The 46,614-nt window shown below is 74.2% G+C and carries 47 protein-coding genes and 1 pseudogene; 24 read left to right on the top strand and 24 right to left on the bottom strand.

All coding sequences use genetic code 11. From position 1 onward, the window contains the following. Nucleotides 1–1,714: helix-turn-helix transcriptional regulator (locus KME80_RS34270; protein WP_219510773.1), on the top strand; the 1,714-nt coding region annotated here is incomplete at its 5' end. 13 nt (nucleotides 1,715–1,727) lie between these two features. Beyond that, a complete protein-coding gene (locus tag KME80_RS34265) occupies nucleotides 1,728–2,063 on the top strand; it encodes a cupin domain-containing protein (protein WP_219510771.1) in 336 nt (111 codons plus the stop codon). A 12-nt stretch (nucleotides 2,064–2,075) separates the two neighbouring features. On the opposite strand, the gene KME80_RS34260 is transcribed toward KME80_RS34265, so the two are convergent. Beyond that, nucleotides 2,076–2,822: a class I SAM-dependent methyltransferase gene (locus KME80_RS34260; protein WP_219510769.1), complete on the bottom strand. Its 747-nt coding sequence runs from the start codon at nucleotides 2,820–2,822 to the stop codon at nucleotides 2,076–2,078. A gap of 80 nt (nucleotides 2,823–2,902) precedes the next feature. On the opposite strand from KME80_RS34260, the gene KME80_RS34255 reads away from it, so the two are divergent. Further along, nucleotides 2,903–3,781: an alpha/beta fold hydrolase gene (locus tag KME80_RS34255; RefSeq protein ID WP_308126041.1), complete on the top strand. Its 879-nt coding sequence runs from the start codon at nucleotides 2,903–2,905 to the stop codon at nucleotides 3,779–3,781. Here the strand turns inward: KME80_RS34255 and KME80_RS34250 are convergent. Next, nucleotides 3,744–4,493, bottom strand: a complete 750-nt coding sequence (locus KME80_RS34250) for a TetR/AcrR family transcriptional regulator (protein WP_219510765.1) — start codon at nucleotides 4,491–4,493, stop codon at nucleotides 3,744–3,746. The two genes, KME80_RS34255 and KME80_RS34250, sit on opposite strands and share 38 nt — an antisense overlap. 86 nt (nucleotides 4,494–4,579) lie before the next feature. Here KME80_RS34250 and KME80_RS34245 point away from each other — a divergent pair, with 86 nt between their 5' ends. Together KME80_RS34245 and KME80_RS34240 are read left to right on the top strand one after the other, a co-directional pair. After that, complete coding sequence (locus KME80_RS34245) at nucleotides 4,580–5,524, top strand: ATP-binding cassette domain-containing protein (protein WP_219510763.1); 945 nt, start codon at nucleotides 4,580–4,582, stop codon at nucleotides 5,522–5,524. After that, nucleotides 5,521–6,339 carry an ABC transporter permease gene (locus KME80_RS34240; protein WP_219510761.1) on the top strand — a complete coding sequence of 273 codons (819 nt, stop codon included), beginning with the start codon at nucleotides 5,521–5,523 and terminating at the stop codon, nucleotides 6,337–6,339. The genes KME80_RS34245 and KME80_RS34240 overlap by 4 nt, the downstream gene beginning before the upstream one ends. Before the next feature lie 154 nt (nucleotides 6,340–6,493). Here KME80_RS34240 and KME80_RS34235 read toward each other — a convergent pair whose 3' ends face one another. Further along, nucleotides 6,494–7,369, bottom strand: a complete 876-nt coding sequence (locus KME80_RS34235; RefSeq protein ID WP_219510759.1) for an NAD(P)-dependent oxidoreductase — start codon at nucleotides 7,367–7,369, stop codon at nucleotides 6,494–6,496. A 49-nt stretch (nucleotides 7,370–7,418) separates the two neighbouring features. On the opposite strand from KME80_RS34235, the gene KME80_RS34230 reads away from it, so the two are divergent. Further along, complete coding sequence (locus KME80_RS34230) at nucleotides 7,419–7,829, top strand: MerR family transcriptional regulator (protein WP_219510757.1); 411 nt, start codon at nucleotides 7,419–7,421, stop codon at nucleotides 7,827–7,829. Here the strand turns inward: KME80_RS34230 and KME80_RS34225 are convergent. Then, a complete protein-coding gene (locus tag KME80_RS34225; protein WP_219510755.1) occupies nucleotides 7,813–8,436 on the bottom strand; it encodes a response regulator in 624 nt (207 codons plus the stop codon). The two genes, KME80_RS34230 and KME80_RS34225, sit on opposite strands and share 17 nt — an antisense overlap. Beyond that, complete coding sequence (locus tag KME80_RS34220) at nucleotides 8,433–9,581, bottom strand: sensor histidine kinase (protein ID WP_219510753.1); 1,149 nt, start codon at nucleotides 9,579–9,581, stop codon at nucleotides 8,433–8,435. The genes KME80_RS34225 and KME80_RS34220 overlap by 4 nt, the downstream gene beginning before the upstream one ends. 183 nt (nucleotides 9,582–9,764) lie before the next feature. On the opposite strand from KME80_RS34220, the gene KME80_RS34215 reads away from it, so the two are divergent. Both KME80_RS34215 and KME80_RS34210 read left to right on the top strand, forming a co-directional pair. Further along, nucleotides 9,765–10,286 carry a GlcG/HbpS family heme-binding protein gene (locus KME80_RS34215; protein ID WP_219510752.1) on the top strand — a complete coding sequence of 174 codons (522 nt, stop codon included), beginning with the start codon at nucleotides 9,765–9,767 and terminating at the stop codon, nucleotides 10,284–10,286. Between the two features lie 118 nt (nucleotides 10,287–10,404). Continuing rightward, nucleotides 10,405–10,998: an ankyrin repeat domain-containing protein gene (locus KME80_RS34210; RefSeq protein ID WP_308126040.1), complete on the top strand. Its 594-nt coding sequence runs from the start codon at nucleotides 10,405–10,407 to the stop codon at nucleotides 10,996–10,998. A 22-nt stretch (nucleotides 10,999–11,020) separates the two neighbouring features. On the opposite strand, the gene KME80_RS34205 is transcribed toward KME80_RS34210, so the two are convergent. The 8 genes from KME80_RS34205 to KME80_RS34170 all read right to left on the bottom strand — a co-directional run bounded on the left by KME80_RS34205 (nucleotide 11,021) and on the right by KME80_RS34170 (nucleotide 23,893). Then, a complete protein-coding gene (locus tag KME80_RS34205; protein ID WP_219510746.1) occupies nucleotides 11,021–11,458 on the bottom strand; it encodes a hypothetical protein in 438 nt (145 codons plus the stop codon). Further along, on the bottom strand, nucleotides 11,455–14,085 hold the full coding sequence (locus KME80_RS52950) for a multicopper oxidase domain-containing protein (protein WP_219510744.1): 2,631 nt from the start codon (nucleotides 14,083–14,085) through the stop codon (nucleotides 11,455–11,457). Before KME80_RS52950 ends, KME80_RS34205 begins: the two co-directional genes overlap by 4 nt. Then, the gene (locus KME80_RS34195; protein WP_308126039.1) at nucleotides 14,082–15,551 is read right to left on the bottom strand and encodes a nitronate monooxygenase; all 1,470 of its coding nucleotides are present in this window, start codon (nucleotides 15,549–15,551) and stop codon (nucleotides 14,082–14,084) included. Before KME80_RS34195 ends, KME80_RS52950 begins: the two co-directional genes overlap by 4 nt. Beyond that, on the bottom strand, nucleotides 15,548–16,240 hold the full coding sequence (gene narI, locus KME80_RS34190; RefSeq protein ID WP_219510742.1) for a respiratory nitrate reductase subunit gamma: 693 nt from the start codon (nucleotides 16,238–16,240) through the stop codon (nucleotides 15,548–15,550). The genes KME80_RS34195 and narI overlap by 4 nt, the downstream gene beginning before the upstream one ends. Further along, the gene (gene narJ / locus KME80_RS34185) at nucleotides 16,237–16,899 is read right to left on the bottom strand and encodes a nitrate reductase molybdenum cofactor assembly chaperone (RefSeq protein WP_219510787.1); all 663 of its coding nucleotides are present in this window, start codon (nucleotides 16,897–16,899) and stop codon (nucleotides 16,237–16,239) included. The genes narI and narJ overlap by 4 nt, the downstream gene beginning before the upstream one ends. Further along, the gene (gene narH / locus KME80_RS34180) at nucleotides 16,896–18,446 is read right to left on the bottom strand and encodes a nitrate reductase subunit beta (protein ID WP_219510740.1); all 1,551 of its coding nucleotides are present in this window, start codon (nucleotides 18,444–18,446) and stop codon (nucleotides 16,896–16,898) included. The genes narJ and narH overlap by 4 nt, the downstream gene beginning before the upstream one ends. Continuing rightward, entirely contained in the window at nucleotides 18,446–22,063 is a 3,618-nt protein-coding gene (locus KME80_RS34175) for a nitrate reductase subunit alpha (RefSeq protein ID WP_246646242.1), read from the bottom strand. Before KME80_RS34175 ends, narH begins: the two co-directional genes overlap by 1 nt. 132 nt (nucleotides 22,064–22,195) lie before the next feature. Next, nucleotides 22,196–23,893: a sensor histidine kinase gene (locus KME80_RS34170; RefSeq protein ID WP_219510737.1), complete on the bottom strand. Its 1,698-nt coding sequence runs from the start codon at nucleotides 23,891–23,893 to the stop codon at nucleotides 22,196–22,198. A gap of 90 nt (nucleotides 23,894–23,983) precedes the next feature. On the opposite strand from KME80_RS34170, the gene KME80_RS34165 reads away from it, so the two are divergent. Then, nucleotides 23,984–24,625 carry a response regulator gene (locus KME80_RS34165; protein WP_219510735.1) on the top strand — a complete coding sequence of 214 codons (642 nt, stop codon included), beginning with the start codon at nucleotides 23,984–23,986 and terminating at the stop codon, nucleotides 24,623–24,625. A 51-nt stretch (nucleotides 24,626–24,676) separates the two neighbouring features. Continuing rightward, nucleotides 24,677–25,081 (top strand): pyridoxamine 5'-phosphate oxidase family protein, encoded by a 405-nt coding sequence (locus KME80_RS34160; RefSeq protein WP_219510733.1) that lies wholly within the window; start codon nucleotides 24,677–24,679, stop codon nucleotides 25,079–25,081. On the opposite strand, the gene KME80_RS34155 is transcribed toward KME80_RS34160, so the two are convergent. Together KME80_RS34155 and KME80_RS34150 are read right to left on the bottom strand one after the other, a co-directional pair. Continuing rightward, nucleotides 25,074–25,628, bottom strand: coding sequence for a GNAT family N-acetyltransferase (locus KME80_RS34155; RefSeq protein WP_308126038.1), 555 nt, complete (start codon nucleotides 25,626–25,628; stop codon nucleotides 25,074–25,076). The two genes, KME80_RS34160 and KME80_RS34155, sit on opposite strands and share 8 nt — an antisense overlap. Nucleotides 25,629–25,668: 40 nt before the next feature. After that, nucleotides 25,669–26,838, bottom strand: coding sequence for an ROK family transcriptional regulator (locus KME80_RS34150; RefSeq protein ID WP_219510731.1), 1,170 nt, complete (start codon nucleotides 26,836–26,838; stop codon nucleotides 25,669–25,671). 198 nt (nucleotides 26,839–27,036) lie between these two features. Here KME80_RS34150 and KME80_RS34145 point away from each other — a divergent pair, with 198 nt between their 5' ends. The 3 genes from KME80_RS34145 to KME80_RS34135 all read left to right on the top strand — a co-directional run bounded on the left by KME80_RS34145 (nucleotide 27,037) and on the right by KME80_RS34135 (nucleotide 30,348). Further along, entirely contained in the window at nucleotides 27,037–28,785 is a 1,749-nt protein-coding gene (locus tag KME80_RS34145; RefSeq protein WP_219510729.1) for a bifunctional metallophosphatase/5'-nucleotidase, read from the top strand. Nucleotides 28,786–28,906: 121 nt separating this feature from the next. Continuing rightward, nucleotides 28,907–29,788: an alpha/beta fold hydrolase gene (locus tag KME80_RS34140; protein ID WP_219510726.1), complete on the top strand. Its 882-nt coding sequence runs from the start codon at nucleotides 28,907–28,909 to the stop codon at nucleotides 29,786–29,788. Between the two features lie 116 nt (nucleotides 29,789–29,904). Continuing rightward, nucleotides 29,905–30,348 carry a pyridoxamine 5'-phosphate oxidase family protein gene (locus KME80_RS34135; RefSeq protein ID WP_219510724.1) on the top strand — a complete coding sequence of 148 codons (444 nt, stop codon included), beginning with the start codon at nucleotides 29,905–29,907 and terminating at the stop codon, nucleotides 30,346–30,348. Here KME80_RS34135 and KME80_RS34130 read toward each other — a convergent pair. Continuing rightward, a complete protein-coding gene (locus KME80_RS34130) occupies nucleotides 30,317–31,546 on the bottom strand; it encodes an MFS transporter (protein ID WP_246646235.1) in 1,230 nt (409 codons plus the stop codon). The genes KME80_RS34135 and KME80_RS34130 overlap by 32 nt on opposite strands. Nucleotides 31,547–31,747: 201 nt before the next feature. Between KME80_RS34130 and KME80_RS34125 the strand changes: the two genes are divergently transcribed. Together KME80_RS34125 and KME80_RS34120 are read left to right on the top strand one after the other, a co-directional pair. Then, nucleotides 31,748–32,548 (top strand): glycerophosphodiester phosphodiesterase family protein, encoded by an 801-nt coding sequence (locus KME80_RS34125; protein WP_246646234.1) that lies wholly within the window; start codon nucleotides 31,748–31,750, stop codon nucleotides 32,546–32,548. A gap of 58 nt (nucleotides 32,549–32,606) precedes the next feature. After that, the gene (locus tag KME80_RS34120) at nucleotides 32,607–33,053 is read left to right on the top strand and encodes a DNA-binding protein (protein WP_219510722.1); all 447 of its coding nucleotides are present in this window, start codon (nucleotides 32,607–32,609) and stop codon (nucleotides 33,051–33,053) included. Here the strand turns inward: KME80_RS34120 and KME80_RS34115 are convergent. Beyond that, nucleotides 33,050–33,832: an NAD(P)H-dependent oxidoreductase gene (locus KME80_RS34115; protein WP_219510720.1), complete on the bottom strand. Its 783-nt coding sequence runs from the start codon at nucleotides 33,830–33,832 to the stop codon at nucleotides 33,050–33,052. The two genes, KME80_RS34120 and KME80_RS34115, sit on opposite strands and share 4 nt — an antisense overlap. Nucleotides 33,833–33,946: 114 nt before the next feature. Between KME80_RS34115 and KME80_RS34110 the strand changes: the two genes are divergently transcribed. The 3 genes from KME80_RS34110 to KME80_RS34100 all read left to right on the top strand — a co-directional run bounded on the left by KME80_RS34110 (nucleotide 33,947) and on the right by KME80_RS34100 (nucleotide 36,317). Next, nucleotides 33,947–34,819 (top strand): helix-turn-helix transcriptional regulator, encoded by an 873-nt coding sequence (locus tag KME80_RS34110; RefSeq protein WP_219510719.1) that lies wholly within the window; start codon nucleotides 33,947–33,949, stop codon nucleotides 34,817–34,819. Nucleotides 34,820–34,830: 11 nt separating this feature from the next. After that, nucleotides 34,831–35,568, top strand: coding sequence for a VOC family protein (locus tag KME80_RS34105; protein WP_219510717.1), 738 nt, complete (start codon nucleotides 34,831–34,833; stop codon nucleotides 35,566–35,568). A gap of 95 nt (nucleotides 35,569–35,663) precedes the next feature. Continuing rightward, on the top strand, nucleotides 35,664–36,317 hold the full coding sequence (locus tag KME80_RS34100; protein WP_219510716.1) for a hypothetical protein: 654 nt from the start codon (nucleotides 35,664–35,666) through the stop codon (nucleotides 36,315–36,317). 84 nt (nucleotides 36,318–36,401) lie between these two features. Here the strand turns inward: KME80_RS34100 and KME80_RS34095 are convergent, their stop codons facing one another. Next, nucleotides 36,402–37,238: an SDR family oxidoreductase gene (locus KME80_RS34095; protein WP_219510714.1), complete on the bottom strand. Its 837-nt coding sequence runs from the start codon at nucleotides 37,236–37,238 to the stop codon at nucleotides 36,402–36,404. A gap of 87 nt (nucleotides 37,239–37,325) precedes the next feature. Here KME80_RS34095 and KME80_RS34090 point away from each other — a divergent pair, with 87 nt between their 5' ends. Next, nucleotides 37,326–37,919 (top strand): TetR/AcrR family transcriptional regulator, encoded by a 594-nt coding sequence (locus KME80_RS34090; RefSeq protein ID WP_308126037.1) that lies wholly within the window; start codon nucleotides 37,326–37,328, stop codon nucleotides 37,917–37,919. A 34-nt stretch (nucleotides 37,920–37,953) separates the two neighbouring features. On the opposite strand, the gene KME80_RS34085 is transcribed toward KME80_RS34090, so the two are convergent. The 4 genes from KME80_RS34085 to KME80_RS34070 form a co-directional block, all read right to left on the bottom strand. Further along, the gene (locus KME80_RS34085; RefSeq protein WP_219510711.1) at nucleotides 37,954–38,715 is read right to left on the bottom strand and encodes a hypothetical protein; all 762 of its coding nucleotides are present in this window, start codon (nucleotides 38,713–38,715) and stop codon (nucleotides 37,954–37,956) included. Next, the gene (locus tag KME80_RS34080) at nucleotides 38,712–40,067 is read right to left on the bottom strand and encodes a vWA domain-containing protein (protein ID WP_219510710.1); all 1,356 of its coding nucleotides are present in this window, start codon (nucleotides 40,065–40,067) and stop codon (nucleotides 38,712–38,714) included. The genes KME80_RS34085 and KME80_RS34080 overlap by 4 nt, the downstream gene beginning before the upstream one ends. After that, nucleotides 40,064–41,152: an AAA family ATPase gene (locus KME80_RS34075; RefSeq protein ID WP_219510708.1), complete on the bottom strand. Its 1,089-nt coding sequence runs from the start codon at nucleotides 41,150–41,152 to the stop codon at nucleotides 40,064–40,066. The genes KME80_RS34080 and KME80_RS34075 overlap by 4 nt, the downstream gene beginning before the upstream one ends. A 128-nt stretch (nucleotides 41,153–41,280) precedes the next feature. Continuing rightward, a complete protein-coding gene (locus KME80_RS34070; protein ID WP_219510707.1) occupies nucleotides 41,281–41,844 on the bottom strand; it encodes a GNAT family N-acetyltransferase in 564 nt (187 codons plus the stop codon). A gap of 161 nt (nucleotides 41,845–42,005) precedes the next feature. Between KME80_RS34070 and KME80_RS34065 the strand changes: the two genes are divergently transcribed. The 4 genes from KME80_RS34065 to KME80_RS34050 all read left to right on the top strand — a co-directional run bounded on the left by KME80_RS34065 (nucleotide 42,006) and on the right by KME80_RS34050 (nucleotide 45,242). Further along, nucleotides 42,006–42,878 carry an alpha/beta fold hydrolase gene (locus KME80_RS34065; RefSeq protein ID WP_246646232.1) on the top strand — a complete coding sequence of 291 codons (873 nt, stop codon included), beginning with the start codon at nucleotides 42,006–42,008 and terminating at the stop codon, nucleotides 42,876–42,878. 32 nt (nucleotides 42,879–42,910) lie between these two features. Next, nucleotides 42,911–43,180, top strand: coding sequence for a metal-sensitive transcriptional regulator (locus KME80_RS34060; protein ID WP_219510705.1), 270 nt, complete (start codon nucleotides 42,911–42,913; stop codon nucleotides 43,178–43,180). Nucleotides 43,181–43,250: 70 nt separating this feature from the next. Continuing rightward, complete coding sequence (locus tag KME80_RS34055) at nucleotides 43,251–44,633, top strand: MBL fold metallo-hydrolase (protein WP_246646231.1); 1,383 nt, start codon at nucleotides 43,251–43,253, stop codon at nucleotides 44,631–44,633. Nucleotides 44,634–44,675: 42 nt separating this feature from the next. Beyond that, nucleotides 44,676–45,242 carry a rhodanese-like domain-containing protein gene (locus tag KME80_RS34050; protein WP_219510703.1) on the top strand — a complete coding sequence of 189 codons (567 nt, stop codon included), beginning with the start codon at nucleotides 44,676–44,678 and terminating at the stop codon, nucleotides 45,240–45,242. Nucleotides 45,243–45,252: 10 nt separating this feature from the next. On the opposite strand, the gene map is transcribed toward KME80_RS34050, so the two are convergent. Further along, nucleotides 45,253–46,035 (bottom strand): type I methionyl aminopeptidase, encoded by a 783-nt coding sequence (gene map / locus KME80_RS34045; RefSeq protein WP_219510701.1) that lies wholly within the window; start codon nucleotides 46,033–46,035, stop codon nucleotides 45,253–45,255. Nucleotides 46,036–46,123: 88 nt separating this feature from the next. Here map and KME80_RS34040 point away from each other — a divergent pair, with 88 nt between their 5' ends. Continuing rightward, on the top strand, nucleotides 46,124–46,393 hold the full coding sequence (locus KME80_RS34040; protein ID WP_219510698.1) for a helix-turn-helix domain-containing protein: 270 nt from the start codon (nucleotides 46,124–46,126) through the stop codon (nucleotides 46,391–46,393). 11 nt (nucleotides 46,394–46,404) lie between these two features. Here KME80_RS34040 and KME80_RS34035 read toward each other — a convergent pair. Next, nucleotides 46,405–46,614, bottom strand: a pseudogene (locus tag KME80_RS34035) (FMN reductase); the annotation flags it as partial.

The following is a 46,614-nucleotide window of genomic DNA, read 5'->3' as shown; positions in this document are numbered from 1 at the left end:
GCTCGGCTCGCCCGAGCCCGCCGACCGCCGCGCCTGGCACCTGGCGGCCGCCGCCACCGGCGCCGACGAGGAGGCCGCCGCCGCCCTCGAACGCACCGCCGCCCGCGCCCGCGAGCGCGGCGGCCACGAGGCGGCCGCCGCCGCGTACGAGCGGGCCGCCCGGCTGAGCGCCGACCCCTCCGCCAAGGCCCGCCGCGAGGCCCTGGCCGCGGAGGCGGCGCTGGAGGCCGGCGACATGGACCGCGCCCGCGCCTTCGGCGACCGCGCGACCGGGCCGGACAGGCCCCCGGCGGTACGGGCGCGGATGGCGCAGGTGCGCGCGCTCGCCGACTTCTGGCAGGGCGCCTACCCGGCCGCCCACCGGCTGCTGCTCGACGGCGCCGGCCTCGTCCGCGACACCGACCCCGGCCAGGCCGCCACGCTGCTCGTCCAGGCCGTGCACACCGCCTGGTACCTGGGCGAACAGCAGCTCGCCGGCACGCTGGACCGGCTGGCCGCGCTGCCGCTGGACGACGCGGACCCGCTCGCCCCCGTGGGCCCGTACCTGGTCCATCTTGACCCGCTGGGCCGGCTCGACCGGGGCCGGGCCGACGGGCCGCCGCCGCTGGCCGGCACGCTCGCCGCGATCCAGCGCCGGGGCGAGGTCCCCGGCCAGGTGCTGATGATCCTCTGCGGCGCGGCGCTCGTGCTGGGCCAGGACGCCGACGCCTACGAGCTGGCCACCGCCCTCGCCGCCGAGCAGCGGGACCGGGGCGGCGCCGGGCGGCTGCCCACGGTGCTGTTCTTCGTGGCCGAGGGCGAGGTGTTCACCGGGCGGCACCGCGACGCGCTCGCCACGGCCGCCGAGGCCCTCCGGCTCGCCCGCGACACCGGCCAGCAGCAGTGGGTCAGCCAGTTCAGCAGCGTGCTCGCCTACCTCGCCGCCGCCGAGGGCGACGAGGCGGCCTGCCGGAGCCACGCCGAGGCGGGGCTGGCCGGCGCCACAGCCGGGGCCGTCTCCCCCGGCGCGCCCTGGGCGCACTGGTCGCTCGGCCTGCTCGACCTGGGTCTGGGCCGCGCCGAGGCGGCGCTGGCCCGCTTCGAGCGCCTGACCCGCGAGCCGATGCGCCACCACATCTGCGCCACCCGCTCCACCCCCGACCTCGTGGAGTCCGCCGTACGGGTGGGCGCGCCCGAACGCGCCGCCGAGCCGCTGGCCCGCTTCGAACGGTGGGCCGAGACGGTCCGCCAGCCGTGGGCCGACGCGCTCGTCCTGCGCTGCCGCGCGCTGCTCGCCGACGACGACCGGGCCGAGTCGCTCTACACGGCGGCACTCGAACGCCACGACCAGGACGGCCGCGCGCTGGAGTACGCCAGGACCGCGCTGCTCCACGGCGAGTGGCTGCGCCGGGCCAAGAGGAAGGCCGAGGCGCGCGGCTCGCTGAGCGACGCCCTGGAGGTCTTCGACCGGCTCGGCATGCGGCCGTGGGCCGCCCGCGCCCGCGCCGAGCTGACCGCCACCGGCGCCCAGGCCGCCGAGCAGGCCGAAGGCGCCGCCTCCGCGCTCACCCCGCAGGAACTGCAGATCGCCCGGCTGGCCGCGCGGGGCCTGTCGAACCGCGACATCGCCGCCCAGCTCTTCCTCAGCCACCGGACGGTCGGCTACCACCTGTACAAGGCCTACCCGAAGCTCGGCATCGTCTCCCGCGGCGAGCTGAAAGATCTGGACCTGTGAGATCGTGGACCTCATGGAGGTACAACCCGGGCAGGTGCTCCCCGTGGACGTCGAGACGGTCCCGCCGTACGAGCTGGCTCCCGGCGTGGTCGTGCGGACGCTCCCCGGCATGCCGGGCATCCGGACGTGGGTGATCGACCTCGCCCCGGGGGCCGAATGGCCTGACGTGGACGTCCACGAGACGTACGGCGAGGCGTACTTCGTCGTCAGCGGCGAGCTGATCGAGGGCGAGCGCACCCACGGCCCCGGCACGTACGTCGCCTTCGGGCCGCGCACCAGCCACCGGCCCCGCACCGAGACCGGCGTGCGCGCCTTCGGCTTCAACTACGACGAGCGCCCCGGCGCCTAGCGGCCCGCGCGTTCAGGCGATCAGGAGGCGCAGGCCGAGCTCGGCCGCGTCGAGGCCGAGGAGCTCCCGGTTGCGTTCGGCCCAGCGGCCGGAGGCGAGGTCGTCGCGCAGGGCGCGCACCGTGCGCCGCTCGGCCTCCGGCCCGACCCTGGACCAGACCGACATCCCGCGACGGACCCGCTCGTCCAGGTACGCCTCCGGCCGCCGCCAGTAGGCCTCGAAGAAGCCGTCGGCGCAGTCCCACGGGATCGGCACCGGCTCCGTGCGGGCGCCGATCGCGGCCGCCAGCTCGGTGATCGCCGGGCGGCCGGTGAGCAGGCCGGCGACCTCCGGCAGGTAGTCGCGCGTGAGCCAGAACCGCCGCAGCCATCCGCCCTCGCTGGTGTCGTGCGTGAACACGACCACGCGCCGGGCCACCCGCCGCATCTCGCGCAGCCCGGCGATCGGGTCCCGCCAGTGGTGGACGGAGGAGACGGTCATCGCGGCGTCGAAGGACCGGTCGCCGAACGGCAGGCTCTCCGCCGACCCGGCCAGGCACGGCGCCGCGTCGGGGGCGCGCTGCGACCGCATGAGCGCCGACGGCTCCACCGAGACGACCCGGCGGTCACGGGGCTCGTACGAGCCGGTGCCCGCCCCGACGTTGAGCACGGTCCTGGCGTCGCCGAGCGCTGCCAGGATGCGCTCGGCGACGCGGGGGTCGGTGCGCCGAGTCGCGGTGTAGGCGGCTCCGATGGTGTCGTACAACTGCGTGCCGGACATCAGCCCTGCCTCTCCCCGCTGGTCCCGCCATTGCACCACAGCGGGGGCGAACCGCGGAGCCCCCGGTTGACCTTGACACGGTGACAAGGGCTTCGCTGGGCGGCATGACCGCGATCTACAAGTCCGAGGCGGGCGGGCGCGAGCTCCGGGAGCGCTACCTGCGGGAGCTGGCGGCGTGGCCGGTGCCCGCCGAGCACGTACGGGTGCCGACGCGCGAGGGTGAGACGTTCGTGCTGGTGTCCGGCCCCCGGGACGCGCCGCCGCTGGTGCTGTTGCACGGCTCGGGCGCGAACGCGTCGATGTGGCGCGGGGACGTCGCCACCTGGTCCCGGCACTTCCGCACGTACGCCGTCGACCTCGTCGGCGAGCCGGGGCTGAGCGCGCCGTCACGTCCCGCGCTGGGCTCCGGAGCCGTGGCCGCCTGGCTGGACGACGTGCTGGACGGGCTCGGGCTCACCGGCGCCGCGTTCGCGGGCACGTCACTCGGCGGGTGGACGGCCCTGGACTACGCCGTCCGCCGTCCGGAGCGGGTGACGCGCCTGGCCCTGCTGTGCCCCGGCGGCGTGGGGCGGCAGAAGGTCGGCTGGGTCGTCAGGGCCGTGCTGTCCGGCCTGTCGCGGCGCGGCGGGGTGCGCGAGTCGGCGATGGCGGTCGCCGGGCTGGACGCGGAGCGGCACCGGGAGGCGCTCGACTCCGTCGTCCTGACGTTCACGCACTTCAACCCGCGCAGGGAGCGGCTGCCGGTGTTCCCCGACGAGGCGCTGCGCGGCCTCGCCATGCCGGTCCTCGTGATCGCCGGGGACCGTGACGCGATGTTCGACTCCCGGGGGACCGCCCGGCGGATCCGCCGGTGCGTCCCTCGGGCGAGCGTAAAGCTGCTTCCCGGCGTCGGTCACGCGATCTTCGGCCAGGCCGCGTCCATCACCGGGTTCCTGGCCGGGGATCGCCGGCCGGCGTAGACGGGACGGCCGTGGCGATGCAGTCGAGGACCCGCCTGAGCCCGTAGCGGAACTGCTCGTCGCGGCTCAGGTGCGGCTGGCGCGCCTCCGTCACGATCTTCGTGAAGATCGGGTACTGTCCGCTCTTCACGAGCTGGTCGATGTACGGGTAGCTGCGCGCCATCCACTCCGACTCGGTGAGCCCGCTGAGGCGGAACTCCCTGGCCGAGCTGATCTCCTCCCGGACGGTGCCCTCGACGTAGCTGTTCAGCAGGCCCACGAGGCTGAGGTTCTCGTCGATGGGGACGAAGGGGTCGAGCACCCCCATCAGCCGTTCGATCAGGAGCAGCTGGTTGGGCCCGAAGCTGGGCAGCGACCGCTGCACGGCGGCGATCCACGGGTGGCGCAGCCACATGGCCCGCAGCTCGCCGGCGTAGCGGGTGAGGTCGGCCCGCCAGTCGCCGGAGGGCAGGCCGGTGACGTCGATCTCGCCCATCAGCCGGTCGGCCATGAGCTCGATCAGGTTGTCGCGGCTCGGGACGTAGCGGTAGAGGGACATCGCCCCGGCGCCGATCTCGGCGGCGATCCGCCGCATGGTGGCGGCCTCCAGCCCTTCGGCGTCGGCGATGCGGACGGCCGCCTCGGTGATCTGGGCGCGGCTGTAGGCCGGCTTCGGCCCCCGGGCGGGGCGCTCGGGCCGCATCCAGATGTTCACGTACTCGGCGTCCGCCACCGTCGTACCTCCTTGTTGCGTACATAGTACCCAGTGGCTTAGCCTGGCCGACATAACCGCGTACAACGTACCCAGTGGAGGTGTCCGTGTCTGATCCCATCGTGGTCGCCGAAGGGCTGCGCAAGTCCTTCGGCGACACCCACGCCCTGCGGGGCCTGGACCTGAGCGTCCCGAGAGGAACGGTCTGCGGCCTGCTGGGGCCCAACGGCGCCGGGAAGACCACGGCGGTGCGCATCCTGGCGACCCTGTCCGCCCCCGACGCCGGGCACGCCCGCATCGCCGGCCACGACGTCGTCCGCGAGGCCGCCCAGGTGCGCGAGCGGATCGGGCTCGCGGGCCAGTACGCCGCCGTGGACGAGAAGCTCACGGGCCGGGGCAACCTGCGCATGTTCGGGCGGCTCTACCACCTGCCACGGCGCCAGGCGCACCGCCGGGCCGACGAGCTGCTGGAGCGCTTCGGCCTGACGGAGGCCGCAGACCGGCCGGTCGGCGGCTACTCCGGCGGCATGCGGCGCCGGCTCGACCTGATCACCTGCCTCATCCTCCGCCCCGAGGTGCTCTTCCTGGACGAGCCGACCACCGGCCTGGACCCGCGCAGCCGCGGCGAGATCTGGGACAGCGTCCGCGAGCTGGTGGCCGACGGCACCACGGTGCTGCTCACCACCCAGTACCTGGACGAGGCCGACCGGCTGGCCGACGACGTCGCCGTCATCGACCACGGGAAAGTGATCGCCACCGGCACCCCGGACGAGCTGAAGGCCACGATCGGGGACCGCCTCGACGTCGTCCTCGAAGACCCCGCCACGCGGCCCGCGGCGGCCGCCGTCCTGAACGCCCTGGCCGGCGCCGGGCCCGCGACGGCCGGCGCCGACCGGCTCAGCGTCGCCCTGCCCGCCACCGGCCTCCGGCTCGCCGACATCGTGCGCGACCTCGACCGCGCCGGGGTCGCCGTCGCCGACGTGAGCCTGCGCCGTCCCACCCTCGACGAGGTGTTCCTGCGCCTCACCGACCGCAAGGAGCCCGTCCGATGACCGCGATCCCCGTGCCGCTGGACCGCCTGCGCTGGACGCTCACCGACGGCCTCACCCTCGCCGGCCGCGAGCTGAGCCGGTTACGGCAGGAACCCGGGCAGATCGTCGCCGCGCTGCTCTTCCCGGTCGTCATGGTGGTGCTGTTCGGCTACGTCTTCGGCAGCGCCATCCAGGTGCCGGGCGGCGGCGACTACCGCGCGTACCTCATGCCGGGCCTGTTCGCGATGGTGACCTTCACCGCCGTGCAGGGGGTCATGGGGCGGATGGCCGCCGACGCCTCCCGGGGCGTGATGGACCGCTTCCGCTCCATGCCGATGGCCCGGTCGGCGGTGCCGTTCGGCCACAGCGGAGCCGACTCCCTGATCGGCGTGCCGCTGCTGGGCGTCATGGTGGTCACGGGCCTGCTGGTGGGCTGGCGGCCGCAGCAGGGCCTGCTCCCCGCCGCCGAGGCGTTCGCGCTGATCGTGCTGCTGCGCTACGCGCTGGGCTGGGTGGGCGTCTACCTGGGCCTGGCGGTGAAGGACGAGCAGGTCGCCGAGGCGATGGTGCCGCTGGGCCTGCCGTTCACGATGCTGTCGAATGCGTTCGTCCCGACGGACGGCATGCCCGCCTGGCTGCGGTTCGTCGCCGAGTGGAACCCGGTGAGCGCGCTCACCGCCGCCATCCGACGGCTCTCCGGCAGCCCGGGAGCCCTGCCCGGGGACGCGGCCTGGCCGCTCGCGCATCCGGTGGCCGCCGTCCTGCTCTGGTCGGCCGCGCTGCTGGTGATCTTCGTCCCGCTGTCGCTGCGCGCCTACGCGCGCAAAGGACGCTGAACGCCTCATGGAGGAGATCGTGGTCACCGAGGAGGACCGGGACGCGCGGCGAGCTCCGGGCGGCGCTGGCCACGCTCCCGGAGGAGGACCCGGGCACCACGGCCGAGATCGCCGCGGCCGCCGGGTCCGCCACGCCCGCCGCTGACGCCCCCGGTCAGGCGCCGGGCTTGACGAACTCCTCGATCAGCACCGGATACTGCTCCCCGCCGCGTCCGGCGGCGATCGCGCGGTCGGCCAGCGCCTTGATGAGCTTGGGCAGCTCGGCGTTGATGCCGACCGCCTCGCTCTCCTCGACCAGGTGCGCCATCGCCCGCACGTCGGTCTCCAGGGCCGACACGTCGGCCGGGTAGGAGCCCGCGTCGACCTGCTCGGCATATCCGGGCAGCCAGCCGGCCACCTCCTCGGCGATCATCCGCGTGAACGGCGTGAACGTCGCGGCGTCCACGCCGGCCGTCCTGAGCAGCGCCACGCCCTGGAGCCAGCCGTTCAGCACGCTCCACATCATGGCCAGCCCGGCCACGTCGTACAGCGAGGCCAGCCCGTGGTCCTCGCCCAGGTAGGTGAGGGTGCCGAGCGCTTCGAGGACCGGCCGGTGCGTCTCGAAGTCCTGGTGCGGCCCGCTGTGCAGGATCACCGCCCCGGCGGTCCCGATGGACGGCGGGATGGCCATGACGGCGCCGTCGAGGTAGCGGGCGCCGCGCTCCCCGGCCCACCGGGCGGTCTCCCTGGCCTGGGCCGAGTCGCCCGACGTCAGGTTGACCAGCGTGGCGCCGTCCAGGTCGGCCGTGGCCAGCAGCTCGCGCACGGCCTGGTAGTCGGTGAGACAGATGATCGTCAGCGGGCTCGCCTTGATCGCGTCGGCGGCAGTGGGGGCCAGTCGCGCCCCCTCGGCGACCAGCTCGCCGGCCTTGGCCGCCGTGCGGTTCCACACGGTGGTGGGGTGCCCGGCCCTGAGGAACGCCCCGGCCAGCGCCCGGCCCATCAGCCCGAGCCCGAGAACGGTAACGGAAGAGGTGGTTTCGTTGTTCATGCCAGCATCGTCAACGTTGATACCGGTATGAAGGTCAAGTGAGGGTGCGATGCGGATCGGGGAACTGAGTCGCCGGACGGGCGTCAACGCCCACCAGCTGCGCTACTACGAGGCCCAGGGCCTGCTGGAGGCCGAGCGCGGGTCCAACGGCTACCGCGAGTACGACGAGGACGCCGTGCTGCGGGTGAAACAGATCCGCCACCTGCTCGGGGCCGGGCTGTCGTCGGAGGACATCGCCTACCTGCTGCCGTGCGCGGCCGGCGAGGAGCCTGAGCTGCTGGGCTGTCCCGAGCTGCTGGACGCCATGCGGGCGCGGATGCGGCGGCTGGAGGACCAGATGGACCGCCTCGCCCAGTCGCGCGACGCCCTGGCCCGCTACATCGTCGCGGCCGAGCGCACGAGCGCCGACAGCTACCCGCCCTTCCACGGCGCGGGCCTGGCCGTCACGGGAGTCGGATGAGACGCCGCTCGACGGCGGCGGTGACGGCGGCCGTGCGCGTGTCGACGCCGAGCTTGCCGTAGATGTGCACCAGGTGGGTCTTGACCGTCGCCTCGGTGATGAACAGCCGCCTGGCGATCTCCCGGTTGCCCGCCCCGCTGGCCAGCAGCTCCAGGATCTCCACCTCACGGCCGCTGAGCGCGGGCGCGGGCTCGCGCATCCGCCGCAGCATCCGCGTCGCCACCTTGGCCGACAGCACCGTCTCGCCGCGCGCCGCGGCCCGGATGCCCTGGAACAGCTCCTCCGGCGGGCAGGCCTTGAGCAGGTAGCCGGTGGCCCCGGCGTCGACGGCCCGCATGAGGTCGGCGTCGGTCTCGTACGTGGTCAGGACCAGGACCTGCGGCGGCGGGGACAGCTCGCGGACCCGCCGGGTGACCTCGACGCCGTCGATGCCGTCGCCGAGCTGCAGGTCCATGAGCACGACGTCCGGCCGCGCGGCGGCGATGCCGCGCAGCGCCTCGGCCCCGCCCTCGGCCTCGCCGACGATCTCCATGTCGTCCTCGCCGGACAGCAACGCCACCAGCCCCGCCCGCACCACGGGATGGTCGTCCACCAGGAACAGCCTCATCGCTCCCCGATCCTGCCGGGCACCCGGGCGGCGACCGCCGTCCCCTCGCCGGGCGCGCTCTCGACGGTCAGCACGCCGCCCACCTCCGCCAGCCGGTCGCGCATCGCCCGCAGCCCGAAGCCCCGGCCGGGGGCCGGGACCGGCTCGGCGAACCCGGTCCCGTCGTCGAAGACGTCCAGCGTCACCTCGCCGTCGAGGTAGGACAGGGTCACGGTGGCGGTGCGGGCGCCGGAGTGGTCGCGGACGTTGGCGAGCGCGCCCTGGGCGACCCGCAGCAGCGCCGCCTGCACGTCGGGCTCCAGCGGGTACGGCTCGCCCTCCAGCCGGAAGCGGACCCGGGCCGCGCCCGCCTCGCTCTCGCCGAGGCGGGCCAGCGCCTCGGGCAGCGTCACGTCGACCAGGCCCGGCGGCTGGAGGTCGCGGACGAACCGGCGGGCCTCGTCGAGGTTCTGCTCGGCCGCCGCGGCGGCCCGCCGGACGTGGGCGCGGGCCCGGTCGGGGTCGGCCGTCCACATCCGGTCGGCCGCCTGCAGCAGCAGGCCCATGCTGGTCAGCCCCTGGGCGAGCGTGTCGTGGATCTCCCTGGCCAGGCGCTCTCGCTCCTCCAGGACACCGGTGCGGTGCCGCGAGTCGGCCAGCGTGCCGCGCGTGCGGATCAGGTCGTCGATGAGGAGTTGCCGGGCGGCGCTCTCCCGCTGGAGCTCCCAGAAGATCACCGCGGTCATGGTGGCGATGCCGATCGGCGCGAGGATGAGGCTGGGGTCGATCTCCCGGGCGATCTTGAGCTGGGCCGCGATGACGATCAGCGTGAGCGTCGCGGCGGCCACGGCGAACCCCCGCGCGCTCAGCAGCCGCAGGCACACGAACAGCAGCGGGACCGCGCACCAGCTGAACGACGGCGCGAGCACCACCAGCGCCAGCCAGATCACGGCCACGCAGCCGAGCCACACCAGCCGGCCGCGCCCGAGCCGGCCCCAGAACACGATCCCCACCGCGTACGCCACCGCGAGGACGGCGCAGACGACCAGGGCGGCGACGGTCTGCGCGACCAGCCCGTGCCGCGACACCAGCCGCAGCGCGGAGGCCACGAGCAGCAGGTAGAACCCCACGTGCATGGCCCAGTTGAGCCACGTGCGCTCCCTCATCACCCCTCCCCGTCCGCTCATCTTCCGACGTTATCCCCTGTGGTCGGAGGGCGGATCAACCGATCGGTTGACCGGCGGCCCGGCCGATCGGCGCGCGGGGATCGTCCGTCCTCGCGATGGCGGCAGGCCCGCCCGGCGGCAGGCTGGGACCGCAAGCTTCACCCGCTGACCTTGGGAGACCTGATGACCGGATCGTTCCGCACCCGCCTGATCGCCGGCGCCGTCACGGGGCTCGCGCTCCTGACCGCCGCCCCCTCCCCCGTCCAGGCCGCCGCGCCCGCCCCCGCCGTCGTCCAGACGGGTACGCTGTCGGCCGGCGCCGCGCTCAAGGTCGCCGACGCCGCGCTGAAGGAGGCCGCCAAGCTGAAGCAGCGCGTCACGGTGGTGATCGTGGACCGGTCCGGCGCGACCCGGCTGGTGCTCAAGGGCGACGGCGCGGGCCCGCAGACCGAGGAGTCGGCCCGGCGCAAGGCGTTCACCGCCGTGTCCTTCGGCCGGGCGACCAGCGAGCTCGCCAAGGGCCTGACCGGCTCCGGCCCGAACATCGCCGACATCCCGGGCACCCTGTTCCTGGGCGGCGGCGTCCCCCTGGCCTCCGGCGGCGCCCCCGTCGCGGGCATCGGCGTCGGCGGCGCCCCCAGCGGCGAGATCGACGAGGCCATCGCCCTCGCCGGCGCCAAGGCGGTCGCCGGGCAGCTCGGCTGAACCGCCCTCCGACGTGCAGGATGATGGGATGAGGCGCCGGACGATTCTGGCCTGCGGGATCGGGCTGCTGCTCGCGGCCTGCGGTTCCCGGACGCGAGACGGTGTGAAAGGAGACAACGTGCTCAACGAGGAACTACGGGCCGCCGCCGCGCGCGGTGACGCCGCAGCGGTGCGCGACGCGCTGGCGTCCGGAGCCGACGTCGAGTCCCGTGACGGGCAGCGCCGCACCGCGCTGCTGCTGGCCGCCGCGGCCGACCACGTCGAGGCCGCCAAGGTGCTCGTCGCCGCCGGGGCCGACCCCGACGCGCAGGACGCCAGGCAGGACACCTCGTGGCTGGTCACCGGCGTGACCGGGAGCGTCGAGATGCTGCGGGCGCTCCTCCCGGCCGGCCCCGACCTGACGATCCGCAACCGCTACGGCGGCGTCTCCCTCATCCCGGCCTGCGAGCGCGGCCACGTCGACTACGTGCGCGAGGTGCTCAAGACCGGCATCGACGTCGACCACGTCAACGACCTCGGCTGGACTGGCCTCCTGGAGGCCGTCATCCTGGGCGACGGCGGCCCCGCCCACCAGGAGATCGTCCGCCTGCTCATCGCGGCCGGCGCCGACGTCGACCTGGCCGACCGCGACGGCGTCACCCCGCTCGCCCACGCCGTCGCCAAGCAGCAGACCGAGGTGGCCGCCCTGCTGCGCGGGGCCGGGGCGCACTGACGCCGCCCGGGCCCGCGCCGGCTCAGGTCACGGGCAGGGCGGTGGCCAGCAGGATGACGCCGATCGACCCGATCAGCGACGAGATCGCCAGCGCCCGGGCCAGGGCGCGGCGGCCGGCGCCGCTGGCCCAGCCGTGCAGCGCGGCGGCCACCATGACCGCGCAGAAGAGCAGCAGCTTGGCCGCCAGGATCCGCCCGTAGCCGGGCTCGGCCAGCGAGTCCCAGGTGACGCCCTTGTGCAAGGCGATCGCCACACCCGTGGCGAGCTGCACGGGCAGGAACACCGCGGCGGTGATCACCCCGAACCGGCGGCCGACCGCGGTCAGCATCTGGGCCCGCAGCCGGTCGTCGAGCTGCCGCCGGGCCAGCGGCAGCACCACCAGCGAGACCGTGAGCTGCCCGCCGACCCACAGCGCCGCCGCCAGCACGTGCAGGAACCGCACCACCGCCCACCACGTCATCGGGCGCCCACCCGGAACAGGCCGTGCGCGCCCGCCTCGGCGTGCCGCATCGTGTGGTCGACCACCGGATACGTGCCCGGCTCGGGGAAGACCAGCTCGGCGAAGCCGCCCTGGGCGGGGGCCAGGTCCAGCACCTGGGCGCCGCCCGGATCGTCCGTGCGCACCTGATACGCCCCTTCCTTGTAGACCGTGTCGAACGGCGCCCCGACCACGTGCAGGGCCGTGCCCGAGCTGGGACCGGCGGCCACAACCCAGATCCGCACCCGCTCGCCGGCCCTGGCGGTCAGCGGCGCGTGGTCGTAGCCGGCGGCGGTGCCGTTGAACATCCAGCCGTCCGGCCGGCCCTCGCGGATCTTGGCCACCTGCGCGTCGCCGCCCGGCTCGCCGAGGTGGAGCTCGCTCTGTACCAGAAGGTACTCCCGGTCCACGGTGGGCAGGCCGGGAGGGTCGATGATCACCGCGCCGAACATGCCGTTGGCGATGTGCTGGCTCATCGGCATGGTGGAGCAGTGGTAGAGCCAGGCCCCGGCGAACCCGGCCCGGAAGCGGTACGTGAGCCGCTCCCCCGGCTCGATGGTGCGCATGACGCCGTCGGGCGCGTTGGCCCCGGCGTGGAAGTCGATGCCGTGGCCGGTGGTGCCGCCGTTGACGAACGTGACGGTGAAGACGTCGCCGACCTTGCCGCGCAGCACCGGGCCGGGCACGGTGCCGTCGAACGTCCACACCCGCTGCCGCACGCCGGGCGCGACCTCCCACACGACGGTGTCGTCCACGCGGATCTCGACGGCGTGCTCGGTGCCGCCCGGCGCGGGGTCGAGCGCCGCGTCGTACGGGCTCCAGCCCGGCGACATGGGGGCGGCCAGGTCGAGGCCGCCCGCCGTGGCGTGCCCGCCGTGCCCGGTGGCGGCCCCGGCGTCGGACCGGGCATCGGCCTGGACGTCGGACCGGGCCTCGGACCGGGCCTCGGACCGGGCGTCCGAGGGGACGATGCGCATGGTCATGCCGGCGGCGCGGTGCCCGGCGACCGTGCACCAGCCGTCCACCGGCGCGGCGAGCGGGGCCAGCGTCAGCGTGGCGCGTTCCCCCGCTCCCAGCAGCGGGGTGCGCTCGCCGGTGGCCAGCCGCAGGTCGTGCCGCTGGGCGTCGGCGTTGGTGACGCGCAGGGTCAGCACGGTGCCTGCGGGGGCCTCGATCACGGCGGGCCGGACCTTCATGCCGGACAGCGTCACCTCCACGGTGCGGGCCCCGGTGGCGGTGACGGTCACCGGCGGGCCGCCCGTGCCGGTCATCGACACGACGACCGCGCCCGCCGTCAGCAGGCATCCGGCCGCCACCCCGGCCACCGCGGGCCACGCGGACGCGCGCCCGGCCCGCGTCCCGTCCGCGTCCGCCCCGGTGCGGGACCGGACCAGCGCGAGCACGGCCAGCAGCACGAACGCGGCGACGGCGGCCAGCACCAGCGTCCAGCCCAGCAGCCGCAGCGGCTCGGGCACCGGGAGCGCGAGCAGCGGCACGCCCAGGTTGAGCGCCGCCAGCCGCGCCTTCCAGCCGCGCTCCAGCAGGGCGGCGTTCTCCTTGAACCGGACCGGGCCGCCGCCGAGCACGGCGGGCAGCAGGTGCAGCAGCGAGCCGAGCAGCACCTGGGCGACGAACCCGGCGAGCACCAGCGGCAGCAGCGGCTCCAGCGCGGCGGCCACCTGCCCGGCCGGCCGGGTGGCCACGACGACCAGGTTCGCCGCCAGCGCCACCTCGAACCACACCACACCGGCCCCCAGCGTCCAGGCCGCCCCGGTGTGCGGGCGCCGGGCGCGTACCGCCGGGACGAGCGGGGCCAGCGCCGTCAGCGCCCCGGCCGCGTACAGGACCAGTCCCGCGGCGGCCGCCCACCGCCAGCCCGCCGCGAGCGCGCCGACGGCGGCGGCCAGACCCGGCGCGGCCAGCCACAGCCCGATCCGGGAGGCGCGGCGGGTGCCGTCCGGCATGCGGGTGCGCAGCACGGTCGGCCACAGCGTGAACAGCGTGCCCAGCACGGTCAGGCCCACCCAGCCGAGCACGTTCGCCTCGGCGTGCGCCGCCTGCAGCCGCTCGTGCGTCACACCGCCGCCGGGCTGGGCGGCCAGCAGCCCGCCCAGCGCGCCGCCGGCCGCCAGCGCCACGGCCGCGCTCACGTACCAGCCGATGACGTGCCCGAACCTGCCAGGCAGCGCCCGGCGCAGCAGCGTGACCAGCACGTACGCGTGCCACAGCACGACCGCCACCACCACGGCCGCCCCGGCGACGGCGGGCTGCCACGGGCCGGCGGCGACCCCGTACAGGATCGCCGCCGTCGCGGCGTTGAGCAGGGCCAGCCGCGCCAGGCTGCCGTGCCGGGCGGGCGCGCGGGCGCGCAGCAGCGCGACGGCGAAGTGCTCGCTCCAGATGAGGATCGCGGTCGAGACCGCGCCGAGCAGGAACACGTGGACGAGCAGCCAGCGCGGCGCGGGCAGCGCGTCGCCCGCGAGCGCCGTGGCGAGGGTCAGTCCGAGCCAGCCGACGACGATGGCGTTCGCCCGCAGGTGCCACGACGCGCGCGGACGCGCAGGGCCCGGCCGGAGGCGCACCCCGACGGGGATCTCCTGCCTGGTCACCGGGTCACCTCGCGCAGGATGCGGTCCACGACGTCGGCGGCCGAGTGGTCCTCGGGGAGCCCGGTGAGGAAGCCGGTGTCCTGGCCGAGCGTGAGCAGGGCGGGCTCGCGGTAGCCGTCGGCCCGGTGCTGGCCGAGGCCGACGGCGGCGAGCAGCGCGTTGCACAGGCACCGGCGGCCGTCGGCCTCCTCGGCGGGCCTGCCCTTGCGCACGTAGGCGTCGACCGGTTCGGCCGCGCAGCGGTAGCCGATCCCGCCGCCCGGTCGCACGTACGGGGTGCGCAGGTAGCCCAGGTCGCACAGGCGGGGCCGGTCGGCGTACACGGTGGCGTCCGACAGCGTGCCCGGCACGTCGGCGATCTTGAACGGGAAGCCGGTCGGCGAGGCGCGCGGGTCGTTGCGGACCTCCAGCGTGCCGTCGGCGGCCTGCCGCAGCAGCCGCCGCCGCAGCCCGGGGTCGAGGCCGGACTCGCGGCACAGCGCGAACGCCGAGCCGACCTGGATGCCGGCGGCCCCGGCCGCCCGCGCCCGCGCCAGGCCGCCGGGCGTGCCGTAGCCTCCGGCCAGCCAGAACGGCAGCCCGAGCGCCGCCATCTTGGCGGGGTCGGCCTCGTCGCGCGGCCCGTAGACGGGCTGGCCGTCGGCGTCGAGCCGCATCCGGCCGCGCGGCGGCGCGCTGTGGCCGCCGGCGACGGGCGTCTCCAGGACGAAGCCGTCCGGCCGGGTGGCCGGGGTGCGCGCCAGGTAGAGGGCCAGGACGTGCGAGGACACGATGGCCAGCAGCCGGGGCCGGGCGAGCGGCCGGGTGAGGCCGAGGAGCGCGCCCGGGTCCAGCTCGGCGTGGTGGCCGGTGTCGTCGCCGCCCGCCACGGTGACGGTGACGCGGGCGGGCCGGTGCGCGGCCAGGTCGTCGAGCAGCCTCGGGATCTCCGCCGGGATGCCGGCGCCCACGAGCACGTAGTCGACGCCGGCCAGCATCGCCCCGTAGACGGCGGCGGGCGTGGCCATCTGGATCTTCTCCAGGTAGTTGATCCCGACCGGGCCGTCATGGCCCTCCTTGGCGAGGAACACCTCGGCGAAGTTCGCGACCACGGCCAGCTCGTCGCGGGCGCGGCTGGGCCGCAGCCCGAGCCGGGGCACCGGCCGGTACGGCAGCCCGGGATCGGCCCCGCCGGGCACGAAGTAGCGGGCGAGCACCCGCTCGGCGACCTCGGGCGCCGGGAAGCGGGCCAGCGCCCGGCGCAGGTGCCCGCCGGGGTCGCCGCGCTGCAGCCGCCGCGCCAGGGTGGCGTCCAGCGCGGTGCCGGACACGACGCCGAGCTGCCCGGTGGCGGCCACGGCGCGGGCCAGCCGCCACCCGGACACCCCCACGCCCATGCCGCCCTGGATCAGGAGCGGGACCGCCGGGGCGGCGGCGCCGACGAGCGCGTCCGTGCCGCCGGGGGTGGCGAACCGGCGGCCGGTCACCGGGTGCTCCCGGGGCGCGCGGTGCGGCGGCGGTAGACGACGTAGGGCCGCCACAGGTAGGCGACCGGCGCCGACCACACGTGGACGAGCCGGGTGAACGGCCACATCGCCAGGAACACCCACGCCGACAGCGCGTGCAGCTGGAAGATCAGCGGCACGCCCGTCATCAGCGACGGGTCGGGGCGCAGGGTCAGCACGCCGCGGAACCAGACGGCGATCGTCGCCCGGTAGTCGTAGCCGCCGCCGATCAGGTTCTCGCCCACGGTCCCGGCCATGCCGAGCAGGATCACCACCGCCATGACGGCGAACAGCGCCTTGTCCGTGCGGGTGGTGGTGCGGCGGACGCGCGGGCTGGTGAGGCGGCGGGCCAGCAGCAGCGCCAGCCCGGCCACCACCATCACCCCGGCGACGGTCCCGGCGGTCACCGACACCAGGTGGTAGGCGTGCTCGGACACGCCGACGGCCTCGGTCCAGCCCTTGGGCACCAGCAGGCCCAGGGCGTGCCCGCCGATCGCGGCGAGCACGCCGAGGTGGAACAGCGGCGAGCCGAGCCGCAGCAGCCGGCTCTCCAGCACCTGGGTGGTGCGGGTGGTCCAGCCGAACTGGTCGACGCGCCAGCGCCACACGTGCCCGACGACGAAGACCGTCAGGGCGATGTACGGGACGACGACCCACAGGGCGACGCTCATGGCCGCGCCTCCATTTCGTTCACGGCCGGCCCGAACGGCGCGAGCCCGACCTCCTCGGCGGGCGGCCCGGCGAGCGCGAGGTCGGCGACGGCGGCCTGCTCGGCCGCCGACAGTCCGGGCAGCTCCGCGCAGAGCGCGTCGAGGACGAGCGCGTACGGGGAGCCGCTGTCGTGCAGGGCGGTGCGGATGAGCTCCAGGCCCTTGCGGTGCTGGCGCAGCGGCGCCTCGCCGGCGGCGGGCCCGGCCAGGGCGGCGAACTCGCACACCACGGGCAGGAAGTCGGGCAGCTCGCCGTCGGGCGGGGTGAGCCCGGCCACCCGGTAGCGCTGCTTCAGCGTGAGCAGGGCCATGCCGCGGCGGCGGGTGTCGCCGTGCAGGTAGTAGGTGAGGTAGAGGCTGGAGCGGCGGCGCAGGTCGAACGTCTCGACGTAGGCGCGGGCCAGCGGCATCGGCTCGGCGTCGGCGAACCAGCGCAGGAACCGCTCCAGCGCGTCGCGGGCGGGCGAGGCGGGCAGCGTCGCGGCGGCGCGGCCGAGCCCGGGGCGGGCGGCGAGCAGCCCGGCGTCGGGATACTGCAGCAGCAGGGAGACCAGCCGGAACAGGGTCGCCCGGCCGGGCGCGTCCTCGGCGCGCGGGGTGCGCCTGGTCAGGAGCTTCACGGCGTGCCTCCCTTGCCCACGAAGAGCTTCAGGCCCGTCCGGCCGTCGGTGCGGCGGCCGGTGAGCGCGGCGGGGTGGAACTCGCTCATGCCGGGCCCGCCGTCGCCGTCCAGGCTGCATCCGCCGGCCTGGGCGGACAGCGCGGCGGCGTCCTCGCGGTGCGCGGCGGGCACGACGTAGCGCTCCTCGTACTTGGCGATGGCCAGCAGCCGGTACATCTCCTCCAGGTCGGCCGCCGGCATGCCGACGGACTCCAGCAGGTCGCCGGAGACGGCGCCGTCGAGGGTCCGGGCCCGCATGTGGGCGCGCATCGCCGACAGCTTCATCAGCACCCCGGCTACCACCTCGGTGTCGCCGGCGGAGAACAGGCTCGCCAGGTAGTCCAGCGGGATGCGCAGGTCGGTGATGGCGTGGAAGACGTTGTCGGGGTCGTCGGCGTCGGCGCCCGCCCCGGTGACCGCGTCGAGCACCGGCGACAGCGGCGGGATGTACCAGACCATGGGCAGCGTCCGGTACTCCGGGTGCAGCGGCAGCGCCACCCGGTAGCGCATGGCCAGCCGGTAGATCGGCGACCGCCGCGCCGCCTCGATCCAGTCGTCGCTGATGCCGGAGGCGCGGGCGGCCTCGGCCACGGCGGGGTCGTCCGGGTCCAGGAACACCTTCCGCTGCGCCTCCAGCAGGTCGCGCGGGTCGGCGACCCGGGCCGCGTCCAGGACCGCGTCGGCGTCGTACAGGACGAGGCCGATGTAGCGAAGCCGGCCCACGCACGTCTCGGCGCACACGGTCGGCTGCCCGGCCTCGATCCTCGGGAAGCAGAACGTGCACTTCTCGGCCTTGCCGGTCCGGTGGTTGACGTACACCTTCTTGTACGGGCACGACGAGACGCACATGCGCCAGCCTCGGCAGCGGTCCTGGTCGACCAGGACGATGCCGTCCTCCTCGCGCTTGTACATGGCGCCCGACGGGCAGGCGGCGACGCAGGCGGGGTTGAGGCAGTGCTCGCAGATGCGCGGCAGGTGGAACATGAACGTCCGGTCGAACTCCAGGCGCACCTTCTCCGCCATCGCGGCCAGATTGGGGTCGCCGTGGGCGTGCTCGGGGGCGCCGCCGAGGTCGTCCTCCCAGTTCGCGCCCCAGGTGATGGCCATGTCGTCGCCGGTGATGGCCGACTTGGGGCGGATGACCGGGGTGTGCGGGCCGGCGGGCGCGTTGATCAGCGTGTCGTAGTCGTAGGTCGCCGGCTCGTAGTAGTCGTCGAGCTGCGGCAGGTCGGGGTTGGCGAACAGGTTGAGCAGCCGCCTGGCCCGGCCGCCGGCCCGGAGCTTGAGTCGGCCGCGCCGGTCGAGCTGCCAGCCGCCGCGCCAGCGTTCCTGGTCCTCGTAGCGCTTGGGGTAGCCGACGCCGGGCTTGGTCTCGACGTTGTTGAACCACACGTACTCGACGCCGTCCCGGTTGGTCCAGGTCTGCTTGCAGGTGACCGAGCAGGTGTGGCAGCCGATGCACTTGTCCAGGTTCATCACCATGGCGACCTGGGCGAGCACGCGCATCAGTACGTCACCTCCTGGCCGCGCCGGCGGATCACCGTGATCTCGTCACGCTGGTTGCCGGTCGGGCCGTAGTAGTTGAAGCCGTAGGTGAACTGGGCGTAGCCGCCGATGAGGTGGCTGGGCTTGAGCAGCAGGCGGGTGAGCGAGTTGTGCACGCCGCCGCGCCTGCCGGACTTCTCCGTCAGCGGCACGTTCACGTTGCGGTCCTTGGCGTGGTACATGTACACGGTCCCGGCCGGCATCCGGTGCGAGACGACCGCGCGGGCGACCACGACGCCGTTGCGGTTGTACGCCTCGATCCAGTCGTTGTCGGCGACCCCGATCTTCGCCGCGTCGGCGTCGCTCATCCAGATCGTCGGCCCGCCGCGTGACAGCGCCAGCATGTAGGCGTTGTCCTGATACTCGGAGTGGATCGACCACTTGGAGTGCGGGGTCAGATAGCGGACCGTGACCTCGGCCGCGTCCCCGTCGCCCTGCTCGCCGAAGTGGCGGCGCATGTTGAGCGGCGGCCGGTAGGCGGGAAGCTGCTCGCCCAGCTCGGCGATCCACTCGTGGTCGAGGAAGAAGTGCTGGCGGCCGGTCAGCGTGTGCCACGGTTTGTCGCGTTCGACGTTGATGACGAAGGCGGAGTAGCGGCGCCCGCCGGTCTCCGAGCCCGACCACTCGGGTGAGGTGATGACGGGCTGCGGCCGGGTCCGGGTGTCGGCGAACGTGATCCGCTTGCCCTCGTGCTCGGCGGCCAGGTCGGCCAGCCGGGTGCCGGTGCGCCGTTCCAGCGTCTCGAAGCCCTGCGTGGCCAGCCTGCCGTTGGTGGTGCCGGACAGCGCCAGGATCGCCTCGCACATCCGGTCGGCGCTCTCCAGGGAGATCCGGCCGCCGGGGGTGAGGCCGTTCTTGGCGCGCAGGTGGTCGAGCTCGGGGCCGACCTCGTACGTGACGGCCTTGGTCGTCAGGCCCAGCTCCTCGAAGAGCGGGCCGACGGCGCGCATCCGCTCGCCGACGGCGGCGTAGTCGCGCTCGATCGTCACGATCTTCGGCATGGTCCGGCCGGGGACGGGCTCGCACTCGCCGTGCTTCCAGTCCAGGACCCGGCCGCCGGGCTGGGCCAGCTCGTCCGGGGTGTCGTGGGCGAGCGGCACGGCCAGCACGTCGGTGCGCCGCCCGAGGTGGGCGGCGGCCAGCTCGGAGAAGCGGTCGGCCAGCGTGAGGAAGGCGTCGTAGTCGCTGCGGGCCTGCCACGGCGGCGCGATGGCCGGGTTGAACGCGTGCACGAACGGGTGCATGTCGGTTGAGGACAGGTCGTGCTTCTCGTACCAGGTCGCGGCGGGCAGCACCACGTCGGCGAACAGCGCCGTGGACGTCATCCGGAAGTCGATCGTGGTCAGCAGGTCGAGCTTGCCCTCGGCGGCCTCCTCGCGCCAGGTCACCTCAGCGGGCCGCAGTCCCTCCTCATTGCGGGTCTCGGCGTCGGCGCCGAGCAGGTGGCGCAGGAAGTACTCGTTGCCCTTGCCCGAGGAGCCGAGCAGGTTGGCCCGCCACACGGTCAGCACGCGCGGGAAGTTGGCCGGGTCGCCGGGGTCCTCGGCGGCGAAGCGCAGCCGCCCGGACTTCAGCTCGGCCACGACGTGCTCGGCCGCCGGGACGCCCTTGGCGGCGGCCTCGTCGGCGAGGGTGAGCGGGTTGCGGTCGAACGTCGGGTGCGAGGGCAGCCAGCCGAGCCGCGCGGCCTGGGCGTTGCAGTCGGCGAACGACCTGCCCGCGAACCTGCCGGGGCCGAGCGGGCTGGCGAGCTCGTCCGCGCCGATCCGCTCGTAGCGCCACTGGTCGGTGGCCAGGTACCAGAACGCGGTGCCGGCCATGTGCCGGGTCGGCCGCTGCCAGTCGAAGGCGAACGCCAGATGCTGGAAGCCGGTCACCGGCCGGACCTTCTCCTGGCCGACGTAGTGCGCCCAGCCGCCGCCGTTGACGCCCTGGCAGCCGGTCAGCAGCACCAGCGTGAGGAAGGAGCGGTAGATCTGGTCGGAGTGGAACCAGTGGTTGGTGCCCGCCCCCATTGCGATCATCGACCGGCCGCGGGTGCGCTCGGCGTTGCGGGCGAACTCCCGCGCGATCCGGGTGATCGTCGCCGCGGGCACGGAGGTGATCTCCTCCGCCCAGGCGGGCGTGTACGGCTGGGCGGCGTCGTCGTACGACGCCGGCCACTCGCCCGGCAGGTCGCGGGCCACCCCGTACTGGGCCATGAGCAGGTCGAACACGGTGGTGACGAGCCTGCCGCCGACCTCGGTGGCCGGGACGCCGCGCCGCATCGCCGCGCCGCCCTCGGTGTCGCCGGTGTCGAAGCGCGGCAGGTCGACGGCGACCGCGTCCGGCGCGCCGAGCAGCGTCAGCTTCGGCGTGACGCCGTCCAGGCCGAGGTTCCAGCGGCCCTCGCCCTCCTGCCCCCAGCGGAAGCCGAGCGAGCCGTTCGGCACGACCGGGCGGCCGGTCGGCTCGTCCAGCAGGACGGTCTTGAACCGCGCGTTCTCGCTCTCCTCGCCGAGGTCGGCGGCGGTCAGGAACCCCCCGGGCACGTACGCGTCCCCGCGCGGCTCCAGCGTCACCAGGAACGGCAGATCGGTGTATTTCCTGACGTAGTCGGTGAAGTACGGGACCGTGCGGTCGCGGAAGAACTCCGTCAGCGTCACGTGCCCCATCGCCATGGCCAGCGCCCCGTCCGTGCCCGGGTGCGGGGCCAGCCAGTCGTCGGCGAACTTGACGTTGTCGGCGTAGTCGGGGCTGACCGCGACGACCTTGGTGCCCTGATAACGCGCCTCGGTCATGAAGTGGGCGTCGGGCGTGCGGGTGACCGGGATGTTGGAGCCCCACATGATCAGGTAGCGGGAGTTCCACCAGTCCGCCGCCTCCGGCACGTCCGTCTGGTCGCCCCACACCTGCGGGGAGGCGATCGGCAGGTCGGCGTACCAGTCGTAGAAGGACAGCAGCGTGCCGCCGATCATCGACAGGAACCGGGTGCCCGCGGCGAACGAGGCCATCGACATCGCCGGGATCGGCGAGAACCCCACCACCCGGTCCGGCCCGTACTCCTTGATCGTGTGGACGTGCGCGGCGGCCATCAGCTCGACGGCCTCGTCCCAGCTCGCCCGGACCATGCCGCCCTTGCCGCGCGCCCGCTTGTAGGCCCGCGCCCGCTCCGGGTCGCCGGTCAGCTCCGCCCACGCCAGCACCGGGTCACCCAGCCGGGCACGGGCCTCGCGCCACATCTCCAGCAGCACCCCGCGCACGTACGGGTAGCGCACCCGCGACGGCGAGTAGGTGTACCAGGAGAAGGACGCGCCACGGGGGCAGCCGCGCGGCTCGTACTCGGGCGACTCCGGCCCCACCGACGGGTAGTCGGTCGCCTGGTGCTCCCATGTGATCAGGCCGTCCTTGACGAACACCTGCCAGGAGCACGAGCCGGTGCAGTTCACGCCGTGGGTCGAGCGCACCACCTTGTCGTGCGACCACCGGTCCCGGTAGAAGCGGTCCCAGGCGCTCGGGTCCACCTGGTGCAGGGTGCGGCCGTCCGCCGACACCTCCGACCTGGTGAAGAAGGCGCGGGCGGCGAGCAGCGGCCCCATGCCGGGGATGGCGTCGATATCAGTCACAGGTCTTCCTCACCGTCGGATGAGTTCAGCCTCGTGCTGTCGGCGCCTGTCCCGGCAGGGACCAAAGTCCCTAGGTGCGGGCCCGATGGGCCCGCGCGGACCGCGTCAGAGGGGCACGTGCCAGAGCAGCCGCGTGCCGCCGCCCTCGGGCGACTCCACGTCCGCCTCGCCGCCCAGCAGCGCCGCCCGTTCGCCGATGTTGCGCAGGCCGCTGTGCCGGGCCCGCTCCCCCACGCCGACGCCGTCGTCGCTCACCACGAGCGTGAGCGCCGAGCCGGCGACCTCGACCAGCACGTCCGCGCGGGTGGCCCGGGAGTGGCGCACCACGTTCGACAGCGCCTCGCGCAGCACCGCCAGCAGGTGCTCGGCGACCGCGTCGGGGACGAGCGTGTCCAACTGGCCCTCCATCCGGAGGCCCGGCATGAAGCCGAGATGCCCGCCCGCGCCCTCGACCAGGTCGACGATCTGCCCGCGCAGGCTCGGCGCCGCCTCCTCGCGCGGGCCCTGGAGGGCGAAGATGGACGAGCGGATCTGCCGGATGGTCTCGTCCAGCTCGTCGATGGCGTGCTGCAGCCGCTTGCCCGCCTCCGGCCGCTCGACCAGCCGGACCGTGCTCATCAACGTCATGGCGGTCGCGAACAGCCGCTGGATGACCAGGTCGTGCAGGTCCTTGGCGATCCGGTCACGGTCCTCCAGCAGGCCGAGCCGTTCGGCGTCGCGGCGGGCCTCGGCCAGCTCCAGCGCGATCGCCGCCTGCCCGGCGAACGACTGCAGCATCTGCCGGTCGGCGTCGCTGAACGGCAGCCGCCCGCTCCGCTTGGCCAGCGTGAGCACGCCGTGCACCTTCGGCGCGGTGCCCAGCGGCACCATGAGGCCGGGCCCGAGGCCGAGCCGCCGCAACGGCGAGCCGGTGCCGGGCGCGCCGTGCAGGTCCTGGTCGGTCATCGGCTCGCCCCGGGTGAACACCTCGCCCACGGACGTGCCCGGCACCGGGAAGGCGGTGCCCCGCACGTCGGCCGCGCCCTCCCCCTCGGCGACCGCCACGCTCAGCGACTCGCCCGACGGCTCCGGCAGCAGCACCTCGACCAGGTCGGCGTCGCACATCTCGCGGGCCCGCGCCGCCACCGTGGTGAGCACCTGCCGGGGCTCGGCGCCGGACAGCAGGCTCGTGGTCACCTCGGCCGACGCCTGCAGCCAGGTCTCGCGCCGCCGCGACTCCTCGTACAGCCGGGCGTTCTCCACCGCGACGCCCGCCGCCGTGGCCAGCGCGATCACGACGGCCTCGTCCTCCTCGTCGAACTCGCCGCCGCCGCGCTTCTCCGTCAGGTAGAGGTTGCCGAACACCTCGTCGCGCACCCGGATCGGCACCCCGAGGAAGGTGCCCATCGGCGGATGGCCGGGCGGGAACCCGTACGACTCGGGATGGTCGGAGATACGCCCCAGCCGGACCGGCCGCGCGTCCTTGATCAGCAGCCCGAGCAGGCCGAGCCCGTGCGGCCAGTGCTCGATCCTGGCGATCTCCTCCTCGCTCAGCCCGACCGGGATGAACTGCACCAGCGTGCTGTCGTCGCCGACCACGCCCAGCGCCCCGTAAGCGGCGTCCACCAGCTTGGTGGCGGTCTCCACGATCCGCCGCAGCACCGTCTCCAGGTCCAGGTCGCTGCCCACGGACACCACGGCCTCGAGCAGCGCGTGCACCCGGTCCCGGGTGGCCAGCACGGCGTTCAGCCGGGTCTGCAGCTCGGCCAGCAACTCGTCCAGCCGCATCTGGGGCAGCAACGGGCTGTGCTCACTTTCGGACATACCGCTCAGTGTCGCACCGGCACCCGGCGATGCCGCGTTCAGGACCTTGGTCCCTTTTGCGGGAAAGCCGAGTGCGGATAGCGTCAAGGCATGATTCGCGTGTTCCTTGTCGACGACCATGAAGTGGTACGGCGCGGAGTCGCCGCCCTGCTCGACGGCGAGGACGACATCGAGGTGATCGGCGAGGCCGGCACGGCGGGGTCGGCCGTGGCCCGCATCCCGGCGCTCAAGCCCGACGTGGCGGTGCTCGACGTGCGGCTGCCCGACGGCAGCGGCGTGGACGTCTGCCGCGAGGTCCGCTCCAAGCTCCCCGGGCTGGCCTGCCTGATGCTGACCTCGTTCGCCGACGACGACGCCCTGTTCGACGCCGTCATGGCCGGGGCCGCCGGCTACGTGCTCAAGCAGATCCACGGCTCCGACCTGGTCGGCGCGGTGCGCACCGTCGCCTCCGGGCAGTCGCTGCTGGACCCGCAGACCACCGCCGCCATGCTCCAGCGGCTGCGCGACCAGGCCGCCCGGCGTGACCCACTGGCCGCGCTAACCGAGCAGGAACGGCACATCCTCGAACTGATCGGCGAGGGCCTGACGAACCGGCAGATCGGCGAGCGCCTGTTCCTGGCGGAGAAGACGGTCAAGAACTACGTGTCGAACCTGCTGGCCAAGCTGAACATGCAGCGCCGCACCCAGGCCGCCGTGCTGGCCGCCCGGCTGCGGGCTGATCGGCGGGATTGACGGGACTTTCGCCCCTGCCGGACGCCCGGCCGCACCGGCCAGGCTGGGGGCATGCGACTCGACTCATCCGGCCTGCGGGTGCTCTCCCGCGCCGAATGCCTGCGCCTGCTGGGCTCCGCCCCGATCGGGCGGATCGTCTTCACCGACCGGGCGCTGCCGGCCGTGCAGCCGGTCACGTTCTGCCTGGACGGCGAGCGCATCGTGATCCGCACCGGGCCGGGCTCCAAGCTCGCGGCGGCCACCCGGCACTCGGTGGTCGCCTTCGAGGCCGACGCCTTCGACCCGGACCTGCGGACCGGCTGGTCGGTGACCGCGGTGGGGCACGCTCGCGCCGCCCGCGACGCGTCGGAGGTGGCGCACCTGGCCAGGCTGCCGCTGACGCCGTGGGCGCCGGGCGAGCGCGACCACTTCATCCTGGTCAGGGCCGAGCAGATCTCCGGCCGGGCGATCAGGTGACCGCAGGCTCGCCCGGGTTCGCGCGCGGCACCCGCATGGCCAGCACCTGTCCCGGCCACGCCTCGTACCGGAAGGGCTCGGCAGGCGTGAAGCCGTTGCGCACGTAGTAGCCCACCAGCTGACCGCCGCCGCCCGCCCAGCAGTCGACGCGCAGCAGCTCCGCCCCGGCCCGCCGGGTCTCCTCGACGGCGAGGGCCAGCAGGGTCGCGCCGATGCCCCGGCCCGCGTGCCGCCGGTCGGAGACGAGCAGCCGGACGTACAGCTCGGGCTCGTCGGCCGGGGCGATGGGCATCTCGGCGCTCGGCCCGGAGTCCAGCACCATCGCGCCGACGGGCTCGCCGCCGAGCTCGGCGATGTGGGGAGCGCCGCCGGCCATGAGCTGCTCGATCCGCGCCGCCCCGCCGGGCCGCTGGGAGTAGGGCTGGGTGCCCCACTGCTCGGTGTTGCCGCGCGCGTTCATCCAGATCACGGCCGCGTCCATCATGGCGAGCATGGCCGGGGTGTCGGCGGGCCCGCCCGGCCGGATCCGCAGGGTGTCGTCGTTCACGGCGGCAGTCTAGTGAGCGGATATACGGTGGAGTGCGTCATTATTGGACGGGTGACGCGGCCGGCAGCGGGCCGCCGCGCTCGGGGCCGAACAGCATCGCGGACAGGTGCTCGACTCCCTGGCACACCGCGCCCACGGCCACGCACTCGTCGCCGAGCACGGAGGCCCGCACCTGCGGGGTGCGCAGGCACATGGTCTCCAGCTCGCCTCTCAGCGGCTCCAGCAGCACGTCGGCCGAGCGGGAGAAGCCGCCGCCGAGCACCACCAGCTCGGGGTCGACGGTGAGAGCCATCGCGGCGGTGGCCAGCGCGAGCACCTTGACGTACCGCAGCACGGCGCCGCGCGCCGCGGCGTCACCGCCCCGGGCGGCCTCGAACACCGCCGCCGCGACCGCGTCGGGCGGCGTGCCCGGCTCCACGGCGGGGAAGGCGTGCAGCAGGTCGCCCACGTGGCCGAGGTTGAACAGCGGGTGCAGGCCGATCTCCCCCGCCGCGCCGCCGGCGCCGCGCAGCGGGACCCCGTCGAGCACGATCGCGGCCCCGGCCCGGCGGCCGATGTGCAGGAACACCAGGTTCCCCGCGTCGCGGGCGACGCCCCTGCGGCACTCGGCCAGGGCGGCGAGCCGGCTGTCGTTGTCGACCAGGACCGGGCAGCGCAGCCGCGCGCCCAGGTGCTCGGCCAGCGGCACGCCCGGCCAGTCGCGGATGGCCCGCGACGCGACGACGCGTCCCTCCAGGTCGACGTGGCCCGTGCTGCCCGCGACCGCGATCCGGACGTCGCAGGCGGCGGTGCCCGAGCCGGCCAGGCAGGCGTCGACGACGCGGTCCACGGCGGCCAGCCGCTCGGCGCGCGGCTGCTCGGGGGTGACCGGTTCGCGCGTGATGTGCAGGACGGCGCCGTCGAGGTCGGCCACGACCGCGAGCACCTTGTGCGCCCCGATGTCGAGCCCGAGCACCCGGCCCGCCTCCGCGCGGAAGCGGTAGCGGCGCGCGGGCCTGCCCTTCTCCCCGCCGCTGGGGTCCAGCTCGGCGACCCAGCCCAGCCCCGTCAGGTCGTCGACCGCCGCCTTGACGGTGGCTCTGGCCAGGTCGGCGCGCTCGGCGAGCTGGGTCAGCGTCAGCGGCCCGGCGGAGCGCAAGGCGGAGAGTGCGGCGAGCGCGTTGTGGCGCCGCAGCCGCTGGAGGTCGCCGCCGGTCACCGGGAGCGTCACTGATCACCCTTCTTGACGGACCTTAATGGTGGACTCCATCATAAATGCGAGCGGGGGTCCGGCCGCAGGCTCCTCGCCCCCGGATCATTCTCCTCGCTGTCATGCGGCGGCAGCCGATCGCCGGGGTCGTGTTCACCGACCGGACAGGCCGATCTACCAGCCTTTCCTCCCGTTACATCCCCCTATCTAGGAGTATGCGTGCATTCCCTCCGTAAGTGGATCGTTGTCGCCTTAGGTGTCACTCTGGCCTCGTCCGCCTCACCGGCACTGGCCGCGCCCAAGCCCGTGGACGTGCAACTGCTGTCGATCGCCGACTTCCACGGCTACATCACCCCGCAGAACAACGCCGCCGACGGCACGATCAAGGACGCGCAGGGGAACACCCTGGTGGTGGGCGGCGCGCCGTACCTGGCGACCCACCTCAGCAAACTGAGGGACGGGCACGCGAACACGGTCACGTTCTCCAACGGCGACAACTTCAGCGGCTGGCCCACCGAGGTGTCCTTCCACGCCGACGAGCCCACGATCGAGTTCCTGAACAAGATCGGGCTGGACTTCACCGCGGTCGGCAACCACGAGCTGGACCGGTCCCTGGAGTTCCTGCGCGACCACATGGGCGCGGGCGAGTGCTTCGGCGAGGCCGACGTCGACAGTTGCTTCACCGACTCCGACGGCCGCCGCTTCCACGGCGCCGACTTCGCCTTCTCCACGGCCAACATCACCGAGAAGGGCGACACCCGCCCGGTGCTCGAACCGTACGTGATCAAGAAGTTCCGGGGCATCCCCGTCGGGTTCATCAACCTGACCACGCCCACCACGGTGGACGGGTCCACCTCCTACCAGCCGTCGCTGGACAACCTGCCGCTGGTGGAGACGGCCGACAAGTACGCCGCCATCCTCAAGCGGCGCGGCGTGCGGGCCATCGTCGCCAACGTGCACGAGGGCGGCGCGGCCGGCGCCGACTTCAACGGCTGCGCCGACCCGATGAACGGGCCGATCTGGGACTTCGCCAAGAATGCCTCGCCCGACATCGACGTCATCGTCACCGGCCACTGGCACGCGTACTTCACCTGCTCGGTCCCCGACCCCGCGGGCAACCCCCGCCCGGTCGTCGAGGCCGCCAACCACGGCCGCCTCATCAACGAGATCAACCTGAAGATCGACCGCCGCACCCGCGACGTCATCAGGTCCGCGACCACCGCGGTCAACCACCCGGTGACCCGTGACGTCACCCCCGACCCCGTCATGACGAAGCTGGTCGACCACTGGAACGCCAAGCAGAAGGAGACCTACGCCAAGCCGTACGGGACCATCACCGGCGACATCACCAGGACCCGCGACGCCACGGGGCAGAGCACGCTCGGCAACACCGTGGCCGACGTGGCCTACTTCGACTCCCAGCAGACCGAGGGCGGCAAGGCCGATCTGGCCATGGTCGCTGTGGCCCCGGTCAAGGGCTCGAACTCGTTGCGCGGCGACCTGAGGTTCGCCAAGGGGCCGAACCCCGCCGACAGCGACGGCCAGGTGCTCCTGGGCGAGTCGTGGGCGGCATGGGGTTACGCCAACCCGGTGCTCACCGTCTCGGTCAAGGGCTCGCAGCTGGAGCAGGTCCTGGAACAGCAGTGGCAGACGCAGGCCGACGGCACCGTGAGGTTCGCGCCGCTGGCCGTGTCGAAGAACGTCCGCTTCTCGTACTCGCCGGGCAGGCCGGTCGGGGACCGGATCAACCCCGCCGACGTGCTCATCGACGGGCAGCCGCTCGACACCGGCAGGACCTACCGGCTCGCCGCGCTGGCGTACACGCTGCTGGGCGCCGACGGTTACAGCGCCTTCGCCGGGTACACCGACGCGGTGCGCGGCAACCGTGACTACGATGCCATGCGGGCCTACCTGCGGCAGGGGCCGCTGACCCCGCCCGCCCTCGACCGGGCGGTGCCGCTGACGTAGCACTTCCCCGTGCGGAGGGGCTCGCGTCCCTCCGCACGTTCTAATGCCTTGTCGCCGTGTTGACGCGTTAGAGCGCTGCCCGCTATAACTAACGCATCATTGGCGTTGGAAGGCATTAGACATGACGATTCCCGTGCTCGCCCGTACCGTCCATCGGCACCTCGACGTCGACGGCGTCCGGGTCTTCTTCCGGGAGTCGCTGCCCGAGCGGGCCGACGCGCCCGTCCTGCTGCTCCTGCACGGGTTCCCGTCGGCCTCGCACCAGTACCGCAGGCTGATCGACGTGCTCGGGACCCGCTACCGGCTGATCGCGCCCGACTACCCCGGCTTCGGCCACACCGAGGCCCCGGCCGGGTTCACCTACTCCTTCGACCGGCTCGCCGACATCACCGAGGGCTTCGTGCGGAAGCTCGGCCTCACCCGGTTCGTGGCGTACGTGTTCGACTTCGGCGCGCCCGTCGGGTTCCGGCTCGCCGAACGGCACCCCGAGTGGATCGCCGGCCTGGTCGTGCAGAACGGCAACGCCTACGAGGAGGGCCTGTCCGACGGCGCCCGCGACTTCATCGCGCTGCGCCCCGACCGGCCCGGCGCCGAGGAAACCGTCCGCGCCCTGTTCACCCTGCCGGGCACCCGCGGCCAGTACGAGACCGGCGTCGCCGTCCCCGGCCTCGTCGCCCCCGACGGATGGACCCTCGACCAGCACTTCCTTGACCTGCCCGGCCGCAAGGACGCCCAGGTCGCGCTCGCCTTCGACTACCACTCGAACGTCGAGCGCTACGGCGCCTGGCAGGAGTGGCTGCGCACGCACACCCCGCCCACGCTCATCACCTGGGGCGCGAACGACCCGTTCTTCCCCGAGCCCGGCGCCCGCGCCTACCTGCGCGACCTGCCCGACGCCGAGCTGTACGTCCTCGACACCGGACACTTCGCCCTGGAGGACCACCTGCACCAGATCGCCCCGCTCGTCGCCGGGTTCCTCGACCGCGTGTGGCACGCCGGCTGAGCGCGGTAGCCATCCCGGCCGCCATCCCTGGCGAAGGCGGCCGGTTCGTCCTGGCCGGGGGTGAGAAAGGACTTTGGTCCCTGTTTACGGCGCCGGGTGGGCGGCAGGCTGTTGTCGTGACATGCCACCACGACCGGGCGCCGGACGGGACGGGAGCCCGGCGTCTGCGGGAACTGCCCGAGGCCGAGGCGCTGCGCCTGCTGGCCGGGGTGCCGTTCGGCCGGATCGTCTTCACCCGCCAGGCGCTGCCCGCGGTCCGGCCGGTGAACCACCTGGTCGTGGACGGGCGGGTGGTCATCCGGTCCAGCCCCGGGACGATCCTCAGCTCCCACGTGGCGGTGCCGGAGGCCGTGGTGGCGTTCGAAGCCGACGACCTCGACGGGCACGCGCGGCTCGGCTGGAGCGTGATCGTCACCGGGGTGGCGCGGCTGCTGACCGACCCGGCGGAGACCGAGCGGCTGAAGGCCCTGCTCCACCCCTGGGTGACCGGCGAGATGGATCAGGTGATCAGCATCCAGCCGGAGATCGTCACAGGATTCGAGCTGGTTCCCGCACCGTAGCCCGGCGCACCACGGTCACCGTCAGCAGCACGGTCAGCGCCGCCGTGGCCGCCAGCAGCCCCAGGCCCACCCCGTACGAGCCGAGTTCGCCGTACAGGAAGCCCATCAGCAGCGGCGGCACGAACCCGCCCAGCCCGCCCGCGGCACCCACCAGGCCGGTGACCGCGCCGACCTGGTCGGCTGGGGTGACCTGCGCGACCAGCGCGAACGTGGCACCGCTGGCGGCGCCGAGCGCGGCCGCCATCGTCAGGAACGCGATCGTGCCCACCGGCATGAGGCCGGGCGTCAGCGCCTGGACCGCCGCCGCGCCGCACACCACCACGAACACCCCCGTCAGCACGGGGATCGAGCCGATCCGGTCCGACAGCCAGCCGCCCACCGGCCGCATCAGGACCGCGAGGACCACGAACCCGGCCATGCGGTTGGCGGCGTCGGCCTGCTCCAGCCCGTAGCCGGTCTGCAGGTAGGCGGGCAGGTAGACGGAGAAGGCGACGTAGCCGCCGAACGCGACCGCGTACAGCGCGCACGCCTGCCAGGTGATCGGCAGCCTGGCCGTGGCCGCGAGCCTCCCGAGAAGCGGCTGCGGCGACACCGTCCGGCCTGGTGCGTCCCGCATCACCAGCCACGCGACGGCGGCGTACACCGCGAGGACGACCGCGGTGATCAGGAACGGCGTGGTCGCGTTCCCGGCCTCGACCAGCTTGACCGTCGTCAGGGCGCTGATCGCGGTGCCGCCCATGCCCACCCCGAACACGCCGATCGCCAGGCCGCGCCGCCGGGGCGGGAACCAGGCGTTCACGAACGGCACGCCGACCGCGAAGACCGTCCCGCCGACGCCCAGGAAGAAGCCCCCGGCCAGCAGCGCCGGCAGCGAGCTCTGCCCGGCCACGCCGATGAACAGCACGGGCACGATGGTGGCCGCGGAGATCAGCGGGAACATCACCCGCCCGCCGAGCCGGTCGGTGAGCGCGCCCACCGGGACGCGGCCCAGCGAGCCCACGATCACCGGCACCGCGACCAGTAGCGCCTGCTGCGAGGCCGACAGTCCGAGCAGGTCCTTGTAGCGGGGCCCGAGCGGGCTGAGCAGCGCCCACGCCCAGAAGTTCAGCGCGAAGCCGAGCGTCGCCAGGCCGAGCATGAGCATCGGCCTGGCCCCGTGGGCCGCCTGTTCCTTCCCATCGGTTCCGGTCGTCGTCATCGTGTCCCCAAGGTGTCGTGCTGGATCGGCGGGCGCGGGTGCGCCGCGTGTCCATCCCAGTGCGGAAGCCCGGCGAGGGGCACCGACCAAAGTCCTCGTTACGCGGGGACTTCCGGTCCCTCCCGCCGCTCTTGATCACCTGAGGTGCGGCGCATACGCTGCCGGTGCCGGTCACCCCTCATGGACGGAGTCCCGACCCCCATGACGATCAGGACGAAGGCGGCGCTCGCCGCATCACTGGCCGCGATCTCCCTCACCGCCGTCCCGCCCGCCGCTCAGGCCGCTCACGCCGGGTCCGCCGTCGCCTGTCCCGCCGTGTTCGGCCACGGCGGCTACCCCTCCGGCGCGAACCCCTGGGAACGCGACCAGATCCGCCAGCCCAACAACGTCCGCGCCGTGAACGACCAGAAGACCTGGGGCGCCGACGGCGTCGAAGGCGACGTCCAGCTCACCAGGAACGGCACCAAGGCCGTCATGTGGCACAACACCACCACCAACGGGCTGACCGGCACCCGGACGAACATCACCGCCCTGTGGTGGGCGGCCGGAGCCGACAACCTGCGCGACCGCCGCATCGCGCGCGGCCCGTACCAGGGAGAGCAGGTCTACACGCTGCGCCAGTGGCTCGACCACGTGCGCTCGCGCGGCCTTATCGCCCTGCTGGAGGTCAAGCCCGAGGCCAGGACGGCGCTGTCCGACCCGGCGTACGCGACGGCCGCGTGGAAGGAGATCTCCGACCCGATCAAGGAACGCCAGGCCGCGCAGCGCATCCTCGTCTACTCCACGGACTCCTGGATCCAGGGCGAGCTGGCCCGCCGCCACCCCGGCCTGCTCAAGGGCTCTCAGGCCCGCTGGACCGACGGCGTCGGCTGGGAGGAGCCGCCCCCCGCCTGGACCGGCAACATCAGCCGCTGGCAGTCGGTCCTGAGCCAGGCGCCGCCGAGCGTGATGACGAACTACACCCGCGACTACCGCGCCTGGCTCGCCGGCAAGTGCACTTAAACGTTCCGTTCAACACGTCATGTTGACAACGGATGGTGGATCGTCCAGGGTGGAGTGCATGCCGACGACTCCTGAGCAGCACGCCGATCCCTTCACGCCGCCGCATCCGGGGCAGGCGCGGGCGCACCGCGAATACGCCGCGCTCCTGCGCATCGCCGAGCGCCACGCCGCCACCGACGCACAGCGGCGGCGTCAGGCGCACGCCTCGGAGCTGTCGCCGCACGAGGCCGTCCGGATCGTGGCGTTCCTGCTGAGCGGCGCGGTGTCGCTCGACGACGGCGAGCCGGAGGTGGACCGGGCCGACATCGTCGCCGCCCTGAGCCTGGTCGCGCAGGCCCGCGCCGAGGCCGACGACCTGGAGTCCGGGCTGCTCCGGATGGCCAGGGGGCGCGGCATGACGTGGCAGGAGATCGCGTTCGGCCTGGGGCTCGGCACCCCGCAGGCCGCCCGGCAGCGCTACGAGCGGCTGGCCGGGCGGAGCGCCGCCCAGGACGACGAGCTCTAGCCGCGCGGGCGGACGTGGATGTCCAGCCCGGCCGTCCCCGGCGCCTCGACGCCCGGCAGCAGGCGCATGTCGCGGCCGTAGTCGCCGCCGGTGAGCGTCCGGTACGGGACGGGCTCGTCGGTGAACAGCCCGTCGAGCCGCCGCCCGTACTCCTGCGTCACCTGGGCGAACCGCTCGCGCGGCACGTCGACCGAGTCGTACACCGCGAACGGCTCCAGCGGCGTCATGCCGGTGAACCAGAACAGCCCGTGCTGGAGCGGGAAGAGCACGTCCGCCAGCCGCCCGTGGACGCCCCGGCCGGAGAACGCCGACTCGCGGGCGCCGATCGTCACCGAGGCCAGCGCCCGCCGCCCGGCCAGCGCGCCCTCGCTGTAGGGCGGCGGGACGGACGGCCCGTGGGCGAACTCGAACGTGAACACCCGGTCGATCCAGCCCTTCAGGATCGCCGGCACCGAGAACCACCACAGCGGGAACTGCAGGATCACCGCCTCCGACCAGCGCAGCTTCTCCTGCTCGGCGGCGATGTCCGCGGACAGCCGGCCCGCCAGCGTGGCCTCCCCCGACACGGCGAGCACGTCCAGCCGCCGGTCCCCCACATGCTCGGGGAAGTCGTCGGCGTCCACCGCCGCCTTCCACTTCGCCGCGTACAGGTCGGTCACCCGCACCTCGTGACCCGCCGCGCGCAGCCGCTCGACGGCGAAGCGGCCCAGGGCGGCGTTGAGCGAGCGAGGCTCGGGGTGGGCGGTGACGACCAGGATCTTCTTCAGCGTTTCGGACATGTCACCCACGTTCGCCTGGGCGCGCCGAGGTAGCCAGAACCCGGCCGAGCCGGTGGTCCCGCAGTCCTGGTACCGCGAGGGCCACCCATGCCGGACAACCCCATACTGGACACCATGGACGGCACGTACACCATCGACCACGCGGACGGCGGGATCGGTGACGCCCGGCGGGCACTCGGCGCGTTCCTGCGCGCCCGCCGCGAGCGCGTCGCGCCCGAGCAGGCCGGGCTCACGGCTGGGCGCCGCCGCCGCGTGCCGGGACTGCGCCGGGAGGAGCTGGCCCAGCTCGCCGGGATCAGCGTGGACTATTACGTACGCCTCGAACAGGGACGAGCCACCCAGCCGTCCCCCGAAGTGCTCGACGCGCTGGCCAGGGCGCTCGGCCTCGACGCCGCCGAGCGGCGGCACCTCACCACGCTGGTGGGCGGCGAGTCCGGCCCCGCGCCCGCCGCCCGGGTCGGCCCCACGCTGCGGCGCATGCTGGACGCCCTGACCGGCCTCCCGGCCTTCGCCACCGACCGCCGCCTCGACGTGGTCGCCTGGAACGCCCTCGGCTCCGAGCTGATCGGCGGCCTCACCGGCCCCTCCCGCCGCGACCCGAACCAGGCCCGCTACCTGTTCCTCGACCCCGCCTCCCGCGACGTGCACCCCGAGTGGGCGGACCGGGCGGCCGAGGCCGTGGGCCAGTTGCGGGTCGCCGCCGGGCAGTATCCCGGCGACGCCGAGCTGGTCAACCTGATCAAGGACCTGTCGGAACGCAGCGCCGAGTTCCGCCGCATCTGGGCCTCCGGCGAGATCGTGATGTGCACGGCGGGGCGCAAACGGCTCCGGCATCCGGCGGCCGGGCTGCTGGATCTGGACTACGAGACGCTGCACGTACCGGCGGGACCGGGCGAGACGGGCCTGGTGGTGCACGTGTTCAGCGGCGGGGAGGGCACCCCGGAGGCCGCCGCCCTGGCCGCCCTGGCGGCGGGCCGCCGGGCATAGGGTGGGGCGGCATGACGCTGCGACTTGTTCAGGTGAACTTCAAGGCCCGGGACGACTCGGCGCTCGGCAGGTTCTGGGCGGAGGCGCTGGGCTGGCGGCTCTCCAGCGAGGGGCCCGGCGTGACCAACCTGGAACCGCACGGCTTCGACTGGCCTGACCCCGACGGCTTCTACATCGACTTCGTCGCCGTCCCGGACCCCGAGACCGTGAAGTACCGCGTGCACCTCGACCTCGCCACCACCTCCGCCGAACACCAGGCTGAGCTGGTCGCGCGGCTGACGGAGCTGGGGGCGACGCCTGCCGACGTGGGCCAGGGCGACGTGCCGTGGACGGTGCTGGCCGACCCCGAAGGCAACGTGTTCTGCGTGCTGGAGCCCCGGGAGGTCTACCGGGACACCGGGCCGATCGCCACGATGGTGGTCGACTGCGAGGACCCCCGGGCCCAGGCCCGCTTCTGGGGCGAGGCCACGGGCTGGACCGTGCACGAGGTGAGCGACGACCACGCCCGGCTGCGCTCCGCCGAGGGCACCGGCCCGTACCTGGAGTTCCTCCGTGTTCCCGGCCCGCCCGCCGTGTGGAACCGCATCCACATCGACCTGCTGCCGCACCCCGTCGAGGAGCAGGAGGCGGAGGTGGCACGGCTGCGCGCGCTGGGCGCCACGGCCGCCGACGTCGGGCAGGGCGAGGTGTCGTGGAAGGTGCTGGCCGACCCGGAGGGCAACGAGTTCTGCGTCCTCGGACGCGGCTAGAGCCTCCGCGGCGACCCCCCGCGATTCCCCGCGAAGGTGACCTGAGGAGTCAACTTCTGTTGTGTCCCGCGTCCAAGATCGCTAACGTGGGGATCGTGCCTGGAAGCAGCGCCACCTCCTGGACCGCCGCCTACACCCGCCAGGTCGCCGCGAACATCCGCCACCACCGCCGGCGCCAGGGCCTGTCGGTGCAGGGCCTGGCCGACCGGTGCACCGCTCACGGCTACCCGCTGGAGCGCGGCAACCTCGCCAAGCTGGAGTCCGGCCACCGCGCCTCCATCACGGTGCCGGAGCTGCTCGTCATCGCCCACGCCCTGGCCACGCCGCCGCTGCTGCTGCTCGCCCCGATCGGCCGCACCGGCGAGGCGGTGGAGATCCTGCCCGGCGTGGAGGCGGCGCCGCAGGACGCCGTCTGGTGGCTGGACGGCACCGCGCCGCTGCCCGACGACCCGCCCGACCACGGCGACGCCGCCCGCGCCGAGCTGCGCACCCTGCGCGAGCTGCAGGAACTGCTCACCGAGTGGACCAGGCGTGACCGCGCCGCGGCGGCGGCCGCCGCCAGGGCGGAGGACGAGCGGGAGCCGCGCCCGCAGGCGTGGGCCGAGGCGGCCCGCGTCCACGCCGCCCAGGCCGCCGACCTGGCCGAGAAGATCCGCCACGTGCGGGAGGTCGCCCGGCTGCGCGGCCTGCCGTTGCCCGAGCTGCCGCCGGGCCTGCTCCACCTCGCCGACCCGGACCGGCTTCCGTAGACCACCCTGTCCGATTCCGGCTTCCCTTGGCCGCCTCCCTTCGTCTTCCGGCTTCCCTTGGCCGCCCCCCTGCGTTTCCCGGCTTCACGCGGGGGTGGTCTTCGGGTAGTGCGGGCGGAGGACGGCCGCGGCGACGCGGTCGAGCAGCCGGTCCGGCAGGATCCGCGACAGGCGGGTGAGCAGGGCGGCGTCGCGGCCGATGGTGTAGCGCGTGCGCGGCTTGCCGGCTGTCACGGCCTTGGCGATCACCCGGGCGGCGCCCTCGGCGGAGGTGCCGCCCGCGGCGCCCGCGGCGGTCAGCGCGATGACCGCCTGGACCAGCGGCCCGTAACGCTCACGCAGCTCCGGTGACATGGCCTCGGCCAGCCGGCTCGTGGCGGCGATGCCCCGTTCGCCCATCTCCGTACGGATCCCGCCGGGCTCGACGACCACCACCTGCACGCCCTGCGGAGCCAGTTCGCGGCGCAGCGCGTCGCTGACCGCCTCCAGGGCGAACTTGGTGCCCGCGTAGGGGCCGAACGTGGCCATGGCGACCTTCCCGCCGACCGAGCTGACGTTGACCACGCGGCCGGAGTGACGCAGCAGGGCGGGCAGCAGCGCCTGCGTGACGGCCACGTGCCCGAACAGGTTGACCTCGAACAGCCGGCGCCACTCCTCGAGCGGCAGGGCCTCGACCGGGGCGTTGACGGAGACGGCCGCGTTGTTCACCAGCGCCCGCAGGGCGCCTGCCCGCGAGCCGACGCGGGCGGCCAGGGCGGCGACGTGGCCGGGCCGGGTGATGTCGAGCATGACCGGCTCGATGCCGGGGGCGCGGAGCGCGTCGGCGTCCTGGTCGCGGCGCACGCCGGCCAGGACGTGGAATCCCCGGCGGGCCAGCTCGCGGGCGGAGGCCGCGCCGATCCCGGTCGAGGCTCCGGTCACGACGACGCACTCCCGATTTTCAGATGACATTGTCACCTGAACAAGGTCGCATCTTCAGCTGACAGTGTCAACGGTAGAATGATCGGCGTGATCAGCCGCGTGGAGTCCGCCGCCGCGACGCGCCGCGCCCTGCTGGACGCGGCCGCGGACCTGCTGGACGGCGGCGGCCCGGACGCGGTGACGTTGCGCGAGGTCGGGGCGCGGGCGGGGGTCAGCCGCGGCGCGCCGTACCGGCACTTTCCCGACAAGGACAGCCTGCTGACCACCGTGGCGGCCGAGGCCCTGGACCGGCTCGCGGAGCAGGTGCGGGCCGTACGCGCCGATCCACGGCAGCCCCCGGCCGACCGGCTGCGGCACGCCCTGTCGGCGCTGATGACGATCGGCCGTCGCCGACCGCACCTGTACCGGCTGATGTTCACCACTCCGGCGGGCGACCCGGCCGCGATCCAGGCGGCGACCCGGGCGGCCGACCGCGCCATGGACGAGTTCCTGGCCGTCGTCGGCGATCTGATCGGGGCGGGGCAGGCCCGTCAGTTCGCCGCGCTGCTCCTGACCAGCGCGCACGGGATCACGGACCTGGAGGTCAGCGGCCACCTGTCCGCGGACAAGTGGGACATCACGGCTGAGGAGCTGGTCTCGACCCTGGTGTCCATGATCGACCAGCGGGCCCGCAGCGCGTAGCCGGACGCTGACGGCACGAGGCACGCCACCTGTCTCACGCCTCGCGGCCGGGCTCGTCGCCCTCGGTCAGGGCCCGCAGCACCTCGGCCTGCTCGACGCCGACGCCCTCGGCCCGCATCCGGGCCGCCTCCTCGCCGGTGAACCCCGCCCCGCGCCAGGCCGCCACCTCCTCGATCGGCACCCCGGCCCGCCAGAACTCGGTCATCAGGGAGATGGCGTCCTGGCCGGAGGAGAGCACCCGTTCGGCCTCGCGGGCGGACAGGCCGAGCGCTTCGAAGACCCGCGCCTGTCCCGCCTCGATGCCGCGTTTCGCCCACTCCACCGCATCGGCGCCCGTCCACCCCGCCTCCACATAAGGGCGGGCCCGGCCTGCCGGGATGCCGGTGCGCAGCAGCTCCCGCATGCTGTGGGAGCGTTCCTCGTCGGCGAACGCGCCGCCCGGCCGCTCGCCCCGGTGCAGCAGCCGCCCCAGCCAGCCGCGCGGGTGCGGGCGTTCCCCGGCCAGGTGCCGGTCGGCCGCTTCCTCGGGCGAATAGCCCAGCTCGCGCCACTGCACCGCGTCCCGTGGGGTCATGCCGGCCCGCAGCCACAGATCCACGGTGAACGGGGTGGCTCCGGCGGTGCGCCACGACCGAGCGTCGGCGGCGGTGTAGACGCCGGACCCGCGCCACCGCTCGGCGGTGTGGATCGGGAAGCCGTCCTCGATCCACTGCCGGGCCTCGGCGATGGTGAACCCGCGCCGCCGCCATTCGTGCAGCGGCTCGGGGCGCGGCTCGTCGGCGTGGTCCGTGGTCATGAGTCTCCTTTCGCCGGCACGTCCGGCGGCACGCGGGCCACGGACGCCCAGTCGGGCGCGTGCCCGCCGTCGCCGATCAGGCAGACCACCACCTGCGCTCCGGGGCGCCGCCCGGGCCACGGCGTCTCGCCGTCGGTCAGCACGACGACCAGGTCGGGCCGGGGCCGCAGGGCCATCGCCGCATCGAGGCCGGCCCGCATGTCGGTGCCGCCGCCGCCGGTCAGTTCGATGTCGCTCGCCCGGCGCACCACCTGGACGGGGTGCGGGCGGACGTCGCAGCAGAACGCCCGCAGCCGCCGGTGGGGACCGGCCACGCCGTCGATGATCCCGGTCACCTCGGCCAGCAGCCGCTTCAGTACGTCGTCGGTGACGCTGCCGGAGGTGTCGATCAGCAGCACCGTGTCCGGGACCGCGCGCGCCATCGACGGCGGGACGATGTCGGCGTACGCGCCGGCGCGGCGCGACGGGCGGCGATAGCTGAAATCGACCTGCCCGGCCACCGTGCTCAGCCCGCGCCGGATCATCGCGCCCAGGCGGGCCCGCCAGTTCACCGAAGGGCGCAGGCGCTCCTCGGCCCAGCGGCGCCACCCCGACGGCACCTCGCTGCGCGCGCTGATCCGGTCCTGGATGCCGGCCGCGATGGAGCGTTCGAGCAGGTCCCGGTCGAGCTCGGTGAGTCCTTCGCCGGAGCCGCTGTCCTCGTACGCGCGATCCTGCCCGTCCACCGCGCTGCCGCAGTCGATCGCCTCGGCCAGCGCCCGCCCGCCCCGGCCCATCGCCTGGGCCAGCACGTCGAGCATCGGCACGTACTCCTCGGCGGTGCGGTTGACCGGGAGCCCCAGCTCGGCGGGCGACACCACGCCGGCCGGGCCGCGCAGGTCGGCGGCCTCCAGGTCGTCGTTGATCTCGGCGTCAGCGGCCTGGTTCCAGCGGTGGGCCTCCTCGTCGCGGACCGGGCCGGCGGCGTGGCTGACCTCGGGGCTCACCTCGGGGCTCACCTTGGGGCCCGGCTCGGGGCCCGGCTCCGGCCGCACCGGCGAGCGGGCCGCGTGGCCGCGCACCAGGTGACCGACCTGGTGCAGCATCCACCAGCCGATCTCCTCGACGGGGGTGGCCAGCGTGGTGCCCGGTTCCACGTACAGGTTCCAGCGGGTGTCGGCGGGGAAGGCGCGGAAGCCGGGGTCGGGGACGGGAGCGCCGGTGTCCTCGTCCAGGGCCGGTTCCAGCATGACCGGGTTGAGGGCGAAGACGGCCGAGGCGAGGTAGGGCGCCTGGTGCGCCGCCCACAGCCGCGCGGCGGCGATGCGGGCGCGCACCGCTTCATCGGTGGCGCGCGGGCGGTCGGGGGTCATGGCATGAGCCCCGCCGAGCGCAGCACCGGCGCGAGTTCGAGCATCGTCCTGGGCAGGGTCGCGCCCTCGGGCCGGCAGCGGGCCAGCGACCGGGCCGCGGTCGCCGCCACGTCGGGGGCCGTGCGCGCGACCCGGGCCACCACCGCCCAGGCCCGCTCCCACGTGCCGGCCGTGGCGTCCGAGCGCACGTACGCCACCACGGCGCCGAGCAGGGCGTGCAGCCGGTCGAGCCGTTCGGGCAGCGGGGCCCGCGGATCGTCCAGCAGGGTCTGCGGGTCGGGCAGGTCGAGGTTGCGCCGCCAGGACAGCAGCTCGAACCCGGCCGCCTCGCCGACCGCGCCGAGCACCAGCTCGGCCAGGACCGGCTCGTCCGCGCTCAGGTGCTCGCACGCGGCGACCGCCCCCGCGGCCATCTCCCAGCTGCGCGGGCTGGGCCAGCCACGTCCGGCCCGATCCGGGCTGTCGGGCACCGCCAGCACGAGTTCCGGCCGCACCCGGAGGAACGCCCCGACCAGCGCCCGGGCCCTGGCCGTCTCGGCGGGCCCGGCCGTGTCCTTCACGTTGAACTCCGGTACGGGGAAGCCGCCGGTGAAGCCCTCGGCGATGTCCTCGGCCGACACCTGCCACGTCAGGTGAATGAGCCGGTTGGCCAGCGGCGCGGACAGGTCCCAGCCGTCGGCGGCCTGGTCCGGCGGGTTGGCGGCGGCCACGATCCGCACCTCGTCCGGCAGCACCAGGTCGCCGACCGTGCGCTCCAGCACCACCCGCAGCATGGCGGCCTGCACGGCCGGCGGCGCGGTGGTCAGCTCGTCGAGGAACAGCAGGCCGCCTCCCTCGGCGGCGAGCCGCTCGGCCCAGCGAGGCGGTGCGAACCAGGTGCCGCCCTCACGCAGCACCGGCAGCCCGGAGAAGTCGCTGGGCTCGCGGATCGAGCCGACCACCACCTCGACCGGCAGGCCGACGGCCGCGCCGAGCGCGGTCACCGCGGACGTCTTGCCGGTGCCCGGCGCACCCCAGAGGATGACCGGCAGATTGGCTGTCACGGCGACCGCGAGGGCCTCTCGTGTCACTGATGGCGCTGCCATGTCGTCCTCCTCGCCGCGGCCCGGATGCGGCGCGCCCGACGGGCCGTCACCGCAGTGCCGTCATCCTAGGTTGACGATCCTCCGTGCGTCAACCAAAGATGACGCCACTCAGGAGGCGCCTGCGCGGATCAGGCGCGGAAGGCGGCCAAGGGGGCGGTGCAGAGGGTCTGCTCGGCGTCGTACTCGTGGAAGGTGCTGACCGGCCGGAAGCCGAGGCGGGCGGCGAGCCGCAGGGATCGCGCGTTCGCGGACTGCGTCACGATCAGGACCGGCTGGTCGGGAAGCTCGGCCGCCGCGGCGCGCAAGGCGGCGGACGTGGCCTCGAACGCGTACCCGGCCCCCCAGGCGTGGCGGCGCAGCAGGTAGCCCAGCTCCAGCTCGCCGCCCTCCTCGGTGACGTGGCCGGGGCGGTCGGCCGGTCGCCGGGACAGCATCAGCGAGCCGACGACCTGGTCCGTCGTGGTGTCCGCGGCGATGAAGCTGCCGGGCGCAGAGGTCTCGCCGGCGGCCATGACCGTGCCGAGATGCCGCTCGACCTCGTCCAGCGGCCGGGGGCCGCCGAGATGCGCCTGGACCTCGGGATCGGTCGAGAGCTCGATGAGCCCGTCACGGTCGGATGCGTATACCGCCCTGCGGAGCAGGAGTCGGTCCGTGCGGATTTCCTTGACGGACAGCGTGGGCGATTGGCTCATGAGCCCGTGATCATAGAACAAGGTCACCGAATGGTAGGGTGTCGGCATGATCCAGAAGTTCATCCGTTCGCGCTGCAGCTGAAGCGGCCTGCGCCCGCCGGTCGCCGAGCGACCAGCGCACGCGTCTTCGTCATGCCTTTTCAGCGAACGGACTGTTCTTCATGCGATCCAACCACTCTTCTTCGTCGTCGCCCACGTTCGTGCTGGTGCACGGCTCCGGCAGCAGCTCTTTCATGTGGGCTTCGGTCCAGCGTGAGCTGGCCCTGCTCGGTCACCGCAGCTACGCCGTCGACCTGCCGGGCCACGGCCTCGACGCGCAGTACCCGATCTCCTACCAGGCTCCGCAGGACCTCGACGCGTGGGCGGCCGAGCCGTCGACGCTGGCCGGGGTCACCCTGCGGGACAACGTCGACGCGGTCACCGGCGTGGTCCGGCGGCTGGCGGAGCACGGGCCGGTGGTGCTCGTGGCGGCCAGCCTCGGCGGCGTCACCATCTCCGGCGTCGGCAACGCGATCCCCGAGCTGGTGAGCCGGCTCGTCTACATCTCCGCCTGGTCGTGCGTACGGCTCCCCAACCCGATCGCGTACATGCAGGAGCCCGAGTTCGCGGACAACCTGATGGCTCCCCTGGCGGCCTTCAACGTCGGAGATCCCGCACGGCTCGGCGTCGGCCGGGCCAACTACCGCACCGCCGACGTGGAGCTGCTCGACGCGCTGAAGGCCGCCACCCTGGCGGACGTCAGCGACGAGCGGTTCCGCGCCTTCCTCAACATCCTGCAGCCGGACGAGTCGATCGCGGTGATGACGGCCGACGCCCGCGTCGACGCCGCGACCTGGGGCACGATCGCCCGCTCCTACGTCCGGCTCACCGGCGACCGGTCGCTGCCGGTGGCCATGCAGGACAGGCTGATCGCCGAGGCCGACGCGCTCACGCCCGGCAACCCGTACGACGTGCACACCCTGGACACGTCGCACGCGGGGTTCGTCTTCAGGCCCGCTGAGGTGGCCGCCCTGCTGGACAAGGCCGTGAGCTAGCCTACTATACGGGCGGGGGTATGCTCGGTGTCATGGAGATGACCCCCGCCCTCGTGGGCGACGCGTTGACCCGGTTGCGCCGGGCGCACGGGCAGTTGGCCGGCGTGATCTCGATGATCGAGGACGGCGAGGAGTGCGCCGACGTGCTCACCCAGCTCGCCGCCGTCTCGCGGGCGCTTGACCGGGCCGGATTCAAGATCGTGGCCGCCGGGCTGCGGCACTGCCAGGCCGCCCGCGAGCGCGGCGACGAGCCGCCCATGACCGAGCAGGAGCTGGAGAAGCTCTTCCTGGCGCTGGCCTGAAGTCCCGCGACGCGGGAAGGCGATGAGCGCAATGTCTGACCCGGATACCCCCGGGGGTGTAGGAGGAATGATGAGCATCGACGTCCACGTCATCGCGACCTCGTCGCTGGGCGACCACAGCTATCTGGCCACCGACGGGCAGGTCGCGGTCGTGGTCGACCCGCAGCGCGACGTCGACCGGGTGCTCGCCCTGGCCGGCCGCGTCGGCGCGCGCATCACCCACGTCGTCGAGACGCACGTGCACAACGACTACGTCTCCGGCGGGCTGGAGCTGGCCAGGCTGACCGGCGCCCAGTACGGTTTCGCCGCCGCCGACCGGCCGCCGTTCCCGCACCTGCCGCTGGCCGACGGCGACGTCGTCGAGGTCTCGCCCGAGCTGCGCCTGCGCGTCCTGGCCACGCCCGGCCACACCTTCCACCACCTGTCCTACGTGCTGGAGGGCGCCGACGGCGTGCGGGGCGTGTTCACCGGCGGCTCGCTGCTGTTCGGCACCACGGGCCGCACCGACCTGCTGGGCGCCGAGCACGCCGACACGCTCGCCCGCGAGCAGCACGCCTCGGTGCGCAAGCTGTCCGACCTGCTGCCCGGCGGCGCCGCCGTCTGGCCGACCCACGGCTTCGGCAGCTTCTGCTCGGCCACCCAGGCGTCCGGCGACGACTCCACCATCGAACGCGAGCGGCGGGTCAACCCGGCGCTGCGCCTGGCCGAGGACGAGTTCGTCACCCGGACGCTGGCCGGGCTCGACGCCTACCCCGCCTACTACGCGCACATGGGCGTCATCAACCTGCACGGCCCCGATCCGGTGGACCTGCGCCGCCCGCCCGGCATCACCCCCGGCGAGCTGCGCGCGCGGCTGGAGGCCGGCGAATGGGTGGTCGACCTGCGCCACCGCACGGCCTACGCCGAGGCCCACCTGACCGGCACCGTCAGCCTCGGCCTGGACGGCCCGATGGCCACCTGGCTCGGCTGGCTGATCGACCGGGGCGCGCCGCTCACCCTCATCGGCGAGACGCCCGAGCAGGTCGCCGACGCGCAGCGGGAGCTCGTGCGCATCGGCGTCGACCGGATCGCCGCCGCGGCCACCGGCACGCCCCGGCGGCTCGCCGACGACCCCGCCCAGGTGCGGGAGCTGCGCACGGCCACGTTCGCCGGGCTGGCGGCCGCGCTGGCGGGTGACGTGCCGGCCGGGCTGCCCGCCCCCGACGTGATCCTCGACGTGCGGCTCGGCAACGAGTGGGACGCCGCCCACCTCGACGGCGCCGTGCACGTGCCGCTGCCCGAGCTCGCCGGTCGCGCCGGCGAGATCCCCGCCGGGACCGTCTGGGTGCACTGCGGCAGCGGCTACCGCGCCACCGCCGCCGCCTCACTGCTCGCCAGGACGGGACGCGAGGTCGTGCTGGTGAACGACGCCTTCGACCGCGCCGCCTCCGCCGGGCTCGCCATGGCCGCCTGACCCGCCGCGCGCCGAGAACGTACCGACCAGAAAGGCCAGCACATGACCACCCTCACCACCGCACAGGTCCGCGCCCTGCTCGACAGCGGCGCGGGCGTCCGGCTCATCGACGTCCGCAGCCCCGGGGAGTTCGCGGCGAGCCACATCCCCGGCTCGGCCAACGTCCCCCTCGACCTCATCCGCAAGCACGCCGCCGGCCTCGCCGCCCGGCACGACGACCACGTCGTCCTGGTCTGCCGCTCCGGCGTGCGCGCCCGCGACGCCCACGCGATCGCCGCCGCGGCGGGCCTGCCGGCCGTGAGCGTGCTCGACGGCGGCCTGACCGCCTGGCAGAGCGAGGGCGCCCCGCTGAACCACGGGCGCGGCGCCTGGGCGATGGAACGCCAGGTCCGCATGGTGGCGGGCACCCTCGTGCTCGCCGGGGTCGTCGGCGGCATGGCCTGGCGGCCGCTGACGTGGGTGGCCGGGGCGATCGGCGCGGGCCTGACCTTCTCCGCGCTCACCGACACCTGCGCGATGGCCAGGGCGCTGTCACTGCTCCCGTGGAACCGGACCGCCTCGCCCCGGCCCGAGGCCCAGACGCTGGCGGCGCTGACCGGCCGCTCGTGACCGCGAAATCTCAGGCCGTTTTATCCGGTTCGCGCCGGGTGAGCACCAGGGCGGCGTCCTCGGTGATGGCCACCGTGTGCTCGGAGTGGGCCGTACGCGAGCCGTCGGCCGACCGGATGGTCCAGCCGTCGGGGTCGTAGACGATCCGGTCGGTCGTCCGGGCGAACCAGGGCTCGATCGCCAGCGTCAGGCCGGGCCGGAGCGCGAGGCCGCGCCCCGCCTTGCCCTTGTTCGACACGTGCGGCCCCTCGTGCATGGTGCGCCCGATGCCGTGCCCGCCGAACTCGGTGTTGACCGGGTAGCCGTAGTCGCTGGCCACCGCCCAGATGGCCGCCGAGATGTCGCCCAGGCGGTTGCCCGGCCGGGCCGCCTCGATCGCCGCCTCCAGCGCCTCCTCGGTGGCGCGGACGATCCGCAGGTCCTCATCGGCGGGAGTCCCGACGATGACCGTACGGGCCGAGTCGGCCACCCAGCCGTCGATGCCGACCGCGAGGTCGGCCTTGAGCACGTCGCCGTCACGCAGGGTGTAGTCGTGGGGCAGTCCGTGCAGGACGGCGTCGTTGACCGACAGGCAGATGACGTTGCGGAACGGGCCGTCCCCGAAGGAGGGCGCGTAGTCCCAGTAGCACGAGTCCGCGCCACGTCGTTTGATCATGCCGCGTACGTGGTGCTCAAGGTCCAGGAGGTTGACGCCCACGTCGGCGAGCCGGCCGACCTCGGAGAGCACTTCGGCGACGAACCGCCCGGCCACGTGCATGCGTTCGATCTCCGCAGGCGTCTTCAGTTCGATCACGGTTACCTCGCGTCCTAGAGTGTCGGTATAACTATACCGCCATCCGGGCGCTTGCCGGTATAGTTATACCGGCACTATCCTGGGGCGCATGGTCCGCCAACCGCTCACACGCGAGCAGATCGAAGCCGGCCGGCGTCTCGGCGCCCTGCTGCGCCACGCGCGAGCGGGACGCGACCTGGCCGAGGTCGCGCAGGCGGCCGGCATCTCGCCGGAGACCCTGCGCAAGATCGAGACCGGACGGCTCCCGTCCCCCGGCTTCGGCACGATCGTCTGCCTCGGCGAGGCGCTCGGCCTGCCGGTCGAGGAGCTGGCGGCCACCTGGCGCGGCAGCGACCTGCCCTTGGAGGCGGCCTCGTAGCGGCCCGCCCTTCACGCCACGCCCGCCGGCTCCCCCACGGCGTCGTTCGCGGGCGCCGGCTTGACGAGCGAGGCCGTCGCGCCGTCGGACGACTCCGTGCGGTAACCCTCGGCGTGGTAGAGGGCGAGGTTGTGGCGGCTCCCGGCGCCGGTGGACAGCACGACGCGGCGGCAGTCCGCGTCGGCGGCGGCCTCGGCCCGGCGCAGCAGCCAGCGCCCGAC

Origin of the sequence: Nonomuraea ceibae, from assembly GCF_019396325.1 — a bacterium.
Taxonomy (GTDB): Bacteria; Actinomycetota; Actinomycetes; order Streptosporangiales; family Streptosporangiaceae; genus Nonomuraea; species Nonomuraea ceibae.
The sequence above is the reverse complement of the archived record's forward strand: the minus strand, read 5'-3'. Positions and strand labels throughout refer to the sequence as shown.

What these genes read in the sequence shown, in the direction of transcription:
- KME80_RS34265 (WP_219510771.1), top strand. Translation starts at nt 1,728, where the DNA reads ATGGAGGTACAACCCGGGCAGGTGCTCCCCGTGGACGTCGAGACGGTC.
- KME80_RS34260 (WP_219510769.1), bottom strand. Translation starts at nt 2,822, where the DNA reads ATGTCCGGCACGCAGTTGTACGACACCATCGGAGCCGCCTACACCGCG.
- KME80_RS34240 (WP_219510761.1), top strand. Translation starts at nt 5,521, where the DNA reads ATGACCGCGATCCCCGTGCCGCTGGACCGCCTGCGCTGGACGCTCACC.
- KME80_RS34235 (WP_219510759.1), bottom strand. Translation starts at nt 7,369, where the DNA reads ATGAACAACGAAACCACCTCTTCCGTTACCGTTCTCGGGCTCGGGCTG.
- KME80_RS34230 (WP_219510757.1), top strand. Translation starts at nt 7,419, where the DNA reads ATGCGGATCGGGGAACTGAGTCGCCGGACGGGCGTCAACGCCCACCAG.
- KME80_RS34225 (WP_219510755.1), bottom strand. Translation starts at nt 8,436, where the DNA reads ATGAGGCTGTTCCTGGTGGACGACCATCCCGTGGTGCGGGCGGGGCTG.
- KME80_RS34220 (WP_219510753.1), bottom strand. Translation starts at nt 9,581, where the DNA reads ATGAGGGAGCGCACGTGGCTCAACTGGGCCATGCACGTGGGGTTCTAC.
- KME80_RS34215 (WP_219510752.1), top strand. Translation starts at nt 9,765, where the DNA reads ATGACCGGATCGTTCCGCACCCGCCTGATCGCCGGCGCCGTCACGGGG.
- KME80_RS34205 (WP_219510746.1), bottom strand. Translation starts at nt 11,458, where the DNA reads ATGACGTGGTGGGCGGTGGTGCGGTTCCTGCACGTGCTGGCGGCGGCG.
- narI (WP_219510742.1), bottom strand. Translation starts at nt 16,240, where the DNA reads ATGAGCGTCGCCCTGTGGGTCGTCGTCCCGTACATCGCCCTGACGGTC.
- narH (WP_219510740.1), bottom strand. Translation starts at nt 18,446, where the DNA reads ATGCGCGTGCTCGCCCAGGTCGCCATGGTGATGAACCTGGACAAGTGC.
- KME80_RS34175 (WP_246646242.1), bottom strand. Translation starts at nt 22,063, where the DNA reads ATGGGGCCGCTGCTCGCCGCCCGCGCCTTCTTCACCAGGTCGGAGGTG.
- KME80_RS34170 (WP_219510737.1), bottom strand. Translation starts at nt 23,893, where the DNA reads ATGTCCGAAAGTGAGCACAGCCCGTTGCTGCCCCAGATGCGGCTGGAC.
- KME80_RS34165 (WP_219510735.1), top strand. Translation starts at nt 23,984, where the DNA reads ATGATTCGCGTGTTCCTTGTCGACGACCATGAAGTGGTACGGCGCGGA.
- KME80_RS34160 (WP_219510733.1), top strand. Translation starts at nt 24,677, where the DNA reads ATGCGACTCGACTCATCCGGCCTGCGGGTGCTCTCCCGCGCCGAATGC.
- KME80_RS34140 (WP_219510726.1), top strand. Translation starts at nt 28,907, where the DNA reads ATGACGATTCCCGTGCTCGCCCGTACCGTCCATCGGCACCTCGACGTC.
- KME80_RS34130 (WP_246646235.1), bottom strand. Translation starts at nt 31,546, where the DNA reads ATGACGACGACCGGAACCGATGGGAAGGAACAGGCGGCCCACGGGGCC.
- KME80_RS34125 (WP_246646234.1), top strand. Translation starts at nt 31,748, where the DNA reads ATGACGATCAGGACGAAGGCGGCGCTCGCCGCATCACTGGCCGCGATC.
- KME80_RS34120 (WP_219510722.1), top strand. Translation starts at nt 32,607, where the DNA reads ATGCCGACGACTCCTGAGCAGCACGCCGATCCCTTCACGCCGCCGCAT.
- KME80_RS34115 (WP_219510720.1), bottom strand. Translation starts at nt 33,832, where the DNA reads ATGTCCGAAACGCTGAAGAAGATCCTGGTCGTCACCGCCCACCCCGAG.
- KME80_RS34110 (WP_219510719.1), top strand. Translation starts at nt 33,947, where the DNA reads ATGGACGGCACGTACACCATCGACCACGCGGACGGCGGGATCGGTGAC.
- KME80_RS34105 (WP_219510717.1), top strand. Translation starts at nt 34,831, where the DNA reads ATGACGCTGCGACTTGTTCAGGTGAACTTCAAGGCCCGGGACGACTCG.
- KME80_RS34085 (WP_219510711.1), bottom strand. Translation starts at nt 38,715, where the DNA reads ATGACCACGGACCACGCCGACGAGCCGCGCCCCGAGCCGCTGCACGAA.
- KME80_RS34080 (WP_219510710.1), bottom strand. Translation starts at nt 40,067, where the DNA reads ATGACCCCCGACCGCCCGCGCGCCACCGATGAAGCGGTGCGCGCCCGC.
- KME80_RS34075 (WP_219510708.1), bottom strand. Translation starts at nt 41,152, where the DNA reads ATGGCAGCGCCATCAGTGACACGAGAGGCCCTCGCGGTCGCCGTGACA.
- KME80_RS34070 (WP_219510707.1), bottom strand. Translation starts at nt 41,844, where the DNA reads ATGAGCCAATCGCCCACGCTGTCCGTCAAGGAAATCCGCACGGACCGA.
- KME80_RS34065 (WP_246646232.1), top strand. Translation starts at nt 42,006, where the DNA reads ATGCGATCCAACCACTCTTCTTCGTCGTCGCCCACGTTCGTGCTGGTG.
- KME80_RS34060 (WP_219510705.1), top strand. Translation starts at nt 42,911, where the DNA reads ATGGAGATGACCCCCGCCCTCGTGGGCGACGCGTTGACCCGGTTGCGC.
- KME80_RS34055 (WP_246646231.1), top strand. Translation starts at nt 43,251, where the DNA reads ATGAGCATCGACGTCCACGTCATCGCGACCTCGTCGCTGGGCGACCAC.
- KME80_RS34050 (WP_219510703.1), top strand. Translation starts at nt 44,676, where the DNA reads ATGACCACCCTCACCACCGCACAGGTCCGCGCCCTGCTCGACAGCGGC.
- KME80_RS34040 (WP_219510698.1), top strand. Translation starts at nt 46,124, where the DNA reads ATGGTCCGCCAACCGCTCACACGCGAGCAGATCGAAGCCGGCCGGCGT.